This window comes from Kineococcus sp. NBC_00420 (assembly GCF_036021035.1).
In the GTDB taxonomy this organism is placed as follows: Bacteria; Actinomycetota; Actinomycetes; order Actinomycetales; family Kineococcaceae; genus Kineococcus.
This window is the reverse complement of record NZ_CP107930.1, coordinates 1,380,488-1,438,158: the sequence shown is the minus strand read 5'-3', so window position 1 is coordinate 1,438,158 and position 57,671 is coordinate 1,380,488. Positions and strand designations below refer to the sequence as shown.

General features: G+C 72.4%; 55 protein-coding genes (2 of these 55 running past the window's edge). 26 read left to right on the top strand and 29 right to left on the bottom strand.

The genetic code is table 11. The annotated features are described in order from the left end of the window. Positions 1-737, top strand: partial view of a Bax inhibitor-1/YccA family protein gene (locus OG218_RS06965; protein ID WP_328292480.1) — the 3' portion only. Its footprint begins 82 nt before the window's first position; only the last 737 of its 819 coding nucleotides appear in the window; its start codon lies off the left edge, out of view; the stop codon is at positions 735-737. Positions 738-739: 2 nt separating this feature from the next. Then, on the top strand, positions 740-1,093 hold the full coding sequence (locus OG218_RS06960; RefSeq protein WP_328292479.1) for a hypothetical protein: 354 nt from the start codon (positions 740-742) through the stop codon (positions 1,091-1,093). A 105-nt stretch (positions 1,094-1,198) separates the two neighbouring features. Here the strand turns inward: OG218_RS06960 and OG218_RS06955 are convergent, their stop codons facing one another. Beyond that, the gene (locus OG218_RS06955; protein WP_328292478.1) at positions 1,199-2,341 is read right to left on the bottom strand and encodes a hypothetical protein; all 1,143 of its coding nucleotides are present in this window, start codon (positions 2,339-2,341) and stop codon (positions 1,199-1,201) included. Here OG218_RS06955 and OG218_RS06950 point away from each other — a divergent pair. Continuing rightward, complete coding sequence (locus tag OG218_RS06950; RefSeq protein ID WP_328292477.1) at positions 2,340-3,704, top strand: cystathionine beta-synthase; 1,365 nt, start codon at positions 2,340-2,342, stop codon at positions 3,702-3,704. The genes OG218_RS06955 and OG218_RS06950 overlap by 2 nt on opposite strands. A gap of 73 nt (positions 3,705-3,777) precedes the next feature. On the opposite strand, the gene OG218_RS06945 is transcribed toward OG218_RS06950, so the two are convergent. From OG218_RS06945 to OG218_RS06930, 4 genes are all read right to left on the bottom strand, one after another. Next, positions 3,778-5,007 carry an ABC transporter permease gene (locus OG218_RS06945; RefSeq protein ID WP_328292476.1) on the bottom strand — a complete coding sequence of 410 codons (1,230 nt, stop codon included), beginning with the start codon at positions 5,005-5,007 and terminating at the stop codon, positions 3,778-3,780. Then, positions 5,007-5,762, bottom strand: coding sequence for an ABC transporter ATP-binding protein (locus OG218_RS06940; protein WP_328292475.1), 756 nt, complete (start codon positions 5,760-5,762; stop codon positions 5,007-5,009). The genes OG218_RS06945 and OG218_RS06940 overlap by 1 nt, the downstream gene beginning before the upstream one ends. After that, positions 5,762-6,778 carry a hypothetical protein gene (locus OG218_RS06935; protein WP_328292474.1) on the bottom strand — a complete coding sequence of 339 codons (1,017 nt, stop codon included), beginning with the start codon at positions 6,776-6,778 and terminating at the stop codon, positions 5,762-5,764. The genes OG218_RS06940 and OG218_RS06935 overlap by 1 nt, the downstream gene beginning before the upstream one ends. Before the next feature lie 144 nt (positions 6,779-6,922). Then, positions 6,923-7,684 (bottom strand): sugar phosphate isomerase/epimerase family protein, encoded by a 762-nt coding sequence (locus OG218_RS06930; protein WP_328292473.1) that lies wholly within the window; start codon positions 7,682-7,684, stop codon positions 6,923-6,925. A gap of 77 nt (positions 7,685-7,761) precedes the next feature. Between OG218_RS06930 and OG218_RS06925 the strand changes: the two genes are divergently transcribed. Then, positions 7,762-8,910, top strand: a complete 1,149-nt coding sequence (locus OG218_RS06925) for a Gfo/Idh/MocA family protein (RefSeq protein ID WP_328292472.1) — start codon at positions 7,762-7,764, stop codon at positions 8,908-8,910. 44 nt (positions 8,911-8,954) lie between these two features. After that, positions 8,955-10,112: a dihydrodipicolinate synthase family protein gene (locus OG218_RS06920; protein ID WP_442906469.1), complete on the top strand. Its 1,158-nt coding sequence runs from the start codon at positions 8,955-8,957 to the stop codon at positions 10,110-10,112. A 21-nt stretch (positions 10,113-10,133) separates the two neighbouring features. Here OG218_RS06920 and OG218_RS06915 read toward each other — a convergent pair whose 3' ends face one another. The 4 genes from OG218_RS06915 to msrA all read right to left on the bottom strand — a co-directional run bounded on the left by OG218_RS06915 (position 10,134) and on the right by msrA (position 13,969). Next, positions 10,134-11,228 (bottom strand): hypothetical protein, encoded by a 1,095-nt coding sequence (locus OG218_RS06915; protein WP_328292470.1) that lies wholly within the window; start codon positions 11,226-11,228, stop codon positions 10,134-10,136. Further along, positions 11,225-12,406 carry a sensor histidine kinase gene (locus tag OG218_RS06910; RefSeq protein WP_328292469.1) on the bottom strand — a complete coding sequence of 394 codons (1,182 nt, stop codon included), beginning with the start codon at positions 12,404-12,406 and terminating at the stop codon, positions 11,225-11,227. Before OG218_RS06910 ends, OG218_RS06915 begins: the two co-directional genes overlap by 4 nt. A 6-nt stretch (positions 12,407-12,412) precedes the next feature. Continuing rightward, positions 12,413-13,093 (bottom strand): response regulator transcription factor, encoded by a 681-nt coding sequence (locus OG218_RS06905; RefSeq protein WP_328292468.1) that lies wholly within the window; start codon positions 13,091-13,093, stop codon positions 12,413-12,415. A 234-nt stretch (positions 13,094-13,327) separates the two neighbouring features. Then, positions 13,328-13,969, bottom strand: coding sequence for a peptide-methionine (S)-S-oxide reductase MsrA (msrA, locus tag OG218_RS06900; protein WP_380259226.1), 642 nt, complete (start codon positions 13,967-13,969; stop codon positions 13,328-13,330). 105 nt (positions 13,970-14,074) lie between these two features. On the opposite strand from msrA, the gene OG218_RS06895 reads away from it, so the two are divergent. Then, entirely contained in the window at positions 14,075-15,256 is a 1,182-nt protein-coding gene (locus OG218_RS06895) for a cystathionine gamma-synthase (protein ID WP_328292466.1), read from the top strand. Positions 15,257-15,351: 95 nt separating this feature from the next. On the opposite strand, the gene OG218_RS06890 is transcribed toward OG218_RS06895, so the two are convergent. Continuing rightward, the gene (locus OG218_RS06890) at positions 15,352-16,581 is read right to left on the bottom strand and encodes an MFS transporter (RefSeq protein WP_328292465.1); all 1,230 of its coding nucleotides are present in this window, start codon (positions 16,579-16,581) and stop codon (positions 15,352-15,354) included. An 82-nt stretch (positions 16,582-16,663) separates the two neighbouring features. Here OG218_RS06890 and OG218_RS06885 point away from each other — a divergent pair, with 82 nt between their 5' ends. Then, positions 16,664-17,818, top strand: a complete 1,155-nt coding sequence (locus tag OG218_RS06885; protein ID WP_328292464.1) for an IS701 family transposase — start codon at positions 16,664-16,666, stop codon at positions 17,816-17,818. A 175-nt stretch (positions 17,819-17,993) separates the two neighbouring features. On the opposite strand, the gene OG218_RS06880 is transcribed toward OG218_RS06885, so the two are convergent. After that, positions 17,994-20,036, bottom strand: coding sequence for a VWA domain-containing protein (locus tag OG218_RS06880; RefSeq protein WP_328292463.1), 2,043 nt, complete (start codon positions 20,034-20,036; stop codon positions 17,994-17,996). Positions 20,037-20,193: 157 nt separating this feature from the next. Between OG218_RS06880 and OG218_RS06875 the strand changes: the two genes are divergently transcribed. Further along, positions 20,194-21,753 carry a CoA-acylating methylmalonate-semialdehyde dehydrogenase gene (locus OG218_RS06875; RefSeq protein WP_442906373.1) on the top strand — a complete coding sequence of 520 codons (1,560 nt, stop codon included), beginning with the start codon at positions 20,194-20,196 and terminating at the stop codon, positions 21,751-21,753. A gap of 31 nt (positions 21,754-21,784) precedes the next feature. Beyond that, positions 21,785-22,393 (top strand): rhomboid-like protein, encoded by a 609-nt coding sequence (locus OG218_RS06870; RefSeq protein WP_328292461.1) that lies wholly within the window; start codon positions 21,785-21,787, stop codon positions 22,391-22,393. On the opposite strand, the gene OG218_RS06865 is transcribed toward OG218_RS06870, so the two are convergent. Further along, complete coding sequence (locus OG218_RS06865; protein ID WP_328292460.1) at positions 22,381-23,808, bottom strand: sigma 54-interacting transcriptional regulator; 1,428 nt, start codon at positions 23,806-23,808, stop codon at positions 22,381-22,383. The genes OG218_RS06870 and OG218_RS06865 overlap by 13 nt on opposite strands. A 90-nt stretch (positions 23,809-23,898) precedes the next feature. Between OG218_RS06865 and OG218_RS06860 the strand changes: the two genes are divergently transcribed. Continuing rightward, a complete protein-coding gene (locus OG218_RS06860; protein ID WP_328292459.1) occupies positions 23,899-25,107 on the top strand; it encodes an AI-2E family transporter in 1,209 nt (402 codons plus the stop codon). A gap of 88 nt (positions 25,108-25,195) precedes the next feature. On the opposite strand, the gene greA is transcribed toward OG218_RS06860, so the two are convergent. Then, a complete protein-coding gene (greA, locus tag OG218_RS06855) occupies positions 25,196-25,693 on the bottom strand; it encodes a transcription elongation factor GreA (protein WP_328292458.1) in 498 nt (165 codons plus the stop codon). Positions 25,694-25,826: 133 nt separating this feature from the next. After that, on the bottom strand, positions 25,827-26,261 hold the full coding sequence (locus OG218_RS06850) for a DUF4307 domain-containing protein (RefSeq protein ID WP_328292457.1): 435 nt from the start codon (positions 26,259-26,261) through the stop codon (positions 25,827-25,829). Between the two features lie 138 nt (positions 26,262-26,399). On the opposite strand from OG218_RS06850, the gene mca reads away from it, so the two are divergent. Both mca and OG218_RS06840 read left to right on the top strand, forming a co-directional pair. Then, on the top strand, positions 26,400-27,296 hold the full coding sequence (gene mca / locus OG218_RS06845; RefSeq protein ID WP_328292456.1) for a mycothiol conjugate amidase Mca: 897 nt from the start codon (positions 26,400-26,402) through the stop codon (positions 27,294-27,296). Further along, positions 27,293-27,595, top strand: coding sequence for a hypothetical protein (locus OG218_RS06840; protein ID WP_328292455.1), 303 nt, complete (start codon positions 27,293-27,295; stop codon positions 27,593-27,595). The genes mca and OG218_RS06840 overlap by 4 nt, the downstream gene beginning before the upstream one ends. Here the strand turns inward: OG218_RS06840 and OG218_RS06835 are convergent. Together OG218_RS06835 and OG218_RS06830 are read right to left on the bottom strand one after the other, a co-directional pair. Continuing rightward, entirely contained in the window at positions 27,586-28,518 is a 933-nt protein-coding gene (locus OG218_RS06835; RefSeq protein ID WP_328292454.1) for a Gfo/Idh/MocA family protein, read from the bottom strand. The genes OG218_RS06840 and OG218_RS06835 overlap by 10 nt on opposite strands. Further along, entirely contained in the window at positions 28,515-28,934 is a 420-nt protein-coding gene (locus OG218_RS06830; protein ID WP_328292453.1) for a VOC family protein, read from the bottom strand. The genes OG218_RS06835 and OG218_RS06830 overlap by 4 nt, the downstream gene beginning before the upstream one ends. Before the next feature lie 120 nt (positions 28,935-29,054). On the opposite strand from OG218_RS06830, the gene OG218_RS06825 reads away from it, so the two are divergent. Then, positions 29,055-31,109 carry a thioredoxin domain-containing protein gene (locus OG218_RS06825; RefSeq protein WP_328292452.1) on the top strand — a complete coding sequence of 685 codons (2,055 nt, stop codon included), beginning with the start codon at positions 29,055-29,057 and terminating at the stop codon, positions 31,107-31,109. On the opposite strand, the gene trhA is transcribed toward OG218_RS06825, so the two are convergent. Together trhA and OG218_RS06815 are read right to left on the bottom strand one after the other, a co-directional pair. Beyond that, positions 31,099-31,779 (bottom strand): PAQR family membrane homeostasis protein TrhA, encoded by a 681-nt coding sequence (trhA, locus tag OG218_RS06820; protein WP_328292451.1) that lies wholly within the window; start codon positions 31,777-31,779, stop codon positions 31,099-31,101. The genes OG218_RS06825 and trhA overlap by 11 nt on opposite strands. A gap of 46 nt (positions 31,780-31,825) precedes the next feature. After that, positions 31,826-33,160, bottom strand: coding sequence for an extracellular solute-binding protein (locus OG218_RS06815; RefSeq protein WP_328292450.1), 1,335 nt, complete (start codon positions 33,158-33,160; stop codon positions 31,826-31,828). 180 nt (positions 33,161-33,340) lie between these two features. On the opposite strand from OG218_RS06815, the gene OG218_RS06810 reads away from it, so the two are divergent. The 3 genes from OG218_RS06810 to OG218_RS06800 all read left to right on the top strand — a co-directional run bounded on the left by OG218_RS06810 (position 33,341) and on the right by OG218_RS06800 (position 36,887). Beyond that, entirely contained in the window at positions 33,341-34,102 is a 762-nt protein-coding gene (locus OG218_RS06810) for an isoprenyl transferase (RefSeq protein WP_328292449.1), read from the top strand. A gap of 322 nt (positions 34,103-34,424) precedes the next feature. Next, on the top strand, positions 34,425-35,816 hold the full coding sequence (locus tag OG218_RS06805; protein ID WP_380161332.1) for a PhoH family protein: 1,392 nt from the start codon (positions 34,425-34,427) through the stop codon (positions 35,814-35,816). Positions 35,817-36,185: 369 nt separating this feature from the next. After that, complete coding sequence (locus OG218_RS06800) at positions 36,186-36,887, top strand: hypothetical protein (RefSeq protein WP_328292447.1); 702 nt, start codon at positions 36,186-36,188, stop codon at positions 36,885-36,887. Between the two features lie 69 nt (positions 36,888-36,956). Here the strand turns inward: OG218_RS06800 and OG218_RS06795 are convergent, their stop codons facing one another. After that, positions 36,957-37,892, bottom strand: coding sequence for a DUF2470 domain-containing protein (locus OG218_RS06795; RefSeq protein ID WP_328292446.1), 936 nt, complete (start codon positions 37,890-37,892; stop codon positions 36,957-36,959). Positions 37,893-38,079: 187 nt separating this feature from the next. Between OG218_RS06795 and rpsD the strand changes: the two genes are divergently transcribed. Then, positions 38,080-38,688 carry a 30S ribosomal protein S4 gene (gene rpsD, locus OG218_RS06790; protein WP_328292445.1) on the top strand — a complete coding sequence of 203 codons (609 nt, stop codon included), beginning with the start codon at positions 38,080-38,082 and terminating at the stop codon, positions 38,686-38,688. Here the strand turns inward: rpsD and OG218_RS06785 are convergent. The 3 genes from OG218_RS06785 to OG218_RS06775 form a co-directional block, all read right to left on the bottom strand. Then, complete coding sequence (locus tag OG218_RS06785; RefSeq protein ID WP_328292444.1) at positions 38,676-38,999, bottom strand: exo-rhamnogalacturonan lyase family protein; 324 nt, start codon at positions 38,997-38,999, stop codon at positions 38,676-38,678. The two genes, rpsD and OG218_RS06785, sit on opposite strands and share 13 nt — an antisense overlap. Beyond that, positions 38,999-40,591 (bottom strand): cation:proton antiporter, encoded by a 1,593-nt coding sequence (locus OG218_RS06780; RefSeq protein ID WP_328292443.1) that lies wholly within the window; start codon positions 40,589-40,591, stop codon positions 38,999-39,001. Before OG218_RS06780 ends, OG218_RS06785 begins: the two co-directional genes overlap by 1 nt. A 95-nt stretch (positions 40,592-40,686) precedes the next feature. Continuing rightward, entirely contained in the window at positions 40,687-42,117 is a 1,431-nt protein-coding gene (locus OG218_RS06775; protein WP_328292442.1) for a class II fumarate hydratase, read from the bottom strand. 162 nt (positions 42,118-42,279) lie between these two features. Here OG218_RS06775 and OG218_RS06770 point away from each other — a divergent pair, with 162 nt between their 5' ends. The 5 genes from OG218_RS06770 (at position 42,280) to OG218_RS06750 (ending at position 48,226) form a co-directional block, all read left to right on the top strand. After that, positions 42,280-43,581 carry an extracellular solute-binding protein gene (locus OG218_RS06770; protein WP_328292441.1) on the top strand — a complete coding sequence of 434 codons (1,302 nt, stop codon included), beginning with the start codon at positions 42,280-42,282 and terminating at the stop codon, positions 43,579-43,581. Then, on the top strand, positions 43,578-44,531 hold the full coding sequence (locus OG218_RS06765) for a carbohydrate ABC transporter permease (protein ID WP_328292440.1): 954 nt from the start codon (positions 43,578-43,580) through the stop codon (positions 44,529-44,531). Before OG218_RS06770 ends, OG218_RS06765 begins: the two co-directional genes overlap by 4 nt. Positions 44,532-44,539: 8 nt before the next feature. Beyond that, a complete protein-coding gene (locus OG218_RS06760) occupies positions 44,540-45,373 on the top strand; it encodes a carbohydrate ABC transporter permease (protein ID WP_442906468.1) in 834 nt (277 codons plus the stop codon). A gap of 7 nt (positions 45,374-45,380) precedes the next feature. After that, positions 45,381-46,637, top strand: a complete 1,257-nt coding sequence (locus tag OG218_RS06755; RefSeq protein WP_328292438.1) for an ABC transporter ATP-binding protein — start codon at positions 45,381-45,383, stop codon at positions 46,635-46,637. Between the two features lie 188 nt (positions 46,638-46,825). Then, positions 46,826-48,226 (top strand): GNAT family N-acetyltransferase, encoded by a 1,401-nt coding sequence (locus tag OG218_RS06750; protein WP_328292437.1) that lies wholly within the window; start codon positions 46,826-46,828, stop codon positions 48,224-48,226. Here OG218_RS06750 and OG218_RS06745 read toward each other — a convergent pair whose 3' ends face one another. Together OG218_RS06745 and glpX are read right to left on the bottom strand one after the other, a co-directional pair. After that, a complete protein-coding gene (locus OG218_RS06745) occupies positions 48,227-49,147 on the bottom strand; it encodes a carbohydrate kinase family protein (protein WP_328292436.1) in 921 nt (306 codons plus the stop codon). Further along, entirely contained in the window at positions 49,147-50,112 is a 966-nt protein-coding gene (gene glpX / locus OG218_RS06740) for a class II fructose-bisphosphatase (RefSeq protein ID WP_380162431.1), read from the bottom strand. The genes OG218_RS06745 and glpX overlap by 1 nt, the downstream gene beginning before the upstream one ends. A 174-nt stretch (positions 50,113-50,286) precedes the next feature. Here glpX and OG218_RS06735 point away from each other — a divergent pair, with 174 nt between their 5' ends. Continuing rightward, positions 50,287-50,910, top strand: a complete 624-nt coding sequence (locus tag OG218_RS06735) for a DUF4245 domain-containing protein (protein ID WP_328292434.1) — start codon at positions 50,287-50,289, stop codon at positions 50,908-50,910. A gap of 3 nt (positions 50,911-50,913) precedes the next feature. Here OG218_RS06735 and OG218_RS06730 read toward each other — a convergent pair whose 3' ends face one another. Further along, positions 50,914-51,150 carry an exodeoxyribonuclease VII small subunit gene (locus tag OG218_RS06730; RefSeq protein WP_328292433.1) on the bottom strand — a complete coding sequence of 79 codons (237 nt, stop codon included), beginning with the start codon at positions 51,148-51,150 and terminating at the stop codon, positions 50,914-50,916. Between the two features lie 9 nt (positions 51,151-51,159). Continuing rightward, positions 51,160-52,416, bottom strand: a complete 1,257-nt coding sequence (gene xseA, locus OG218_RS06725) for an exodeoxyribonuclease VII large subunit (protein ID WP_328292432.1) — start codon at positions 52,414-52,416, stop codon at positions 51,160-51,162. Between the two features lie 288 nt (positions 52,417-52,704). Here xseA and OG218_RS06720 point away from each other — a divergent pair, with 288 nt between their 5' ends. Further along, positions 52,705-53,853 (top strand): DegT/DnrJ/EryC1/StrS family aminotransferase, encoded by a 1,149-nt coding sequence (locus OG218_RS06720; RefSeq protein ID WP_328292431.1) that lies wholly within the window; start codon positions 52,705-52,707, stop codon positions 53,851-53,853. A 16-nt stretch (positions 53,854-53,869) separates the two neighbouring features. On the opposite strand, the gene OG218_RS06715 is transcribed toward OG218_RS06720, so the two are convergent. Then, positions 53,870-55,027: a glycosyltransferase gene (locus OG218_RS06715; protein WP_328292430.1), complete on the bottom strand. Its 1,158-nt coding sequence runs from the start codon at positions 55,025-55,027 to the stop codon at positions 53,870-53,872. 201 nt (positions 55,028-55,228) lie between these two features. On the opposite strand from OG218_RS06715, the gene OG218_RS06710 reads away from it, so the two are divergent. Next, positions 55,229-56,254: a 4-hydroxy-3-methylbut-2-enyl diphosphate reductase gene (locus tag OG218_RS06710; protein ID WP_442906467.1), complete on the top strand. Its 1,026-nt coding sequence runs from the start codon at positions 55,229-55,231 to the stop codon at positions 56,252-56,254. Here OG218_RS06710 and rmuC (OG218_RS06705) read toward each other — a convergent pair. Continuing rightward, complete coding sequence (gene rmuC, locus OG218_RS06705) at positions 56,211-56,825, bottom strand: DNA recombination protein RmuC (RefSeq protein WP_328292428.1); 615 nt, start codon at positions 56,823-56,825, stop codon at positions 56,211-56,213. The two genes, OG218_RS06710 and rmuC (OG218_RS06705), sit on opposite strands and share 44 nt — an antisense overlap. Before the next feature lie 38 nt (positions 56,826-56,863). After that, a complete protein-coding gene (rmuC, locus tag OG218_RS06700; protein ID WP_328292427.1) occupies positions 56,864-57,355 on the bottom strand; it encodes a DNA recombination protein RmuC in 492 nt (163 codons plus the stop codon). Positions 57,356-57,660: 305 nt separating this feature from the next. On the opposite strand from rmuC (OG218_RS06700), the gene OG218_RS06695 reads away from it, so the two are divergent. Further along, positions 57,661-57,671, top strand: partial view of a serine O-acetyltransferase gene (locus tag OG218_RS06695; protein WP_328292426.1) — the start only. Its footprint extends 631 nt past the window's final position; only the first 11 of its 642 coding nucleotides appear in the window; the start codon lies at positions 57,661-57,663; the stop codon falls past the right edge of the window.

The following is a 57,671-nucleotide window of genomic DNA, read 5'->3' as shown; positions in this document are numbered from 1 at the left end:
CGCAGCGTCAGGCACCGCCGGCCGACGCTTCCGCCCGCACGCTGGAGGACTGGTACCAGAAGCCGTCCGCCACGCCGGCGCAGTCGCGCCGGATGACCCTGGACGACGTCGTCGTCCGCACGGCCTCGCTGTTCGCGATGCTGCTCGTCGGCGCGGCGCTCGCGTGGTTCGGTGACCTGAAGCTGCTCCCGGCGATCGGCGCGGCCCTCGTCGCGATGGTCCTGGGCCTGTGGGCGCAGATGTCCAAGAAGGTCCGCCCAGGCGTGATGTTCGCGTACGCGGCCTTCGAGGGTCTCTTCGTCGGGGCGATCTCGCACGCGTACGCGTCGTTCTACGACGGCATCGTCGGGCAGGCCGTCATCGGCACGCTCGGGGCCTTCGCCGGGATGCTCATCGCCTACAAGACGGGCATCGTCCGCAACAGCCCGCGCTTCACCAAGATCCTGATGATCGCGGGGATCGGCTACCTCGTCTTCGCGCTCGCGAACCTCGCGTTCTCGCTGCTCGGCGGCACCAACGTCTACTCCATCGGCGGCCTGGGGATCCTCGTCAGCGCCTTCGGCGTCGTCCTGGCCTCGCTGTTCCTCGTCCTCGACTTCGACTACATCGAGCAGGGCATCAAGAACGGCCTGCCGGTGAAGGAGTCCTGGCGCGCGGGCTTCGGCCTGATGGTGACGCTGGTCTGGCTGTACCTGGAGATCCTCCGACTGATCTCCATCCTGCGCGGCGACAACTGACCGTGCCCGACCACGACGAGCTCGGTGCGCGGGACCTGCGGGTCCAGCGCACCGAGCTCTCGCGTTTCCTGGACCTGCAGGCCGACCGCGTCCGGGGCCTCCCCCTCGCGCGGCTCGACCGGCCGAGGTCCCCGGACGGGCCCAGCCCCGCGGACGCGGTCCGGTCCGCCGCCCAGGCGCTCGCCGACCTCGCCGCCGACGCCGAGGGTGAACCCCGCCGTCCGTTGCCGAGGCTGGCCACCCACGGGATCGGCGACCAGCTCGCCGTCGTCGGCCACGACGTCGTGCACTTCGGCGACGCCGCGGCGCTCGCCGCCGCCCACGACGTGGTCGCGGCGGTGCGCCGGGCGCTGTAGGTCACCGACTGGAGCATTGCGCGTCGCGAAGCGGCCTCTGCGCCGCGGAACGCTCCAGTCGAGGGTCTGCTCGGAGGCGTCGGCCGAACGGTCCCTGTCCGCAGATCACTCGAGCTGGATCGACCGGCCGGTGCGCCCGGAGTCGTCCCAGGCGACGAGCCGGTCGCCCGCCCACTCGACGGTCGGCACCGAGTCGGGGGCGATGGTGAGCTCGGGCAGGGCGACCCACTGCGTCCCGTCGAGGACGGCCGTGCGGCCCGACTCGCTCACCGCGATCCGGCCGGGACCCACCAGCAGGCGCGGGGAGCCGCGGAGCGCCGCGGGCAGGGCGGGGAGTTCGCTGCTGGAGCCGTCGGCCGGGTCGACGGTCACGACCCCCACGGGACCGGAGTCGTCCCAGCGGATCCCGACGCCGCGCGAACCGTCCCATCCGCTCGCGACCAGTTCCCCGTCGACCGCACGCCAACTTCCCGTGACCGCGTCCCAGGCGTTGAGCCGACCGCAGGAGCCGCCGCTGCTGCACTCGGCGTCGATGATCTTCGAGGTCCCCACGAACAACTCGTGGTCGGTGCCGAAGGTGCTCACTGACTCCCCGGCCGCGGGCGAAGGGACGGGAGAGGTGCGGGTGGCGCCCGTGACGGGGTTACAGGCCCAGAGGGTGTGGGCCACGGGCTCCATGCTCCCGTCGGTCCCCACGCAGACCACCTCCGACCCTGACCACCAGGCCGGGGCGTAGACGAGGAGGTCGCTCCACGGGGCTTGACCCCTCGCCCCGGACGCCGGGTCGAACCACGTCCAGCCGTCGGTGAGCAGGGAGCCGGTCCAGACCGGCTCGTGGTGGAACGCCGGCGCGTCGTCGAAGTGGCGCCAGGTGCCGGTCGCGGGATCGAAGGCCGCACCGTCGGTCACGGGATTCGAGGGGAAGTAGCAGTCGGCGTTCGCCGGGCAGGGAGGCGGCGTCGTCGCGGGGATGAACTCGCCCCCGGTGACCAGGACCTCGGAGCCCGTCCAGGTCAGCGTCGGTCGCCGGCGGGGGACCATCGGCGGGACAGGGAGTTCCTGCCAGGTCGCGGACGTGGCGGGGAGGTCGCCCGGCCAGCCGGTGTTCGCCGACGGTGACGTCGGGTCGTTCCCGCACCCGGCCAGCACTCCCGTGGCGGTCAGCGAGATCAGCAGGTCGCGGCGGCGCAGCACGACGGTGGGACGCGGCGCCCGGGGGCCGGGTTCCGTGCGGGATGATGGGGCCATGCGCTATGCCGAGACCGTCGTCGACCTCGTGGGCGGTACCCCGCTGGTCAAGCTCAACCGCGTCACCGAGGGCCTGGCCTGCACGGTGCTCGCGAAGGTGGAGTACCTCAACCCCGGTGGCTCCGTGAAGGACCGCATCGCGACCCGCATGATCGACGCCGCCGAGGCCGAGGGGCTGCTGAAGCCGGGCGGGACGATCGTCGAACCCACGAGCGGCAACACGGGGGTCGGGCTGGCGCTCGTCGCGCAGCAGCGCGGCTACCAGTGCGTCTTCGTCTGCCCGGACAAGGTCAGCGTCGACAAGCGCAACGTCCTCAAGGCCTACGGGGCCGAGGTCGTCGTCTGCCCGACGGCCGTCCCGCCGGAGGACCCGCAGTCCTACTACTCCGTCTCCGACCGCCTGGTCCGTGAGATCGAGGGCGCCTGGAAGCCGGACCAGTACAGCAACGTCCAGGGCCCGCGCAGCCACTACGAGACGACCGGTCCCGAGGTCTGGGCCGACACCGACGGCAGGATCACGCACTTCGTCGCCGGGGTCGGCACCGGGGGGACCATCACCGGCACCGGGCGCTACCTCAAGGAACAGGGCGACGTGAAGGTCATCGGCGCCGACCCGGAGGGTTCGGTCTACTCCGGTGGCACCGGCCGCCCCTACCTCGTCGAAGGCGTGGGCGAGGACTTCTGGCCCACGGCCTACGACCCCTCGATCCCCGACCAGATCATCGCCGTCTCCGACGGGGACTCCTTCGCGATGACCCGTCGCCTGGCCCGCGAGGAGGGGCTCCTCGTCGGGGGCTCCTGCGGGATGGCCGTCGTCGCGGCGCTGCGCGCGGCGAAGGACCTCGGCCCCGACGACGTCGTCGTGGTGCTGCTGCCCGACAGCGGCCGCGGCTACCTGGGGAAGATCTTCAACGACGACTGGATGTCGTCCTACGGGTTCCTCGACTCCGGCTCCAGCGGGACCGTCGGCGGGGTGCTGCGTGCCAAGTCGGCCGGGCTGCCCGCGCTGGTGCACACGCACCCGACGGAGACCGTCCACGACGTCATCGAGATCATGCGCGAGTACGGCGTCTCGCAGCTGCCCGTCGTCGGGGCGGAACCGCCGGTCATGGCGGGGGAGATCGCCGGCGCGGTGAACGAGCGGGAGCTGCTCGACGCCCTGTTCACCGGCAAGGCGAAGATGTCCGACGCCGTCAGCGCGCACATGGGCCCGGCCCTGCCGCTGGTCGGTGCGGGGCAGTCGGTCGAGGACGCCCGCGCGGTGTTCTCGAGCGCGGACGCGGCCGTCGTGGTGGAGGACGGGAAGCCCGTGGGCGTCATCACGCGCCACGACCTCCTGGCCTACCTCGCCATCTCGCACTGAACGACTCCTGGGGAACTTCCCACCCTTCCCGGTTCGCGGAAGGGTGGGACGTTCCCCAGAAGTGGGTCGAGGGTCAGTAGCGGATCGCGTCGATGACCTTGGCGCGCACGGCCATCGTGGCGGGGACGAGGCCGGCGAGGGCGCCGACGGCGGTCGCGGCGACCAGGCCCTCCACGGCCGCCTCCAGCGGGAACGGCGGAACGTCCTCCAGGGTCACCCCCGCCGGCAGCACGGACTGCAGCGGGAAGTTCGAGATCAGGATGATCGAGAGCATCACCGCGAGGAATCCCGCCACGAACGTGGCCGCGACGGACTCGAAGAGCACGGCGAAGAACACCCGGCTCCCCGTCGCCCCGAAGCTGCGCCGCACCCCGATCTCGCGGATGCGCTGACGCACGGTCACGAGGCCGACGTTCAGCACCCCGATCCCGCCGAGCAGCAGCGCGAAGATCCCGACGCCGCGGACCCCGTAGGCGAGGATCGTGTCGAGGATGTTCAGCTCGTCGCCGGCGTCCTGGCGCTGCACCGAGACGGAGTACCCCGGCAGGCTGGCCTGGACCTCGGTCTGCAGGGCGGAGACGAGGGCGTCCGCGTCGGCGTTCGGGACCCACAGCTCCAGACCCGGGGGGGAGGAGTTCGCCGGGTCGCCCAGCAGGTTCCAGCGCTGCGCGTCGGCGTTGAGGACGTAGGCGCCCGGGGTCGTCGCGTCGTAGCTCGCGGACGACGAGATCCCGACGACGGTGGCGGTGACGGGGGTGTCGCCGCCGAGGACGACGGTCAACGGGTTCGCGGGGTCGAAACCTCCGAGCTGGTCGGCGAAGGCCTGGTTCACGACGAGGCGGGGCGAGAACGCGTCGTCGTCGCCCGCGGAGAACCAGCGGCCCTCGGAGGTGATGACCCGGTGCATCGTGCCGTAGCTCGGGTCGACCGTCGTGGCCGTGACGAGCTGCGTCCCGGCGGGGAAGCGGACGGTGAGCTGCCCGCCGCTGCCGTACTGGTAGGACGCCAGGCCCCACCAGCCGACCTCGTGCCGCACGGCCGTCTCGCGCAGGGCGGTCTCCACCGTCTGCACACCGTCGGCGGAGTTCGTGCCGTTGCTGTAGGCGTCGACCCGGAGGGTGGCCGGGCGACCGCTGGAGCGTTCGGTGGTCTCACCCACCATCTGGCGGGCCATGTTGCCGACGGCCGTGATCGTGGTCATCGCGAACACCGCGAGGAACACCCCGACCAGGGACAGCACGACGCGGGTCCGGTTGACGCGGATCTCGCTCCAGGCCTCGGAGATCGCCGCGAAGAAGCCCATCACATCGTCTCCCGGTGGGCCGTCGCACTCGCCAGGGTGTCCGCCGTGATCTCGGTGAGGACGCCGTGGTCGAGACGGAACTGCCGGTCGGCGCGCGAGGCGACGGACAGGTCGTGGGTGATGGTGACCAGCGTCGTGCCGTCGTCGCGCACGAGTTCCTCGAGCACGTCCATCACCGCCGAGCCCGTGTCGACGTCGAGCGCGCCGGTGGGTTCGTCGGCCAGCAGCACGCGGGGACGGCGGACCAGGCTGCGGGCCAGCGCGACCCGCTGCTGCTCACCGCCGGACAGCTTCTCCGGCATGGTGTCGAGGCGGTGGCCGAGGCCGACGCGTTCCAGCATGGCGCGCGCGGTCTTCTTGCGCCGCAGGAAGTCCCGACCGGTGCCGTACATCAGCGGGTTGGCGACGTTCTCGGTCGCGGTGCGGCCGGGCAGCAGGTTGAACTGCTGGAAGACGAACCCGAACGTCGCTCCCCGCAGCTTCGCGGTGCGCCGGCCGGACAACCCCGAGACGGGTTTCCCGTCGAGCAGGTACTGACCGCCGGTGGGCGCGTCGAGCAGGCCGACGATGTTGAGCAGCGTGGACTTCCCCGACCCGGAGCGCCCCACGACGGCGATGTGCTCGCCGCGCGCGATGTGCAGGTTCACCCCGGTGAGGATGTGCAGGTCCTTCCCGTCGGGCAGGCGGACGGTGCGACTGACGTCGGTGAGGCTCACCACGTCGTCCGATCCCGCCGCGGAGGGGCCGGTCTCCATCAGTAGCCCATCCCGTACGTGCCGGAACCGTCGCTCGGGGTGTCGGTGTTCGGGACGAACTGCAGGATCTGCTGGTTCTCGGTGAGCCCCTGGGTGATCTCGACGTTCTGGCCGTCGGTCAGGCCGAGGCTGACCTCGGTCTCGACCTGGGAACCGTCGTCGGCGACGACCCAGACCTTGCCCTTCCCGACGCTGCCCTGGACCGCGGTGACGGGGGCCAGCAGGACGCCGGTCGCGTTGCCGGCCGTGACGTCGACGGTCGCGCTCAGCCCGGCGAAGACCTGGACCCCCTGCGGCACGGCGCAGGAGACGGTGGCGCCGGTCATCGACGCGGACGGGTCGGCGTAGGGGTCGACGTAGCCGCCGGTGCCCGGGTCCGAGGGCGTGGGGGTGGTGGTGGGGGTCCCGGTGCGCAGGCCCGTGCACTCGAACGTGCCGGGGCCACCGGGCACGGTGACCTGCGCGGTCGTCGGTGGGGCGAGCAGGCGGAACTGCTGGGCCTGCGTCATGGGAGCGGAGATCGAGAGGGTTCCCGGGCTGACGGTCGCGACGGCGTCCCCGACGGTGACGGCCTGGTCGGCGAGCACGTCGAGGGTGGCGAGCTTCCCGGCGACGGTGGAGGTCACCGTGACCGTCTTCTTGGTCGGCTGGGCGGGCGGGGCCAGCGGGTCGGTGGAGACCGGCGGGTCGGTCGTGACCACGACCGTGAACAGCGGGGTGCCCTTGTCGACGGTGTCGCCGACGTCGGCGCGGACCTTGCCGACGACCCCGGTCGTGGTGTTCTTCACGGTGGTCGCGGGGTCGGCCTGGATGCTGCCCTGCAGGGACACGGTGTTGGTCACGTCCCCCCGGGTGACGGCCGCGGCGGGCGGGTCGACGACGGCGGAGGGGCTGGCGGCCGCGTCGGCGTCGTTGCCGGACGGGCGGACGAAGGCGATGTAGAGCAGGGCGATCGCGATCACGGCCCAGACGACCAGTCTGAGGGCGGGGAACACGACAGTGCGGACAACGCCCACGACGGCACCTCCGGGTCTTCTCGGGGGTGGGTCGCTGGTGCACGCTGCAGGCTGCCGGTCCCCCGAACGGCTGGGCCGGAACCTAGCAGCGTCTGTGTGATCTTCGTGGGACGTACGAGAAACCTCCACGAACCGCGTCGACGGTCACGGGTTCAACCACCCCCGCAACGTCGCCGCCTCGCCCGCGAGCAGGTCGGGGTCGTCGCCCGGGACGAACTCCAGGAGCACGTCGTGGTCGCCGCCCGCCGCCCGCACCAGCTCGAACGCCCGGTGCCACAGCGAGTGCCGGGACCGCAGGGGGAGCCGGGTCGTGCCCGGCCACCAGGAGAACGCGTGCACGGTGCTGACCCGGTCCACCAGCGCCGCGAGCTCGGCGATGGCCGCGTCCTCGCCCGCGTCGACGCTCGGCTGCCAGTACGTCGTGAGGGTGCGGGCGCCGACGAGTTCGTCGACCTCGGCGAGCAGGCGCCGGGTCGAGTCGGTGGTGTCGGTGAGGGTGCCGCCGTGGGACTCCGTGCCGATCTCGACGCCCGCGTCGTGGGCGCGCCGGACGGTCTCGGCCAGCGAGGCGACGACCCGCAGCCGGTCCACCGGGCTGGCCTCGGCCGACCCCTGGTCGCCGGCCCAGACCCGGATCCGGGGCGCGCCGAGGGCGGTCGCCGTCGCGATGACGGCGTCGGCGTCGTCGTGGACGCCCGCCCGGTGGTAGGAGCCGTAGGAGGCGACGGTCAGGCCGGCGTCGGCCGTGCGCCGCGCCACGTCGGCCGCGGTGGCGACGTCGCCGACGGGCACGTGGACGTCACCGCCCCACTCCACGCAGGACAGCCCGGCCGCCGCGGCGAGCTCCAGGACGCCGTCGACGTCGAGCTGTCGGTACGTGATCGAGCACAACCCGGGAACCAGCACGTCCGGATCCTTGCACGGGGCGACCGCCCTGGCCTAGCCTCTGGAAAGCGCATTCCCGAACTCTCTTGGAGGCAGCGATGGTGCACCGCCTCGGTGTGGTCATGAACGGCGTCACGGGCCGGATGGGGTACCGCCAGCACCTGCTGCGGTCCGTCCTGGCCATCCGCGAACAGGGTGGGGTCGAACTCCCCGACGGTTCCCGGGTCCAGCTGGAACCCCTCCTGGTGGGACGTTCCGAGGACAAGCTCCGCGAGATCGCCGAACGCCACGACCTGCAGCACTGGACGACCGACCTCGACGCGGCGCTCGCCGACGACGACTACCCGCTCTACTTCGACGCGCAGGTGACCTCCGCGCGCGAACGCTCGATCCTGCAGGCGATCGCCGCGGGCCGCCACGTCTACACCGAGAAGCCCACCGCGGAGAGCGTCGAGGGAGCCCTCGAACTCGCCCGCGCCGCCGCCCGCGCGGGGGTCAAGAACGGCGTCGTCCACGACAAGATCTTCCTCCCCGGGCTGCGGAAGCTGAAGCGCCTCGTCGACTCCGGGTTCTTCGGCGAGATCCTCTCCGTCCGCGGGGAGTTCGGCTACTGGGTGTTCGAGGGCGACTGGCAGCCCGCGCAGCGCCCCAGCTGGAACTACCGCGCGGAAGACGGCGGCGGGATCGTGGCCGACATGTTCTGCCACTGGAACTACGTGCTGGAGCAGACCATCGCCCCCGTCGAGGCCGTGACGGCGAAGGCCGTCACCCACGTGCCGGTCCGCTACGACGAGAAGGGCGAGGCGTACAAGGCCACGGCCGACGACGCCGCGTACGCCATCTTCGAGCTCGAGGGCGGGATCATCGCCCAGCTCAACTCCTCGTGGGCGGTCCGCGTGGACCGCGACGAACTCGTCGAGTTCCAGGTCGACGGGACCCTCGGCAGCGCGGTGGCCGGGTTGTTCTCCTGCCGGGTCCAGCCGCGTTCGGTGACCCCGAAGGCCGTCTGGAACCCCGACCTGCCCGAGCAGCACCGCTACCGCGACGACTGGGCCGTCGTGCCCGACAACGAACCCGTGGACAACGGGTTCAAGGTCCAGTGGGAGCAGTTCGTCCGCCACGTCGTCGCCGACACCCCCCACCCCTACGACTTCCTCTCCGGCGCACGGGGTGTGCGCCTCGCGCAGGCCGGACTGGAGTCCTCGGCGCAGGGACGGCGCATGGAGATCACGGAGCTGTCGCTGTGACCACGCTGACGCAGGACCGTGCCCGGACGGGGCAGGTGCTGCGACTGCCCCGTCGGGGTAGCGACGGCTCCGTGGAACTCGTCGAGCACGCCGTGCACGAACCCGTCGCGTGGGAGGTCCCGTCCGGGCCGGCCCGGTCCCGGACGGTCTTCGCCGCGGCCCACGTCGTCCCCCGCGCCGGGGCCGAGAACGTCCCCGGCGCGGTCGCCGACCTCGACTGGGACGCGACGCTGGCGTTCCGGCGCCGGCTGTTCTCCCTCGGTCTCGGGGTGGCCGAGGCGATGGACACCGCGCAACGCGGGATGGGCCTCGACTTCGCCGCGACGACGGAACTCGTGCGCCGCAGCGCCGCCGAGGCCGCGGCCGTCGGCGGCTCCATCGCCGCGGGGGTGGGTACCGACCAGCTCGCCCCCGGCCCGCACGGCCTCGACGTCGTCCGCGCCGCCTACGAGGAACAGCTCGCGATCGTCGAGGACACCGGCGCCCAGCCCATCCTCATGGCGAGCCGGCACCTCGCCGCGAGCGCCCAGGGCCCGGAGGAGTACCTCACGCTGTACTCCGGCCTGCTGTCCCAGGTCCGCCGGCCCGCCGTGCTGCACTGGCTGGGGGAGGTGTTCGACCCCGCGCTCGCCGGGTACTGGGGTTCGCGCGACGTCGCCGCGGCGACCGACACCTTCGTCGAGCTGGTGCGGGCCAACGCCGCCCACGTCGACGGGGTCAAGGTGTCGCTGCTCGACGCGGACCACGAGAAGGCGTTGCGCGCCCGGCTGCCCGAGGGGGTCCGGCTCTACACCGGCGACGACTTCAACTACCCCGACCTCATCCAGGGCGACGGGCGGTTCCACTCCGACGCCCTGCTCGGCATCTTCGCGGGCATCGCGAACGTCGCCGCCGCGGCGCTGGTCCGCCTCGACGCCGGTGACGTCACCGGGTTCCGGGCGGCCCTCGACCCGACGGTCCCGTTGGCGCGGCACGTGTTCGGGGCGCCCACGCCCTACTACAAGGCCGGGATCGCCTTCCTGAACTGGCTGGACGGTCGCCAGCCCGGCTACGCGATGGTCGGGGGTCTGCACTCCGCCCGCAGCGCCGTGCACCAGGCCGAGACGTTCCGCCTCGCCGACGAGGCCGGCGTCCTCGGCGACCCCGACCTCGCCGCGCGTCGACTGCGCGACTACCTCGCCGTCCACGGCTTCCCCGTCTGAGCCCCACCCCCGCGCGGGGCCTCAGCGGGGCGGGCGCAGGTCCGCCCAGAGCGAACCGGCCCCGTCGAGCAGGTCCACCTCCGTCTCCACCGTGAGCGGGGTCCCGCGCAGCTCCGCCGCCCGCAACGACGTCGCGACCGCGTCGGCGTCGGCGGCGGAGCCGTCGACGGACAACGTCGCGTGCCGCCCGCCCGGGGTGAGCCGCAGGGTGACCCGGGCGTCGGTGCAGACGCGCAGCGCGGGAGCCAGGACGGCCCGCACGGCGGCGACGAACTCGGGTCGGTCCTCGACCCCGGTGCCGCGGTCGTCGACGACGTCCACGGTGCAGCCGCGCGCCCGGGCCTCGCGCAGGCCGGCCCGGACGGTGTCGTCGAGGAGTTCGCGGGCGCGCAGGTCGTCGCGCAGCTGCCGCTCCAGCACCAGGGCGCCCCGGGACAGCAGCGACCACGTCGGGGCCCCGGGCCGGGTCATCGCGACCCGCCGCAGGAGCGGCACGACACCGTGCTCCAGGTCCTCGCGGCGTGCCCGGGCGCTCGCGTCCCGGGCCTGCGTGCTCGCCTGCGCGGCGATCGCCCGTCCGGTGTCGGCGTCGTAGCGGGCGACGTCGCGGGCGGTGCGGTCGAAGACGAACCGGACCCCGACCGAGGCGGTGAACCAGACGATGGCCGGCTGGTTGAGCGCTGCGAACACCACCGCCCGGTCCGGCAGGTCGGAGCCGGCGACGAGGACACCGAGCACCGCGGCGGAGGCGAGTTCGGCGATCAGCCCCGGCAGCCACTGCCGGCGCATCACCAGGGCGGCGACGACGATCTGGGTCAGTCCCGGCCAGTAGTCGCCGTAGGTGCGCCACAGCGACTCGTCGAGGAACGGGGTGACGGCCAGTCCGCTCAGCGGCACGACGAGCGCCATCCCCAGGGCGGCGCGGGTGGAGAGGTCCAGCGGCCGCCCGAGCAGGGGGCGGACCGCGACGGCGCTCACGATCAGGACGACGGTCAGGGCCAGCAGCGACAGCGCGGGCGCGCGGTGCTGGTGCAGGGACAGCAACGCCACCAGCGGCCCGTGCGAGAACAGCCAGATGACCGTGCCGATGAGACAGGCCCGTTGGACCCCGGTCACCCCACGACCTCGGCGGTGACGTCCAGCAACGGGACGCCGAGCAGGACGACGGTGCCGACCCCCGGGACCGAGCGCACCAGCGCCCGGCCGCCGACGACGTCGGCACGCCGACGCACCGAGACCGCGAGCCCGAGGCGGGGGGTGGCGCGACGGGTGTCGAACCCGACCCCGTCGTCGCGCACCTCGACGCTGAAGCGGCCCCGCGCCACGTCCGCGCGGAGCCGGACCCGGACGGTGGGCGCAGCCCCCGCCGACGACCCGTGCCGCACCGCGTTGCGCACGGCCTCCGCCGTCGCCGCGACGAGGGCCTCGAGGGCCTCCGGGGCGAGGCGGCCGACGGGGACCGGCGGCGTGCTCAGCACCGCCTGCGGGTGCAGCGCGAGGACGGTGTCCTGCAGGCGCGACACCGTCTCTCCCAGCCCGACCGGTGCCGGGTCGCGCAGACCGGTGGACCCCGCGTCGATGCTCGCGAGCGCCCGCTCCGCGGCGGCCGCGGTGCGCACCCGGTCGGCGACGTCGTCACGGGCGTGCGCGGTCAGCGACAGCGAGGCGAGCACGTCGTCGTGCACGATGCCGTCCCAGTGGGAGTTCTCCAGCTCCACCGCGCGGGCCGCGGCCGCGGCGGCCGCGGCGCGATCGGCGGTGGTGCGGGCCGACTCGACCTGGTGGGCGGCGTCGTGCACGGCCTGGACGGCGACGGACACGGCGATCGCGACGACGAGCAGTCCGACGGCCTCGAGGACGCCTACGTCGGGGGCGACGAACCAGACGCCGCTGACCTGCAGCAGCCCCCGCAGGGCGAGGTGCAGGGACGTCAGCCCCAGCGTCCCCCTCAGCGACGGCGCGGCCACCGCCCCGGCGCCCACGGTCAGCGCGGAGAGCGCCAGCACCCACGGGACGTCGTCGTCGGCGCGGGTCGCCAGCAGCGGGTAGCCCGCCAGGGCCAGGTCACCGAGGACGACCAGACCCCACGCGGGGACCTGGCAGGAGCCCCGTCGGACGGCCTGGGTCAGCAGCGCCGCCAGGATCACCAGGTAACCGGCGCAGATCGAGGCGGACCAGGCGACGGGGAACTGCGACCGCCCGGCGAGCAGGTTCGTCACGACGGTCGGTGCGACCGAGACCAGACCCAGGGCCAGGACGAGCGCCAGGAGCCGGTGGACGCCGCGGCGCGTCACCTCAGGTCAGTCCCGCAGGTCACGAAGACCCGGGGCGGGGGAGGCCAGCGGGGCGAGGACGCCGTCCTCGACGGCACGGCGGTAGAGCTCCATGCGGGTGTAGGCGGGCCGGTCCAGTGCGGCGTACTTCGCGCGGATCCGCTTCAGGTAGCTCTTGGCCGTCTCGAGCGTGACGCCGAGGCGCAGGGCCACCGACCGGGCGGGCATGCCCCCCGCGTACAGCTCCAGGACGCGTCGCTCCTGCGGGGACAGGTGCGACGTGAGCGTCTCGTCGACCTGCAGCGCGGCCGCGGTCTCGGCGGACTGCAGGGTGTCGCCGTCCGCGATGGACCGCAGCGCCTCGGCGACCGTCGCGACCGGGCGGTCCTTGAGCAGAACACCCTGGGCGCCGGCCTGCAACGCCTCCAGCGCCTCGGCGTGCGCGCGCCCCTCGGTGTAGACGAGGACGCGGCTGCCGGCCTCGAGGAGGGAGCGGACGTTGTCCGCCGGGCGCGAGGCGTCGCCCAACCTGAGGTCGAGCAGGACGACGTCCGGCCCGGGGGCCCCCTGCAGCTGGAACAGCAGGTCGGGGACGGTCGGTGCGGTGGCGACGAACTGCAGGGCCGCGTCCAACCGGGCCAGCTCGAGCTGGAGACCGGTGAGGAGCGCGGGGTGGTCGTCGACCGCCGCGATGCGCAAGATGGTCACGTCGGTCCTCCTTCCGCGCCGAGGCTACCGGGATCTCGGACCGCCTGCTGCCGGGCGGGGACGACGGTGCACCCCGAAAGGGGGGTGTCCGGATGGTGCCGACCAGGTACCCCCCTCTGCGAGGATCGTTGCAGGCACCCCGCCGGGGGGACGGGTGGCCGAGCATGCGCTGGGGGGCGTACGCACACGAGGGGACGGTGCCCACGGGCACCGTCCCCTCGTGGCGTCAACGGGTCAGTCGCCCGTCGAGACCAGACCGATCTGGCAGGTCAGACCGTTCGGGCCGTGGTTGCAGTAGCCGTTGGGGACCTTGTCCAGGTACTGCTGGTGGTAGTCCTCGGCGTACCAGAACGGGCCCGCGTCGGAGGCCTTGCGGATCTCCGTCGTGATCTGGCCGTGCTTGTGCTCGCTGAGCTCGCGCTGGAACGTCTCGCGCGTCTTCTGCGCGGCGTCCCACTGCTCGTCGGTGGTCGTGTAGATCGCGGACCGGTACTCCGTGCCGCGGTCGTTGCCCTGGCGGAAGCCCTGGGTCGGGTCGTGGTTCTCCCAGAACGTCTTCAGCAGGACCTCGGGGCTGACCCGGGTGGGGTCGTAGGCGACCAGGACCGTCTCGGCGTGGCCGGTGCGCCCGGTCGTCGACTCGTCGTAGGTCGGGTTCTTCGTGAAGCCACCCTGGAAGCCCACCGCCGTCGTCACGACGCCCGGGACCTGCCAGAAGATGCGCTCCGCACCCCAGTAGCAGCCCATGGCGAACGAGATCACCTCGGTGCCCTCGGGCCACGGGCCTTCGAGCGGGGTACCGAGGACCGTGTGGGTCGTCGGGACCTCGAAGCGTCGCGTCTCCGAGCCCTTGAGGGCCTCGTCCGCGGTCACCATCGTCGTCTTGAACGGGTTGCCGAACAGCACGTCACCAGCTCCTTCTCCGCCGTCGTGTCTTCCTCAACCACGGTCGCGGCCCGGACGTTCCCTACTCTGGACCTCGTGACTGATGCGCAGCTGCCAGGCTTCTCCACCCGAGCCATCCACGCCGGCCAGGAGGCCGATCCCTCGACCGGGGCCGTGGTGACGCCGATCTACCAGGTCTCCACCTACAAGCAGGACGGCGTCGGCGCGCTGCGGACCGGGCTCGGCGCCGGCTACGAGTACTCGCGCTCCGGCAACCCGACCCGCGCCTCGCTGGAGACCCAGCTCGCCGCCCTCGAGCAGGGTGCCGCCGGGTTCGCCTTCGCCTCCGGTCTCGCCGCCGAGGACGGGATCCTGCGGGCCCTGCTCAAGCCCGGCGACCACGTCGTCATCCCCAACGACGCCTACGGCGGCACCTACCGGCTGGTGAAGCGGGTCGTCGAACCGTGGGGCGTGGAGCACACCCCGGTCGACCTGGCCGACCTGGACGCCGTGCGCGCCGCCGTCCAGCCCGGCCGGACCCGCCTGGTGTGGCTGGAGACGCCGACCAACCCGCTGCTCACGGTCGGCGACATCGCGGCCATCGCCGAGATCACCCACGCCGCGGGGGCCCTGCTCGTCGTGGACAACACCTTCGCGACGCCCTACCTGCAGACGCCGCTGACCCTCGGCGCCGACCTCGTCATCAGCTCCACCACCAAGTACGCCGGCGGGCACTCCGACGTCGTCGGCGGGGCCGTCGTCGTGCGCGACGGCGAGGACGGGCGGGGGAACTCCCTCGCCGAGCGCATCGGCTTCCACCAGAACTCCCTGGGCGCGGTGCCCGGTCCCTTCGACTCCTGGCTCGTCCAGCGCGGGCTGAAGACCCTCGCCGTCCGGATGGAACGCCACTGCGACAACGCCGAACGCGTCGTCGAGTTCCTGCAGTCCCACCCGCGGGTCACGAAGATCCTGTACCCGGGCCTGCCCGAGCACCGCAACCACGACGTCGCCGCCCGGCAGATGAAGCGATTCGGCGGGATGATCAGCTTCCGCCTGGCCTCGGTCGAGGACGCCCTGAAGGTCTGCGGGGCGACCGAGCTGTTCACCCTGGGGGAGTCCCTCGGCGGGGTCGAGTCCCTCGTCGAGCACCCCGGCCGGATGACCCACGCCTCGGTGGCGGGTTCGCTGCTCGAGGTGCCCGACGACCTCGTGCGGCTGTCCGTCGGGATCGAGGACGCCGACGACCTCGTCGCCGACCTCGCGCAGGCGCTGGGCTGAGTCGCCCGGGGGTGGGATCGTTGCCTCCCCGAGGACGTTGAGCGACCCCGGGGAGGCAACGATCCCACCCCACTCACCCGCCCAGCCGCCGTCGGTCAGTCGCCGTGGGCCACGTGGCGCAGCGGCCGCCAGATCAGGACGACGAAGACCGCCGACCCGGCGAAGGCGAACCAGAACGGCGCGGTCACGCCGACGTGCTGCGAGAGAACGGCTCCGAACCCGCTCCCGATGGCGAGGCCGCCGAACGTGCCGACGGTGTTGACGGCGCCGACGCGGCCCTGCAACCCGTGCGGGACGGCGCGCTGGCGCACGGTGATCGACGTCGAGCCCCAGACGAACGCGTGCGCGCCGAAGACGAAGAACACGGGGAGCGCCACCCACGGGGTCCGGGCCAGCGCGAGGCCGAGGTGGGTGAAGGTCTCGACCACCAACCCGATCCGCATCAGGTTGCCCAGGGAGACGTGGCGGGTGATCCAGCCGTAGGCCAGGACGCCGACGATGCCGCCGGCCGCTCCGACGGTGGTCACGAGGCCGAAACCGATCTCGCCCAGCCCGATCCGCTCCCGCGCGTAGAGGACGAGGACCGACCAGGCGGCACCGAAGGTGACGTTGAAGATGAAGATCGTCGCGACGAGGACCCGCACGGCCGGGTGGTGGGCGGTCCAGCGGATCCCCTCCGCGACGTCGTGCCAGGGCGTGGTGCTCGCGCGTTCCGCCTCCCGCGCGGGGAGGCGCATCCGGGCGACGAACACCGCGGCGAGGGCGCAGAGCCCGGCCTGGGCCGCGAACGGGGTCGCGTGGGCCATCGTGAAGAGCAGGGCGCCCAGCGGTGGACCGGCGAGCTGGTTCACCGTGACGAAACCCGTCTGGATGCGGGCGTTCGCGACCGCCAGGTCGTCGCGGGCGACGAGCATCGGCAGCAGCGTGCTCGCCGTGTTGTCCGCGAAGACTTCGGCGGTCGCGAGCAGGAACAATGCGCCGAGGACGAGCGGGATGCTCGCGTGCCCGGTCGCGACGACCGCGGCCAGCGCGACGAGGACGAGGGCCCGCACACCGTCGACGGTGAGGACGATGAGCCGCCGATCGACCCGGTCGGAGAGCACCCCGGCGCTCAACCCGAACAGCAGCGGCGGCAGCCACGCCGCGAGCGCGGCCAACGCCACCGGGAACGCGTCGTCGGTGAGGGAGGCGACCAGCAACGGCCCGGCGGCCAGCGCCAGTCCGTCGCCCAGGTTGCTGGCCCAGCTGGAGGCGATGAGCCAGCGGAAACCCGTCCCGAGCCGGCGGGGGAGGACGACCTCGACCACGCGGGCGGCGTTGCTCACCCGAGCACCGTGGCACACCCCTCCCGGCGGGGACCAGCGACTTCTAGTACTGCAACGGCACTTCAGGTAGATGATGGTGTTCATGGTGGTGGACCTCGCGATGGCAGAGCTGGACCGGCTGCATGAGCGGATCGCGGGGCGGTTCGCGCGGACCGAACCGCGGGCTCGGGTGCGCGCCTACGTGACCGGGCTAGCGGCGGGGCTGGAACGCAAGAACGGCTGGACCTTGGCCGAGCAGGCCGGGGAGGTCTCCCCGGATGGGATGCAGCGACTGCTGCGGCGCGCGGAGTGGAACGTCGACGGGGTGCGTGACGACGTTCGTGACTATGTCGTCGAGCACCTCGGTTCCCCTGAAGGGGTGCTCATCGTGGACGAGACCGGCTTCCTCAAGAAGGGAACCCGCTCGGCCGGGGTGCAGCGGCAGTACTCCGGCACGGCCGGGCGGATCGAGAACTCCCAGGTGGGCACCTTCCTCGCCTACGCCTCCCCGCGAGGACATGCGTTGATCGACCGCGAGCTCTACCTGCCGCAGTCGTGGACCGATGATCGTCAACGGTGCCGAGCCGCCGGCATACCCGATGAGGCGGAGTTCGCCACCAAACCGCAGCAGGCGATGATGATGCTGCAGCGTGCCTTCGATGCCGGTGTTTCCTTCGCCTGGGTCACCGGCGATGAAGCCTACGGTCAGGTCGCTCATCTGCGGGCGTGGCTGGAAGAACGCGACGCCGCACACGTTTTGTCCTGCAAGAGCAACGACACTCTCATCACCACTGATGCTCACCAGGGCCGGGCCGCGCAGATGATCGCGGAGTTGCCGGCGCGGGCGTGGCGGGATTACTCCGCTGGTCCGGGGGCCCACGGGGAACGGATCTACGACTGGGCGCGGGTCCCGCTCCGCATCGCCTGGCGGTCTGGTCGCGGGCACTGGCTGCTGGCCCGGCGCTCCATCGCGACCGGGGAACTGGCCTACTACGTCTGCTACGGACCGCGGGAAACCACTCTGGCGGATCTGGCCCGTGTCGCCGGTTCCCGCTGGCACATCGAGGAATGCTTCCAGCAGGCGAAAGGTGAAGCGGGATTGGACCACTACCAGGTCCGTGACTACCGGGCTTGGTATGCCCACATCACTCTCTCGATGCTCACCCTGGCCTGGTTGGCCGCTACCCGTTCCAGTGTTCATGATGCTGGTGCTCACCGGGAGGCAAAGGGGGCGCCGGTTCCAGCGAACACGGCATGATCGGATACACGCTACCGGAGATCCGACGTCTCCTGACCAAGCTGGTTCTGGCAGCCCATCACGCTGTCGAACACGTCTGGAACTGGTCCACCTGGCGGCGCAGACGCCAACATCAGGCCCGCGCTTGTCACTACCGACAACGTGGGCACCATCTACCTGAAGTGCCGTTGCAGTACTAGGAGGCCCGGCGGTTCCCCCGGCGCCCGGCCCGCGAGCGCAGGTAGTCGTCGACGACGTAGCGCCCCAGTCGTTCGGGGCTGGGCGAGAGGACTCGCCCGCCGTTGCGCCGGGCCACGGCCTCGACGAAGCGACGCAGCCCCGGGTCCTCGCCGAGCATGAACAGGTTGATCGTCGCGCCGAACCGGGTGAGCTGGTCGACCTCCTGCACGGTGGCCCGGATGGTGGCCTGCGTCGGCGGCCACTGGAACACCGCCTCGGGGGTGCCGTAGGTGTCGTCGAGGTGGGCGGTGGGTTCCCCGTCGGTGATGACGAGGACGACGGGTTCGGCGTCGGGGTGGCGGCGGACGTGACGGCGGGCCAGGCTCAGCGCGTGCTGCAGGTTGGTGCCCTGCACGAAGTCGGGTTCGACCTCGGCGAGTTCGCCGACCGTCATGGGCTGCGCGTGCAGCCCGAACCCGATGATCTGCAGCGCGTCGTTGGGGAACTTCGTCGAGATCAGGTGTGACAGCGCGAGTGCCGTCTCCTTCATCGGACCCCAGCGGCCTTCGGCGGCCATCGAGTACGACAGGTCGACGCACAGCGCGACGGCGGCCCCCGCGCGACGTTCGGTCTCGACGACCTCGAAGTCCTCCCAGGACAGCTTCACCGCCCCCGTGCGTCCCTGCGCCGCGCCGCGCTTCAGCGCGTTCGAGACGGTCCGGACGACGTCGAGGGGTTGTTCGTCGCCGAACTCCCAGCCCCGCGTGGACCCGGTCGGTTCACCGCCCGCACCGGCGTCGCGGTTGTCGTGGTCGCCGCGACCACCCGCGTCGAGGCGACCGAGCACGTCGCGCAACGCGGTCTGACCGAGCCGGCGCAACGCCTTGGGGGACAGCGTGAGTCCCTCGGAGGAGCGGGACAGCCAGCCCTGCCGCTGGAGCTCCCGCTCGAGGTCGCGCAGCCGGCGCAGGTCGTCGGCGGCACCGCGGCCGAGCTGGCGTTCCAGGGTGTCGACGTCGACGTCGTCCAGCGTCGCGCCGGGGTGCTCCTGGCCGAGCTGGTCGAGCAGGTCGTCGAGCTCGGAGATGTCCTGCAGCGCGTCGGCCGCCTCGCCGTAGCCGAGGGGTTCGCTGCCGCGCTGACCGCGGACCCGTTCCCCGCGGGAGAAGTCCAGGTCGGGGCGCAGGGCGCGCAGGTTGTCGTTGAGCTGGGACATCTGCGCCTGGAGGTCGACGTCGTCGCCCATGGCCTGCTGCATCAGCGAGGACAGCTCGTCGCGCTGCTGCGGCGAGAGCGAGCGCATCAACCGCGACGCCGCCGCGGCGCGGCGGGCGAGGGAGTCGACCAGGTCGTCGAGGTTCTCGATGCCCTCCTCGCCGAGGGTGTCGCCGTGCTTGGCCATGAACTCGTCGAAGTCGGCCTGGGTGTCCTCCCCCCGGGCCTTCTTGGCGAGGAGGTCGTTGAGGTCGCTCATCATGTCCTTGAGCGCCTGCATGGTCGAGGGGTCGCCGCTCTCCAGCGCCTGCTTCATGCCGCGGAACTGCTGGTCGAGCACGTCGTTGCGCAGGCTCTCGAGGATCTGCTGGTACTGCTGACGGGCCGATTCGCTGGCCCACTGGTAGTCCTCGAGGTCGCGGACGGCCTGGGCGGTGGAGCGGGGGAGCGCGTCGAGGCGGGCCTCGTTGAAGCGGGCGTCGTCGCCGTCGCGGCCGGAGAGTTCGTCGCGTTCGGCGGCGAGGGCCTGGTCGAGCTGGGCGCGGGCCTTGGTCAGGGCGCCGTCGAGGTCCCCGCGGCGGGCCGCGTCGCGGCGCATCCGGGCGGCCCGGGCTCGCAGGTCGTCCATGCCGGAGCGGCCGTCGGGCCCGTTGCGCAGCAGGTCGCGCAGGGCGTCGCGCAGCGAGCCGCCGCGCAGGACCTGCTGGCCGACCTCGTCCAGCGCCGCCCGGACGTCGTAGGGCGGGGCCAGCGGGTCGGGACCACCCGCCCACTCGCCGTAGCGGTACCGTCCGCCGCGTCGCCTGCTCCAGCTGTCCCGACCGCCCGCATCACGTCCTGCCACGCCTCAGAAGCTACGTCCGACCTCGGACATCCGCCACGGGCTTCTCGACGGAGCGTCGCCCGACCCCTGGATTCCATGACAGTTTGTCTGGACAAAGGGGGTCGTCCGGGTGGCATGATGGGCCGCGTTCGACACCTTGGCGGGAGTCGTCCCGCCGATGACGTCCGAGGAGGGCTTCGTGACCACCACCACCGCCAGCACCACCGCCGACGCTGGTGCGCTCGACCTGCCGCTCGTGCAGCACTGGATCTCCGGTGCCGCCTCTGCGGGGTCCGGCGACCGAGCGGCGGACGTCTACGACCCGGCCACCGGCAAGCGCACCAAGACCGTCGCTCTCGCCTCGCCCGGGGACGTGAACGCCGCCGTCGCCGCCGCCAAGGCCGCGTTCCCCGCGTGGCGCGACACCTCGCTCGCCCGCCGCACGACGATCCTGTTCAAGTTCCGCCAGCTCCTCGACGAGCGCAAGGGCGAGCTCGCCGAGATCATCACCGCCGAGCACGGCAAGGTCGTCTCCGACGCCCTCGGCGAGGTCTCGCGCGGCCAGGAGGTCGTGGAACTCGCCTGCGGCATCAACCACCTGGTGAAGGGCGCGTTCACCGAGAACGCCTCCACCAAGATCGACGTCTACTCCATCCGCCAGCCGCTCGGCGTCGTGTCGATCATCTCGCCGTTCAACTTCCCGGCGATGGTCCCGATGTGGTTCTTCCCCGTCGCCATCGCGGCTGGCAACACCGTCGTCCTCAAGCCGAGCGAGAAGGACCCCTCCGCGGCGAACTTCATCGCCCGGCTCTGGAAGGACGCCGGGCTGCCCGACGGCGTCTTCAACGTCCTGCACGGCGACAAGGTCGCCGTCGACGGCCTGCTGACCCACCCCGACGTCGCCTCCGTCTCCTTCGTGGGTTCCACCCCGATCGCGAAGTACGTCTACGAGACGGGCACCGCGCACGGCAAGCGCGTCCAGGCCCTCGGCGGCGCGAAGAACCACATGCTCGTCCTGCCCGACGCCGACCTCGACCTGGCCGCCGACGCGGCCGTCAACGCCGGGTTCGGTTCCGCCGGGGAACGCTGCATGGCCGTGTCCGCCCTCGTCGCGGTGGACTCAGTCGCCGACGAGCTCATCGCCAAGATCAAGGACCGCGTCGCGACCCTGCGCACCGGTGACGGCCGGCGCGGGTGCGACATGGGCCCGCTGGTCACCGGCGCCCACCGCGACAAGGTCACCGCCTACGTCGACGCCGGCGTCACCGAGGGCGCGGAGCTCGTCATCGACGGCCGCGAGGTCGTCCCCGACGGCGATGCGGACGGTTTCTGGCTCGGGCCCACCCTCTTCGACAAGGTCGGCACCGACATGTCGATCTACACCGACGAGATCTTCGGCCCGGTCCTCTCCGTCGTCCGCGTCGAGAGCTACGCCGAGGGTCTGGACCTCATCAACGCCAACAAGTACGGCAACGGCGTCGCCATCTTCACCAACGACGGCGGGGCCGCGCGGAAGTTCCGCAACGAGGTCCAGGTCGGGATGATCGGCATCAACGTGCCGGTCCCCGTCCCGGTCGCGTACTTCTCCTTCGGCGGCTGGAAGCAGTCGCTCTTCGGCGACACCCACGCCCACGGCGTCGAGGGCGTGCACTTCTTCACCCGCGGCAAGGTCGTCACCGAACGCTGGCTCGACCCCAGCCACGGCGGCCTGAACCTGGGGTTCCCGCAGAACGACTGAGTCTCACAGGGGGCGCGTCCACACTGGGTGGGTGCGCCCCCTCCGTCGTCACCTGCGGGGTGCCGAGATCGCCCTGGTCTACGCCGTCGTCGTCCTCGCGGTGTTCGCGGCCCTCAAGGTGCAGCCCGACCGCGACCAGGTCGCGTTCGTCCAGGACTCCAGCACCAACCTCGCGAACCTGCGCCGCTTCCCGTTCCGGGTGCTGCTGCTGTCCTCGATCGTCGTCCCGGACGGCGAGGGCCTGCTCATCCTCGTCCCGCTCGTGCTCGCCCTGACCGCCTGCACCCGGTGGATCGGCCGGGTCCCCACCCTGCTGGCGTTCGGGTTCGGCCACGTCGGCGCCACCCTCACCGTCGCCGTGGTGCTCGCCGCCCAGCTGACCCACGGCCGACTCGACCCGGGCGTCGCGCACGCCCCCGACGTCGGGGTCAGCTACGGGCTGGCGTGCGTCATCGGTCTGCTCGCGGCCAGGGTGCCGCGACGGGTGCGGCTGCCCTACGTCGTGCTGCCCGCCGTCGCACTCGTCGCGATCCTGGCCCTCGCGCCGGACTTCACCGCGGTGGGCCACCTCATCGCCCTCGGGATCGGCCTGACGTTCGCGCTCGTGGCCCACCGGGCCAGACAGGCTCAGCTGCCGTAGACCGTCCGGCCGTCGTCGAGGACGAGCTTGTCGAGACGACGGGTCAGGTGCAGGGACTCGAGGACGAACTCGACCCCCGACGCCGCACGACCCGCGGTGGCGTCCGCCAACCCCAGCCGGTCCAGGACCTGCGCGAGCCCCGCGATCGTCCCGACCTGTTCCAGCAGCTTCTCCGCCGGCACCAGGTCACCGGTCTCGACGGTGCGGCCCTCGGTCACCAGTTCGGAGAACCCGGACAGTTCGGCCCCGCCCAGCAGCGAGCGGTAGGTCTCGGCGATCGCGGTGCGCAGCAGGTGCTCGAGGACCTCGACCTCCCGGCCCTCCTCGCCCTGCTCGAACTCCACCTTCCCGCCGAGCACGCTGACGACGGTGTGCAGGTCCCCGACGCGCGCGACCGGGTCCCCGGTCTCACCGGACAACGCGTGCCGACGCAGGGCGGCCGCGGAGACCGTCTCGGCCGCCGCGATCGAGAACCGGGCCGAGACGCCGGAAGCCGGGTCGACGGCGGGCGACTCGCGCACCGCGCGGGTGAACCGGGCGATCACCTCGAGGAGGTGCTCCGGGACCTCCGCGACGACGTCGGCCTCCTGACGGACGAGGTCGATCTCGGTGGACACCTCCAGCGGGTAGTGCGTGCGCACCTCGGCCCCGAAGCGGTCCTTCAACGGCGAGATGATCCGGCCGCGGTTGGTGTAGTCCTCGGGGTTCGCGCTCGCCACCAGCAGCAGGTCCAGCGGCAACCGCAGCTGGTAGCCGCGGACCTGGATGTCACGCTCCTCCAGCACGTTCAGCAGTGACACCTGGATGCGTTCGGCGAGGTCGGGGAGTTCGTTGACGGCGAAGATCCCGCGGTTGGTGCGGGGCACCAGACCGAAGTGGATCGTCTCCGGGTCGCCCAGGGCCCGACCCTCGGCGACCTTCACCGGGTCGACGTCGCCGATGAGGTCACCGACGGAGGTGTCCGGCGTGGCGAGCTTCTCGCCGTAGCGCAGCGAGCGGTGCAACCAGGCGACCGGCAGGTCGTCGCCCTCGGCCGCCACCCGGCGCCGCGAGGCCGGCGTGAGGGGTGCGTAGGGGTGCTCGTTGAGCTCGCTGCCCTCGATGACGGGGGTCCACTCGTCGAGCAGACCGACGAGGGAACGCAGCAGCCGGGTCTTGCCCTGACCGCGTTCGCCGAGCAGGACGACGTCGTGACCGGCGAGCAGGGCCCGTTCCAGTTCGGGTGCGACGGTGTCCTCGTAGCCGACGACACCGGGGAAGCGGTCCTCACCCGCCCGCATGCGGGCGACGAGGTTGGCGCGCAGTTCCTGCTTGACCCCGACGTGGCGGTGCCCGGAGGCCCGGAGCGCGCCGAGGGTGCGGGGGAGCTCCGCGGGGGGTTCGAGGGGGAGCGTGGGAATCTCACTGGTGCTCACGAGGTGAAACCTACGTCCGGTCGCGACGACGCGCACCGGCGTTCGTGCCCAGCACGGGCTGACCGGCCCGCCGGAGGGCAGGATGATCCTGTGCAACGCGCTGCCGACCGCGCCGGGAGACACCCGGCCCACGATCCCTCCCGCCCCTACGTCTCGCCGGCGCTCCGCCTCGCGGCCGACTGGTCCTGGCGGTTCATCGCCGTCGTCGGCGCGGTGGTCGTCCTGGCCTACGGACTGAGCTTCGTCAGCGAGATCCTCATCCCCGTCCTGGTGGCGCTGCTCATCACCGCGCTGCTCGGGCCGCTCGTCGGCCGCGCGAACCGCCTGGGGGTGCCGCGCCCCGTCGCCGCCCTCGTCATCCTGCTGCTGGCGCTCGCCATCGTCGCCGGCCTCGTCACGCTCATCTCCACCCAGGCCGCCAGCGGGTTCGGCGACCTGTCCGACTCCGCCACCGAGGGCGTCGGCGAGGTCGAGCGCTGGCTCTCCAGCGGCCCGCTGCACCTGTCGTCGTCGGCGATCTCGGGCTACGTCGACCAGGTGGAGACGGCGATCTCCGACAACCGCGAGGCCATCGTCTCGGGGGCGACCTCGGTCGCCACCACGGCCGGGCACCTCGTGGCCGGCTTCTTCATCACCCTGTTCGCGACCTTCTTCTACCTGCTCGAGGGCCGTCGGATCTGGTCCTGGTTGCTGCACCTCATGCCGCAGCCGGCCCGCGACCCCCTCGACGACGCCGCCCGCTCGTCGTGGCTGACCCTCGTGCACTACATGCGCGCCACCGTCATCGTCGCCTTCGTCGACGGCGCGGGCGTGGCGATCGGGGCGGCCATCCTGCAGGTGCCGCTGGCGGTGCCGCTCGGTCTCGTCGTGTTCCTCGGCGCGTTCATCCCGATCGTCGGGGCCCTGCTGTCCGGCATCGTCGCCGTGCTCGTCGCGCTCGTGGCCCAGGGGCCCGTCGTCGCGCTCATCATGCTCGGCGTGATCATCCTGGTCCAGCAGGTCGAGAGCCACCTGCTGCAGCCCTTCCTCATGGGCCGGGCCGTGGCCGTGCACCCGCTGGCCGTGATCCTCGCCGTCGCCGGCGGGGCGACGGTCTTCGGGATCGTCGGTGCCCTCTTCGCCGTGCCGCTCGTCGCGGTGCTGAACACCGGCGTCTCGGCGCTGGCCCGCTCGGGGAGACCCACCGAGGAGGTCGCGGAGATCGACGCCTCGGACGCGCCGCTGGCCCCCGACACCCCCGCACCCAACGACGCCTCCGAGCACCTCGACGACGAGAGCGCGCCGGACGTCAAGCGCTGAGGCTGGTCCCGGGGCGGTGGGATCGTTGCCTCCCCGAGGTCACCAGACGACCTCGGGGAGGCAACGATCCCACCGGGAGCCGCAAGCCTCAGGCGTGGAACGGCTCGCTGCTGAGGATCTTCACGGGCACCTTCTTGCCGCTCGGCGCGGTGTAGGCGACCTCGGTCCCGGGCTGCTTGCCGATGATCGCCGCGCCCAGCGGCGACTTCTCGCTGTACACGTCGAGACCGGCGCCGTCGCCCATCTCCCGGCTGCCGAGCAGGAAGACCATCTCCTCGCCGGCCAGCTCGACCGTCACGACCGAGCCGAGGGTGACCTCGCCGGCCACCGACGGCGGGGCCTCGCCGACCTGCGCGGTCTCGAGCAGGTGACGCAGCTGACGGATGCGCAGCTCCTGCTTGCCCTGCTCCTCCTTGGCGGCGTGGTAGCCGGCGTTCTCCTTGAGGTCGCCCTCCTCGCGCGCCTGCTCGATGCGCTTGGCGAGCTCGGTGCGGCCTTCCCCGGCGAGGTGGTCGTACTCCGCCTTCAGCCGGTCGAAGGCGTCCTGGGTCAGCCACGTCACGCTGCCGGTGGTCGTCTCGCTCACGGTCTGCTCCCTGTCACGTGCCCCGGGCGGGCCTGGTGCCCTCCCGCAAACAATCGAGTCGCCGGCCCCGCGACCGCGGGAGCGAGCGACTCGAATGGGCCAGCTTAGTCCTCGAACCGGGACGGCTCCACTGCTACTCCACCGTGCTGCAGGACTCCACGCCCACCGTCACGGCCCGCGACGTCGTCCTGACCTGCACCGACTCCTGGACGTCGCGCTCGTTCGAGGCGGGGACGTCGACCTGCAGCAGCCCCACCTCGGAGGACCCGTCGTCGAGGGCGTGCACCTGGCAGCGCACGGCCGTCCCCGGCTCGCGGGTCACGCTGAAGCGGATCTCGGCGGTCCGGTCGTCGACGATGGTGTGGCTGATCTCCTGGTACGCCGCGCCCGAGGACTGCGCCACCGAGATCCAGACGCCGTAGGCGATGACCAGCACCGCACCGACGATCGCGGCGCCGAGGCGCACCGGGCTGCGGTACCAGGGCCTGCCGGTGCGCCGGGGACGACGTCCGTAGCGTTGCGCGAGCACGTCGGGGGGAAGGTCCCGGGGCGCCTGGCGGCTGGACACGGTGAGCTCCTGGGGTGACGGGCGAGGGTGGTGCTCGCGGGGCGGGACGGATCGGCGAGGATGGACCCCGATCGTCCCACCCGCCCGGCGCGGGAGGGGACGCAGAGGGCGACAGGTACACGGGGAAGAGGGATCAAGGTGGCGGAGACGTTGCGGCTGATGGCTGTGCACGCCCACCCGGACGACGAGTCGAGCAAGGGTGCGGCCTCGATGGCGCGCTACGTCTCCGAGGGGGTCGAGGTGCTGGTCGTCTCGTGCACCGGCGGGGAGCGCGGCGACGTGCTGAACCCGCGGCTGAAGGAGAACGCGTCCCTGCTGCGGGACATGGGCGAGTACCGCCGCCACGAGATGGCCGAGGCCGCGCGCATCCTCGGGGTGCAGCACCGCTGGCTCGGCTACGTCGACTCCGGGTTGCCCGAGGGCGACCCGCTGCCCCCGCTGCCGAGCGGGTGCTTCGCGCTGACCCCAGAGGAGTTCACCGTCGACGCGCTGGTCCACGTCGTGCGCGAGTTCCGTCCGCACGTGATGACGACCTACGACGAGTCGGGCGGCTACCCGCACCCGGACCACATCATGACCCACGTCGTCTCCCGCGCCGCCTTCGACGCCGCCGCGGACCCGGCGAGGTTCCCGCAGGCCGGGGAACCGTGGCAGATCTCCAAGCTCTACTACCACGCGAACTTCTCCCGGGCCCGGATGCGCACCTTCCACGAGGCGCTGCTCGCCCAGGGCAAGGAATCGCCCTTCGCGGAGTGGATCCAGCGCATGGACGACGAGGCGGCGAACCCCGACGCCCCGAAGCGCACCGAACTCGAGATCACCACCCGGATCGAGTGCGCGGACTTCTTCGAGACCCGGGACCGGGCGCTGCTCGCGCACGCCACCCAGATCGATCCCGACGGCTGGTTCTTCGGGGTCCCGATGGAACTCCAGCGCGACCTGTGGCCGACCGAGGACTACCACCTCGCGTTGAGCCACGTCCCCACGACGACCCCCGAGGACGACCTGTTCGCCGGGCTGCGGGACGGCGCGTGATCACCGCCCTGCTGATGGCGGCGACCCCGTCGCCCACGTCGACGACGACCAAGACGGTCGACGCGAACCTGGTCACCCCTGGGTTGTGGGGTTTCCTGGCGCTGTTCTTCCTGGCGCTCGCCGTGTACCTGCTGGGCCGCAGCATGGCCCGGCGGGTGCGCTCGGTGAACCAGCGCGCGCGCCTCGAGGAGGAGGCGGAGGCCGAACGCGCCGCCGCCGAGTCCGAGGAGGTCGCGGTGCGACGCGCCCACGCCGCCGACGCCTCCGCCGGCGACGAGGAACCCCCGGCTCAGGGCTGAGCCCGCACCGCGGTCGCGTGGTCGGGACGGGCCAGGTGCTCCTCGACCGCGGCCAGCACCGCGACCACCGCACGGGCGGCGGTGACGTCCAGCGGGTCGGCGACCCCGGTCTCCGCCGCGGCGCGCAGCCGGTCCACGGCGCGGCGGAGACCTTCCTGCGGGGTCCCGTGGAAACGGGGTAGCTCGTGCCTGCCGCCCGGGCCCCAGACGGTCGCGGAGGACCCGCCCGTTCCCGGGGGCGCGGTGAGGGTCAACGACAGTTGCGTGCCGGCCCCGTTCGCGTGTTCCAGCGAGACGGTCACGGCGTCGCGCACGCCCCGTCCGGCGGCGACGCGGCTCACCGGGCCGAAGAGTTCGTGGACGATCGACAGCGCGTGCGGTCCGGTGTCCCAGGACCCCAGGCTCGCCCGGCGCCACGGGGAGTCGCCGTACGGGTTCCCCGGAGTGTCGATGCTCCCCGCCCACCGGAACACCCCGCCCTCCCACGGGCCGTGCTCGTCCGCGAGTTCCCGCATCCGCGCCAGCCAGTCGGTGATGTCCGGCTGGAACAGGTAGGTCAGGTAGGTGATCGAGGCGACGCCCGTCTCCCGGGTCGCCGCGACGACGTCGTCGGCCGCGGCCAGGTCGAAGGACAGCGGTTTCTCGAGGAGCAGGTGCCTGCCGCGCCGTGCCGCGGCGGCGGCCAACGGGGCCTGGACGTCGGGGGGCAGGGCGATGGTCACCGCGTCGACGGCGTCGAGGAACGCGTCGAGGTCGTCGAACCCGGAGCCGCCGTACTCGTCCGCCGCCGCGCGGGCCTTCGCGAGGTCGCGCCCGTGGAACCCCACCAGTTCCACGTCCGGGTGCTCCTGCAGCGCCGTGCCGTGACACGTGCGGGCCCAGTACCCGGTGCCCAGGACACCGAAGCGCACCGGCGCGCTCACGGTGCCTCGACCAGTTCGACCAGCGTCATCGTCCGCAGCATGACGAAGCAGATCCGTCGGCCCCCGAACGCGACGGCCGGGACCGGCGGCGAGACCACCCGCGCCCCCACGGCCTGGAACTGCGCGACGCTGTCGTCGAAGGTGGGCGTCTCGTAGGCCTGCTGGTAGATCCGGGCCGGCCCCTTCAGCCACGGGTCCAGCGTCGTGCTGCCCACGAGGTTCACGAGGAGCTCGACGCGCGGCTGTCCCGGTGCGACGAGGAAGCGGCCCCGGACGCCCTGCGTCGGGTCCTCGAAGTCGGGACCCTCCGGGGTGTAGCCGAGGAGTGCGTACCCGGCCTGCTCCCGGTCCAGGTCGCGGCAGGCGACGCCGACGTGGTGGAACGTGAGCCCGGCGACGGGGAGCGGATCGGTCACGGGGAGACGCTACCGGCTGCCCCGGGAGGCGGGTCGGGCCCTGCGCGCCCGCCCTTGCCGCCGCCCGTCCCCGCCGCCGTCGGCGAGCCCGCGGGGGAGGGGCGTGACACCGTGAACCTCGTGCCGAACCGCCTCCACCGCTCCACCAGCCCGTACCTGCTCCAGCACGCCCACAACCCCGTCCACTGGCAGGAGTGGGGGCCCGAGGCCTTCGCCGAGGCCGCCGCGCGGGACGTCCCGGTCCTCGTCTCCACCGGCTACGCGGCCTGCCACTGGTGCCACGTCATGGCCCACGAGTCCTTCGAGGACCCCGAGACCGCGGCGCAGATGAACGCCGGGTTCGTGTGCGTGAAGGTCGACCGCGAGGAACGTCCCGACGTCGACGCCGTCCACATGGCCGCGACGACGGCGATGACGGGTCAGGGGGGCTGGCCGATGACGACGTTCTGCACCCCCTCGGGTGAGGTGTTCTACGCGGGCACCTACTTCCCGCCCCGGCCGCACCCCCAGCTCCCCTCGTTCCGGCAGGTCCTCGGTGCGGTCGGCGAGGCCTGGCACGAACGCCGCGAGGAGGTCCTGGCCTCCAGCGGACGGATCGCGGCGGCCCTCGGGTCGATGACCCCGTCCGCCGGGGAGGTTCCCGACGCCGCCGCGCTGGACCGCGCCGTCGACGCCCTCGCCGCCGAGGAGGACGTCGTCCACGGCGGTTTCGGCGGGGCGCCGAAGTTCCCGCCGGCGATGGTGGTGGAGTTCCTGCTGCGCCACGCCGCCCGGACGGGGTCCGAGGTCGCGGCCGGGCTGGCCGGGCGGACCCTCACCGCCATGGCCCGCAGCGGCATGGCCGACCAGGTCGGTGGCGGGTTCGCCCGCTACGCCGTCGACGCCGGCTGGGTCGTCCCGCACTTCGAGAAGATGTTGTACGACAACGCGTTGCTGGCCCGTGCCTACCTGCACTCCTACCGGGCCACGGGTTCCACGGAGCACCGCCGGGTCGCCGCGCAGGCGTGCGAGTTCCTGCTCACCGACCTGCGCACCCCGCAGGGCGCGTTCGCCGCGTCCCTCGACGCCGACACCCCCGTGCTCGACGCCGACGGCACGGAGCACGCGGTCGAGGGTGCCACCTACGTGTGGACCCCGGGCGACCTCGTCGAGGTCCTCGGCCTCGACGACGGGCCCTGGGCCGTCACCCTCCTCGGCGTCACCGAACAGGGGACCTTCGAGCACGGCACGTCGACGGCCCGGCTCACCCGGGAGCTCACCGGCGACGAGGCCGGCCGCTGGCACCGGGTGCGGGAGCGGCTCGCCGCGGCCCGCACCGACCGTCCGCAACCCGCCCGTGACGACAAGGTCGTGCTGGCCTGGAACGGGTTGGCCGTCGCCGCCCTCGCCGAGGCCGGCGCGCTCCTCGCTCGCCCGGACCTGCTGCTGGCCGCCGACGAGGCGGCCCGCTTCCTCCTCGAGGTCCACCGCACCGACGACGGCTGGCGCCGGGTCTCGCGCGACGGTGTCGTCGGCCGACCCGCCGCCGTCCTCGAGGACCTCGCCGACCTGGCCGAGGGGCTCCTCGCCCTGCACGCGGCGACGGGGGAGCGCCGCTGGTTCGAGGTCGCGCGCGACCTGGGCGAGGAGGTCCTCGCCCGCTTCACCGGGGCGGACGGGTCGTTCCTCGACGTCGCCGACGTCGACCCGGCGCTGTCCGCCGCCCGCGGTGGCGCGGGTGCCCCCTCCGACCCCTCCGACGGGGCCACCCCGTCGGGGACGTCCGCGGCGGCGGGCGCCCTGCTCAGCCTCGGCGCCCTCACCGGCGAGGCCCGGTTCCGCGACGGTGCCCTGCGCGCCCTCGCCACCGTCGGGGCGCTCGCGTCGGCGTCCCCGAGGTTCGCCGGCTGGGGCCTCGCCGTCGCCGAGGCGTTGGCCGACGGTCCCCGCGAGGTCGCCGTCGTCGGCGAACCCGGCGATGCGGGGACCGCTGCGCTGCACCGCACGGCGCTCGCCGGAACCGCCCCGGGGCTGGTGATCACCCGCGGGGTTCCCGGCGACTCCGTACCGGAACTGCTGAAGGACCGGGCCCTCGTCGGCGGTCTCGCAGCGGCCTACGTCTGCCGCGGCCAGGTCTGCGACCTGCCCCGCACGGAGGTGGCGGAACTCGCCGCGGTGCTGGGGGTCAGGCGCTGACCCGGTAGGTCGCCAGCGAGATGGCGACGTAGTGCGCCGCGAAGGCGACGACGGTGAAGGCGTGGAACACCTCGTGGAACCCGAACCAGCGGGGACTCGGGTTCGGGCGCTTCGTGCCGTAGGCGAGGGCACCGAGGCAGTAGAGCAGCCCGCCGACGCCCACCAGCACCGCGACGGCCATCCCGCCGCCCCTCCCGAACGCGGGCAGGTACCCGACGGCCACCCAGCCGAGCGCCACGTACGTGGGGGTGTAGAGCCACCGGGGCGCACCGATCCAGAACACCCGGAACGCCACCCCGGCCAGCGCCCCGGCCCAGACCAGGACGAGCAGGAACCGCGCCCTGCCCTCCGGCAGGGTGGCCACCGCCAGCGGGGTGTACGTGCCGGCGATGAGCAGGAAGATGTTGCTGTGGTCCATGCGCCGCAGCACGGCCTCCGCGCGGGGCGACCACGTCCCGCGGTGGTAGACCGCGCTGGTGCCGAACATCAGGGCCGCGGTGAGCGCGAAGACCAGGGTGGCGACCCGGGTCCTCGGGGTCGGGGCCAGGCAGACGAGGGCGGTCCCCGCGACGAGCACCGCGGGGAACGTCCCGGCGTGCAGCCACCCCCGCAGTCGGGGTTTCAGCCTGGCGCGCGCCGCCGCGGTCTCGTGGGGGAGGTCCACCGTCATGTCGCGACGGTACGTGCCGGACCTGTGCCCACGAGACCGCCCGTGCTCAGGAACCGAGAGCGGCGTTCATGTTCGCCGCGAACTCCTCGGGGGTGATCGCCAGGCCGAAGAGCTTCTCGATGTTGTCGAGCAGCGTCTCGGCCTCGGTGGGGGAGAGCGCCTGGTCCCAGGACTGCTGGAAGGTCTTCGCCCCGGACGCCGTGTCGTAGACGAACTGCAGCCACTTCTCGTCGTCCGACCCGGCGAACATGCTGTCCGAGCCGTTGACGATGGGTACCGAGCCGCTGTCGACCCAGGCCTTGGCCGTCGCGTCGGTGACCAGGCCCTCCGCGAAGAACTTCTTCGCCGCGGTCTTGGCCGCGTCGCTCGCCTTCGAGGAGAGCGCGTAGTACGAGGACGGGTTGCCGACGGTGTTCGTCGGGTCGCCCGCACCGCCCTCGACCGTCGGGAAGGTCGACCAGGCCAGGTTCCCCTTGGACACGAAGTCGCCGCCGTCGGTCTTCATCGACGCGTAGGTCCACGCTCCGTGCAGCATCATCGCGGCCTTGCCCGTGTAGAGCAGGGCCTGGTCGGCGTTGGAGTCGGCGGTGATGGAGGCGAAACCCTTGATGAACCCGTCGGCCTTCACCAGGTCCTGGACCTTGGTCAGCGCCTCGATCGCGGCGGGCTGCGACCAGGCGTCCGGCTTCCCCTCGTAGATCGACTGGAAGAGTTCCGCACCACCGATGCGGTCGAAGAGGAACTCCAGCCACATCATGTTCGTCCAGCGCGACTGCCCGCCCAGGGAGAACGGTGCGATGCCCGCGGCGTTGAACACGGGGAGGAGGGCCATGACCTCCTCCCAGGTGGTGGGGATGTCCTTGCCGACCTTCGCGAACAGGGTCTTGTTGTAGAACATGACGATCGGCGAGACGTTCTCGCAGGGGACGGCGTAGATCTTGTCGTCCACCGTCGCGGCCCCGAAGGCGCTCTCGAACAGCTTGCTCTTCAGGTCCGCGTTCTCGCTGAAGAACGACGTCAGGTCCTCGACCTGGGAGGCCTCCACGTAGTTGCGCAGACCGCCACCGCCCCAGGTCCAGATGATCGTCGGGCCCTGGTTCGCCCCGATGGCGGTCCGGATCTTCGACTTGAACGCGTCGTTCTGGAACGACGACATCGTCAGTTCGCTGTCGGGGTTCGCCTTGTTGAACGCCTTGATCGAGTCGGTGCGGATCCCCTCGGCGGGCTGGCCGGTCAGGATCCAGATGGTGGTGCCGTCCCCCCCGCCGCTGCTGCCGGCGGCCTGCCCGGGGCCGCTGTCCCCGCAGGCGGTCAGCACGCCGACGCCGAACGGGGCCGCGAGGGCGAGGGTGAGGAGGGAGCGACGGGACGTCGTGGCCATGGGGTCTCCGGTGTGCCGAGCCGCGACGTCGCGGCTGTTGCGCCTCCGCGGGCCGCAGCCCCTGGAGGACCGACGTCCTCGTCGGTCCTGCGAGCGTAGTCGACGCTGTCGGCACGCGGTCAAGGATCGCCACACGACCGGGCGTGGGAGCGTTCACGCCGAGGTATACGGTGAGCGCCGATGGGCCTCCGTGATCTCCTCTACAGCGCGTACGGGCGGCGGCTGGAACGGTCGCTCGACTCCGACGCGCTGCCCCGTCACGTGGGGATCATCCTCGACGGGAACCGTCGCTGGGCCAAGGCCTTCGGCGCGCCCAGCTCGCACGGCCACCGCGCCGGCGCCGACAAGGTCGTCGAGGTCATGGACTGGTGCGCCGAGGAGGGCATCGAGGTCGTGACCCTCTACCTCCTCTCCACCGACAACCTCAACCGCGCGGCCGAGGAACTCGAACCCCTCATCGAGATCGTCGAGGACGCCGTGGCCCGGGTGGCCGCGACCACGCGCTGGAAGGTCCACCCGGTCGGCTCCCTGGACCTGCTGCCCGATCCGAGCGCGGCCCGGTTGCGCGAGCTCGCCGAGGCCACCGCCGGCATCACCTCCGGGGTCGTGAACGTCGCCATCGGCTACGGCGGCCGGCAGGAGATCGCCGCCGCCGTCCGCGCACTGCTGCTGGAGCACGCCGCGAAGGGGACTTCGCTGGAGGAGCTGGCCGAGGTCCTGGACGTCGAGCACATCGCCGCGCACCTCTACACCAAGGGCCAGCCCGACCCCGACCTCGTCATCCGGACGTCCGGCGAGCAGCGGCTGTCCGGGTTCCTGCTGTGGCAGAGCGCGCACTCGGAGTTCTTCTTCACCGAGGTGCTCTGGCCCGACTTCCGCAAGGTCGACTTCCTGCGGGCGCTGCGCGCCTACGCCGCGCGCGAACGGCGCTACGGCGCCTGAGGGCCGGCGGCCGCCGCGTCACCACGTCATCGCGTCATCGCGTCGCCACGCCATCACGTCACCGGCCGGTCACCGACTCGTCACCTCCGTTCGTGTGTCGGGCAGCGTGTTCGCCCCCGTTCGCCGGCCTGCGGGGGATAGCGTCGGCTTCAGCCGGGTGGCGTCCGCCACCCGCTCGGGAGGTCGCCGTGCGTGCTGTCCAGCGCAGCGGGGAGGCCCGGTCCCGGGTCGCCCGCAGGGTGACCTGAGGTCCCGGTCCGCCGCTGCTGAAGGGGGGTCCGGGCGTGGACGCGCTCCGGGCTCCCGAGAACGGGAGACGTTCGTGGTCACCAGCTCCAGCCCCGCCGCGCCGCACACCGCAGTCCCGACCAGCGGGAGCCCCGCACGTGCCGGGGCGGTGAAGCCCGATCCGACCCGCCGGACCTTCGTCCTGGACACCTCCGTCCTCCTCTCCGACCCCGCCGCCCTGACCCGCTTCGCCGAGCACGACGTCGTCCTGCCGCTCGTCGTCGTCAGCGAGCTCGAGGGCAAGCGCCACCACCCCGAACTGGGCTACTTCGCCCGCGAGTCCCTGCGCCGCCTGGACGACCTGCGGGTGGAGTTCGGCCGCCTCGACGCCCCGATCCCCGTCGGTGACCTCGGCGGGACGCTGCGGGTGGAGCTGAACCACTCCGACGTCTCGAGCCTGCCGTCCTCGCTGCGCAACGGTCCGCTCGCGACGGCGGGGGACACCCGCATCCTCGCCGTGGCGCGCAACCTCGCCGACGAGGGGCACGACGTCACCGTCGTCTCCAAGGACGTCCCGCTGCGCATCAAGGCGTCCGCGGTCGGGCTGACCGCCGACGAGTACCGCGCCGAACTGGCCCCCGACTCCGGCTGGACCGGCGTGGTGGAGATGACCGCCACCGCCGAGGAGGTCGCGACCCTCTACGAGAACGGCGTCCTGGAGAACGCCGAGGTCCGCCAGCTGCCGGCCAACACCGGTGTCGTGCTGTCCTCCCCGCGTGGGCACGCGCTGGGCCGCGTCACCGCGGACAAGCAGCTGCGGCTGCTCAAGGGCGACCGCGAGGCCTTCGGGGTCCGCGGTCGCTCGGCGGAACAGCGCATCGCCCTCGACGCCCTGCTCGACTCCACCGTCAGCATCGTCTCCCTCGGCGGCCGGGCCGGGACGGGGAAGTCGGCGCTCGCGCTCGCCGCGGGGCTGGAGGCCGTCATGGAACGCCGTGAGCACCGCAAGGTCGTCGTGTTCCGTCCGCTCTACGCCGTCGGTGGCCAGGAACTGGGCTACCTGCCCGGCAGCGAGGCCGAGAAGATGGGGCCCTGGGGCCAGGCCGTCTTCGACACCCTCGAGGCGCTGGTCTCCCCGCACGTCCTCGAGGAGGTCGTGGAGCGGGGGATGCTCGAGGTCCTGCCCCTGACCCACATCCGGGGCCGGTCGCTGCACGACTCGTACGTCGTGGTCGACGAGGCGCAGTCGCTGGAACGCAACGTGCTGCTGACCGTCCTGTCCCGCATCGGGCAGAACTCCAAGGTCGTCCTGACCCACGACGTCGCCCAGCGCGACAACCTGCGGGTCGGTCGCCACGACGGTGTCGCCGCCGTCGTCGAAGCGCTGAAGGGGCACCCGCTGTTCGCCCACGTGACCCTCACCCGCTCCGAGCGCTCGCCCGTCGCGGCTCTGGTGACGGAGCTCCTCTCGGACTTCGGGGCCTGAGAGGACGGGAGTGACGGGTGGTTCCTGCCACAGGCTCGCCCAGGTGACGGGAACCATCCGGGCGCTCATAGCGTCAAACCCCCCGATAGGGGTACGAACCGTGTGAGATGTTCCACAAAAGTCTACGGATCGTTGCGGTCACGTGACCTCACCGTGACGAAACGGGTGATCGCGGTTTGCTTCGACCCCCGTCCGCGGGGCACCGTCCTGGTCGACAGCACCTCCTGAGCGCTCGACCGACCGGACGCACGCAGCGTCCGACGGGTCGACCGGGTCCCACGGTGGCGTTCCCAGCGGAACGACGCGACCCGACGCTGGAGGTGGACGTGTTCGACCGGGCGTGGCCGGGCGATCGTCGGAAGGCCTGGCTTGCCGCCCCACCGCACCAGCGAGCTCACGGACGAGCAGACCCCCACCACCGCACCGAGCACCCGCAGGGAACGCCGCACCCGTCCGTCGCGTCGGCGCTTCGCCCGGATCGCCGCCCCCGGCGTCGTCGCGGTCTCCGCGTGCGTCCTGGCCGGTGCCGCCCTCACGTCGGGTCCGGCACCGAAGGCCGAAGCGGCCGTCCCGGACCGCATCCTGCAGGCCGCCGAGGCGCAGCGTCAGACGGCGACGTCGACCGCGTGGTTCGAGCAGGCCGGTGTCCGCGCGGGCAGCGACCAGCGCGTCGCCCAGGAGCAGGCGGCCGCGGAGGCCGCTGCCGAGGCCGAGCGCCTCGCGGAGCAGGCCCGCCAGCAGGCGGCCGCCGAGGCCACCCGCAACGCCCAGCGCGACCCGCAGTCCATCGCCAGGATCATGGTCGCCGACCGCGGCTGGGGCGAGGAGCAGTTCTCCTGCCTGGACTCGCTGTGGAACAAGGAGAGCGGCTGGGACTACACGGCCGACAACCCCGGCTCGAGCGCCTACGGGATCCCGCAGGCCCTCCCCGGCTCCAAGATGGCCTCGGTCGCCGCGGACTGGCAGACCAACCCGGTCACCCAGATCACCTGGGGCCTGAACTACATCGAGAGCCGCTACGGCTCCCCGTGCAGCGCCTGGTCGCACTCGCGGTCCAGCAACTGGTACTGAGTCCGACCCGCTGAGCCCGACCCGCTGAACCACCCGTGACGCCCGACCCGCCCGGAGACTCCGGGCGGGTCAGCCGTCGTGGTGGACGGAGGGTCGGCCGCCGCCGCAGGGGCACCGGAACAGCCCGCAGAGCGCGCGGACGACGTCGTGCTCGTGGCGCACGGGCTCGGGGAACCCCGCGCGCAGCGTCGTCGTCCCGGAACCGATCGTCGCCAGGACGTCCAGGCCGTAGCGGTCGACGCCGACCACGGCGACCTCGCGGGTCTCACGCGCCTGCTCGGCCGGCAGGGTGTCGAGCACCCAGCCGACGAGGGCGTCGCGGTGCTCGTCCTCCAGGTGGGCGACGATCCCGTCCTCGTCGTCGTAGAGCGGGTCCGGCGCGGCCGCGGTGAACTCCTCGTCCTCCAGCAGGTGCACGCCCGTGGCCGTCGTGACCCGCACGTCGGCGACCTCGAGGCGCCAGACGAGCCGGGTGCTGCCGACGTCCAGCAGGGCGCCGAGGGGCCGCACGGCGGCCGCGGTCTGGGCCACGCGCCGTTGGTCGGCGGGCAGGATCGACTCGACCCAGCCCGTCACGCAGAGCCGCGCACGGGGCAGGGCGGCCTGCCCCGGCGGCACGTCGAGCACGTCGAGGACGGCGGGGACGCCGCTCCAGCGGGCGTCGGTCTCCAGGTCGAGCAGGCGCCGGTGCAGGGCGGAGCCGTCCTCCAGGAGGAGCAGCAGGCCGCCCCAGGCGTCGGTGAGGTGCTGCACGGGGTAGGCCTCGGTGCGCGACGGCGCGGCCCGGCCGCGCCGCTGCGGGACGGCCTCGGCGAAGACCTCGGCCTCGTCCGTGCCGTGGCGGTGGTCGTGGCCCTCGTCCGGGTGGTGGGGGCAGCCCTGGTGGGTGCGCGGCAGGTGCAGCGTCCCGGTCACCGTCCCGACGGCGAGGGTGCGCGCCCACTGCGCGGGGGAGGGCCGGGTGAGCGCGCCGGGGGTCGGCGGGGCCTCCGTCGTCGGAGGCACCCCCTCGGAGGCCGTAAGGTTGGAGGCGGTGCGTTCCGAACCCCCCGATCCTCGGGGGGCTGGTGCCGTGGTCGGCTGGGTCCCCTGGATCCGGTGGTTCACAGTGCCTCCTCGTTGCGCGATCGTCCTGACCCTCTCGAGTGCTTCTCGACTGAGGACAGGCTCACCTTACGATCAGGAGAGTGGAATGAACAACGCCCGACCCAAGGTGCGCATCAGCCGCGCACTCGGGGTGGCCCTCACGCCGAAGGCCGCCCGCTTCATGGACCGCCGTCCGTACCCCCCGGGCATGCACGGCCGCAAGCAGAAGAAGGCGTCGGACTACGCGACGCAGCTGCGCGAGAAGCAGCGTCTGCGCTTCCAGTACGACGTCAGCGAGACCCAGCTGCGTCGTGCCTACGACCTCGCCAAGCGCAAGCCCGGCAAGACCGGTCAGAACCTGGTGCAGTTGCTCGAGACGCGTCTGGACGCCGTCGTGTGGCGTGCCGGCTTCGCCCGCACCATCTACCAGGCTCGCCAGATGGTCACGCACCGCCACATCGTCGTCGACGGTCGCCGCGTCGACCGTCCGTCGTTCCGCGTCGTCGTCGGCCAGACGATCGAGGTCGCCCCTCGCTCGAAGACCAAGACGCCGTTCATCGTCGCCCGTGAGGGCGGCTGGAGCGACAACGAGATCCCGGGCTGGCTGGCCGTGGAGCGCGAGGACCTCACCGCCACGGTGAACGCCCTCCCGGTCCGCGAGCAGATCCCCGTGACCTGCGACGAGCAGCTCGTCGTCGAGTACTACTCGCGCTGACCTGCCGCACCCTTCTCAGGGCGTCGATCCCCCCGGGGGTCGGCGCCCTGCGTCGTTCCCACCTGCTGCCCGAGGTCGTCGCCGACGAGGGCGAGCTTCGCGATCGCGGCCAGGGAGAACTGGGCGGCGTCGTTCGTCGACAGGGTGGGCGCCTCGTCCGCGGCCCGGAACACCTCCGGGGGTTCGAGGTGGACCCGGGCGAAACCCTCGTCGCGGAGGAACTCCCGCTGCGGTGGAACCCCGAGCGTCGCCCCGGTGGGCAGTTCCGCCGGGGGCTCGTCGTCGATCCAGCGCAGCGGGATCCGGTGCATCACAACCTCGGGGAACCGCGGTGCGCGAGGGAGGCCTCGTCGAGGTCGAGCTGTTCCAGCGCCTCGCGCACGGCGTCCTCGGTGAGTTCGCCGTTGTCCTCCGCGCTGAGCAGCGCGCCGCGCTGGGCCGCGATCATCCGCCGGCGCACCTCGACGCTGCGCTTCGCGATCCGACCCGTCCCCTCGTTCTCCTCCTGTTCCGAGGCGCGGACCTGCGCCATCCGGTCGGCGCGCTCCAGGAGGGCGTCCACGACCGCGCGTTCGCTCGGGTCGGTCGCCTCCTCGCGGGCGCTGCGGAGCACCTCGAACATGGTCTGCCGGGCGACGTCACGGGCCTTGTGGCGCTGTTCCGCGCGCCAGTGCTGCTCCTGGGAGGTGTCGAGGTCGAGACGGCGGATGAGCGGCGGCAGGGTCGACCCCTGCAGCAGCAGGGTGCCGACCGCGACGACGAACGCGAGCACCTGCAGGTCGGCCCGGTGCGGGAACGACTCGGGGATCCCGGCCGCGGCCGCCAGCGTCACGACCCCGCGCATCCCCGTCCAGGCGATGACGACGTCCTCGGCCACGGTGAAGTGCTGACCACCCGCGGAGAACCTGCCGTGCAGCACGTTCCGCATGAGGAAGCCACCGGCCACGACCCAGACGACGCGGACGAGGACGACCGCGGCCAGCACCACCAGCCCCGCGACGAGCAACGACCAGGCCCGGGCGCCGTCGGTCACGGCGTCCTGCAGCAGGAAGTGGAACTGCAGGCCGAGGTAGGCGAAGACGAAGGCCTCGAGCAGGACGTCGACGATGTTCCAGACCTCGCGCTCGGAGAGCCTCGTCGCGTAGGCGGCGGCCAGCGAGTGCCGGGACAGCACGAAACCCGCGGTCACGACGGCGAGCACCCCGGAACCCTCGACGGCCTCGGCCACGGCGTAGGCGGTGAACGGGAGCAGGACGGCGAAGGCCGTCATGAGCGAGGGCTCGCGCAGGCGGGCTCGCACCCCCGCCGCGAGGTGGCCCAGCGTCCACCCCACCGCGAGCCCGATCGCGGAGGTGACGAGGAAGAACAGGAACGGGTTCTGCACGATGTCGTCGTTGTCCGCCGAGGCCGACGCGATCGTCACCGAGAACAACGTGAGGGCGGCCGCGTCGTTGACGAGGCTCTCGCCCTTCAGCGTGTCGAGCACCCGCGACGGCAACCCCAGCCGCCCGCCGATCGCGACCGCGGTGACGGCGTCGGGTGGGGCGACGACGGCGGCCAGCACCAGGGCCATCGACAGCGACACCCACGGGATCATCAGGCTGGCGACGAACCCGACGACCGCGGTCGTGACGACGACGAGCAGCACCCCGAGGTTGGTGATCGAGCGCCACCGGCGCACGAAACCCCGCCAGGAGAAGTCCTGGGTGGTCGAGAACAGCAGCGGGGGCAGGACCACCGAGAGGATGACCTCGGGGGAGAGTTCGAGGCGCGGCAGACCGGGGACGAAGGAGATCCCCGCCCCCGCGAGGGCCAGGGCCAGGGGCGCCTGCCACCCCCGCCGCGCGGCGACGATGGTCAGCGCGAGCGCGGCCAGCATGACGACGAGGACCTGGGCGAACACCCCGCGATCCTCCCGCGAGGACCGAGCCGACGACCAGCGGGCCCGGTGCTCGGGCAGGCGAACCCGCCCGAGCGCCGGCGCGCGTCAGGGGTGGGTCAGGGGTGGGTCATGGACATGACGTCGAGGGCCCGGTCGAGCTGCTCCTCGGTGACCTCGCCGCGTTCGACGAACCCGAGGTCGATCACGGCCTCGCGCACCGTCGCCCCCGTGGCGACGGCGTGCTTGGCGACCTTGGCGGCCGCCTCGTAGCCGATCACCCGGTTCAGCGGGGTGACGATCGAGGGCGAGGACTCCGCGAACCGGCGGCAGGCCTCGACGTCGGCCTCGAGTCCGTCGATGGTGCGGTCGGCCAGCAGCCTGGAGGCGTTGCCCAGCAGCCGCGCGGACTCGAGCACGTTGCGCGCCATCACCGGGATCTGGACGTTGAGCTCGAACGCACCGCTGGCACCGGCCCAGGTCACGGTGGCGTCGTTGCCCACGACCTGCGCGCAGATCATGAGCGTCGCCTCGGGCACGACGGGGTTCACCTTGCCGGGCATGATCGAGGACCCGGGCTGCAGGTCGGGCAGGCGGAGTTCGCCGAGACCCGTGCGGGGACCGGACCCCATCCAGCGCAGGTCGTTGCAGACCTTGGTCAGGCTGACGGCGACCACCTTGAGCGCACCGGAGAGCTCGACGAGCGCGTCCCGGGCGCCCTGGGACTCGAAGTGGTCCTCGGCCTCGGTGAGCGGCAGTCCGGTGTCCGCGGCCAGCAGCTCGATGACCCGCTGCGGGAACCCGGGTGGGGTGTTGATGCCGGTGCCGACGGCCGTGCCCCCGAGCGGGACCTCGGCGACGCGGACGACGGTGGCCTCGACGCGCTCGATCCCGCGCTTGACCTGCGCGGCGTAGCCGGCGAACTCCTGGCCCAGCGTCACGGGGGTCGCGTCCATGAGGTGGGTGCGCCCCGACTTCACGACGTCGGCCCACTCGTCCGCCTTGCGGCGCAGCGACGCCTCGAGGTGGCGCAGGGCCGGGACCAGCTCGTTGACGACGGCGGCGGTGGCCGCGACGTGCACGGACGTCGGGAACACGTCGTTGGAGGACTGGGAGGCGTTGACGTGGTCGTTGGGGTGCACGGGGGAGCCGAGGCGCTCCGTGGCCAGCGTCGCGATGACCTCGTTGGCGTTCATGTTCGAGCTGGTGCCCGACCCCGTCTGGAAGATGTCGACGGGGAACTCCGCGTCCCAGCGCCCGGACGCGACCTCCTCGGCCGCGTCGGCGACGGCGCGGGCGAGATCCTGCTCGAGGACGCCGAGTTCGGCGTTGGCCAGCGCGGCGGCCTTCTTGATGCGGGCGAGCGCCTCGATGTGGGCGCGTTCGAGGCCCGTCCCCGACAGCGGGAAGTTCTCGACCGCCCGCTGCGTCTGGGCGCGGTACTTCGCGGCGATCGGGACCTTGACCTCCCCCATCGTGTCGTGCTCGATGCGGAACTCGGTATCGGACGCTTCGACGTCGGATGCTTCAACAGGGGCTTCACTGGCCATGCCCCCATCCTGCCGGGTCGCACACCGGCGCCTGCAGCCGGTGGCGTGGATCACGGGCAGCTCACGATCCGCCGACACCGTGATCTCCCACGTGCAACCTGTGGACAGCAGGTGTAGAGATGCTGCACAGCAACAACGGACGATGGGGTCGAAGGAGGGGCTGTGACATCCCGAAGGCGCATCCGGTGGACGGCGTTGGGCGCAGGCGCCCTGCTGGCCGGGAGCCTCGCCGCGTGCGGGGGATCGAGCACGGCGTCGGGTGCTCCGACGCTCAACTGGTACATCAACCCCGACAACGGGGGGCAGCAGAAGATCGCCCAGGACTGCAGCGCGCAGTCGAACGGTCAGTACTCCATCGAGGTGTCCATCCTGCCGAGCGACGCCGCCCAGCAGCGTGAGCAGCTCATGCGCCGCCTGGCCGGGAACGACACGTCCATCGACATGATGAGCCTCGACCCGGTCTTCGTCCCCGAGACGTCCGAGGCGGGTTTCCTCGCCCCGGTTCCCGAGGACCTGCAGCAGAAGTGGTCCGACGGGGTCGTCGAGGGCGCGGTCACGGGCGCGACCTGGAAGGACCAGCTGGTCGCCGCCCCGTTCTGGGCGAACACCCAGTTGCTCTGGTACCGCAAGTCCGTCGCCCAGGCCGCGGGCCTCGACATGACGAAACCCGTGACCTGGGACCAGCTCATCCAGGCGGCGAAGGCGCAGAAGACCGCCATCGGCGTCCAGGGCCAGCGCGCGGAGTCCATGACGGTCTGGGTCAACGCGATGATCGCCTCCGCCGGGGGCAAGGTCATCGAGAACCCCGACGCGAAGGGCCCCGACATCGAGCTCGGGCTGGAGTCCGACGCGGGCGAGGCGGCCGCCAAGGTGATGCAGGACATCACCGCGGCCGGAGTCGGCGGACCCGGGATCGACAACCGCGACGAGGCCGCGACGGCGAACCTGTTCCAGCAGGGCGGCGCGGACTTCATGGTGAACTGGCCGTTCGTCTACGCGCAGGGCAAGTCCGCGGCCGACGAGGGCACGATGGACCAGGCGATCTTCGACGACTACGGCTGGACGACCTACCCCGCCATGGCGGAGGGGAAGGCCGCCGCACCGCCGCTGGGCGGGATCGACGTCGGTGTCAGCGCGTTCAGCGAGCACAAGGACGCCGCGTTCGCGGCGGTGTCCTGCATCGTCTCGGAGCAGAACCAGGCCGCGTACATGGTCTCCGACGGGAACCCGGCTGCCTTGGAGTCGGTCTACGACGACCCGACGGTCCAGGAGGCGTACCCGATGTACGACACCATCCGCACCTCCCTGCAGGCCGCGCAACCGCGACCGCAGACCGCGTACTACAACGAGGTCAGCCAGGGCATCGCCGACCAGTGGCAGCCGGTCTCCGGCGTCTCGGACAGCACCCCCACCTCGTCGCAGAAGTACATCGGCGAGGTCCTGAAGGGGGAGAAACTGCTGTGAGCACGACGGAGACCCGTTCCACGGGAGGGGTGTCGGTCACCAAGCAGGTGTCCGGCAAGCCCCGCATGACCGACAAGACCCGCGCCGAGGCGCGACTCGGCTGGTACCTCGCCGGTCCCGCGTTCGTCATCCTCGTCGCCGTCACCGGCTACCCGATCCTGCAGGCGCTCTACGAGTCCCTGTTCAGCTTCCGCCTGACCGCCCCGGCCGACCGGGAGTTCATCGGCCTGAAGAACTACGGCGTCATCCTCAGCGACAGCCTGTGGTGGAAGGCGCTCGGCAACACGGCGATGATCACGGTCGTCACCGTGGCCGTCGAACTCGTCATCGGGTTCGCGCTCGCCATGGTCATGCACAAGGTGCTCGGCTGGCTGCGCCCGATCGTGCGCACGGCCATCCTCATCCCCTACGCCGTCATCACGGTCGTCTCGGCCTACGCCTGGCAGTACGCGTTCGGGTTGACGACGGGGTTCATGAACACCGTCCTCGGCCTCGGCGACTACGACGTCTTCGCGCACAAGTGGAGCGCGCTGGCGGTGATCTGCCTCTCCGAGATCTGGAAGACCACCCCGTTCATCTCGTTGCTGCTGCTGGCCGGCCTCGCCCAGGTCCCCTCGGACATGACCGAGGCCGCGAAGGTCGACGGCGCGACGGCGTGGGAGCGGCTGTGGAAGGTGACGCTGCCGAACATGAAGGCCTCGATCATGGTGGCCCTGCTGTTCCGCGCGCTCGACGCGTTCCGCATCTTCGACAACGTCTACATCATGACCAACGGCGCGGCAGGGACCGAGACGGTCTCCTCGCTGGCCTACAACCAGACGATCAGCCGGCTCGAGATCGGTCTCGGGTCGGCGGTCTCCGTGTTGTTGTTCGTGTGCGTCCTGGCGATCTGCTTCGTCGCCATCAAGGTGTTCAAGGTCGACCTGGCCCGGGCGAGAGGGGAAGGCTGATGGGTGCGATGTCCACGAAGGAGAAGACCGGCTGGTACGTCGGTGCCCTCCTGATCGTGCTGTACGCGATCGTGCCGGTGCTGTACATCGTCTCGATGAGCTTCAAGTCCGAGACGGCGCTCAGCGACAAGCAGTTCTTCCCCTCGGACTGGACCTGGACGAACTACTCCGGGATCTTCGCCGGGAACGGGTCCGACCTGTTCCTCCCGGCCCTGCGGAACTCGATCATCACCTGCCTGGTGGCGACGCTGATCGCCGTGGTGCTGGCGATGTTCGCGGCCTACGCCATCGCCCGGCTGAACTTCCCGGGCAAGCGAATCGTCCTGACCAGTGCGCTGGCCGTCGCGGTGTTCCCGGTCATCACGATGGTGACGCCGCTGTTCAACCTGTGGCGCCAGATCGGCCTCTACGACACCATCCCCGGCCTGGTGATCCCGTACCTGGCCCTGACGCTGCCGATCTCCATCTGGACCATGTCGGCGTTCTTCCGCGGGATCCCGTGGGACATGGAACAGGCGGCCCAGGTCGACGGGGCGACGAACTGGCAGGCGTTCCGCAAGGTGATCGTCCCGCTGGCGGCCCCGGGGGTGTTCACGACGGCGATCATCGCGTTCTTCATCGCCTGGAACGACTTCGTCTTCGGGATCTCGCTGACCTCCACGAAGGCGGCGCAGCCGGTGCCGGCAGCGCTGTCCAGCTTCACCGGGTCCAGCTACTTCGTCCAGCCGACGGGCGCCATCTCGGCGGCCGCCGTCATCGTCACCATCCCCGTCGTCATCCTCGCGCTGGTCTTCCAGCGCCGCATCGTGGCGGGTCTCACCAACGGCGCCGTGAAGGGTTGATCAGCAGATGGCTCGCATCGAACTGAAGAACATCGTCAAGCAGTACGGCGACGGGTTCCCGGCCGTCAACGACATCAGCCTGGACATCGCCGACGGGGAGTTCGTCATCCTCGTGGGACCGTCCGGCTGCGGGAAGTCGACGCTGCTGCGGATGATCGTCGGGCTGGAGGACATCACCTCCGGGGACCTGCTCATCGACGGCAAGCGCGTCAACGACCTGGCCCCGCGCGACCGTGACCTGGCGATGGTGTTCCAGAACTACGCGCTCTACCCGCACCTCACGGTGGGGGAGAACATCGCCTTCCCGCTGCGGCTGAACCACTCCAAGGTCCCGGAGAGCGAGATCAAGGAACGTGTCCAGCGGGCCTCGGACATGCTGGAGCTGAACGAGCACCTCGACCGCAAACCGGCGAACCTCTCCGGTGGCCAGCGCCAGCGCGTCGCGATGGGGCGCGCGATCGTGCGCGACGCGAAGGCCTTCCTCTTCGACGAACCCCTCTCGAACCTGGACGCGAAGCTGCGCGGTCAGATGCGCACCGAGATCGCCCGCATGCAGCGTTCGCTGGCCACGACCACGGTCTACGTCACCCACGACCAGACCGAGGCCATGACCCTCGGTGACCGCGTGGCCGTCCTGCGCAAGGGGATCCTGCAACAGGTCGCGAGCCCGCGGGAGCTCTACGAACAGCCCGTCAACCTCTTCGTCGCCGGGTTCATCGGCTCGCCGCCGATGAACTTCCTGCCGGCGCGGGTGGAGGGGGACGTGCTGAAGCTCCCCTTCTGCGACGTCCCGAAGCCGGCCGCGGTGGGGGCGGAGCACGACGGCAAGCTGCTCATCGTCGGAGTGCGCCCGGAGCACTTCGACGACGCCGACGTGACCGACGCCCCGGCGGGGGCGATGACCTTCCAGGCGCAGGTCGACGTCACCGAGTGGCTGGGCAACGAGCTCTACGCCTACGTGCCCTTCGAGGCGGCCGACGAGACGAAGCAGCAGCTCGCCGAGCTCGACCGCGAGCTCGACGGGGAGAGCATGCGCAGCCAGCTCGTCGTCACCCTCGACGCCATGAGCAGCGTGCGCGACGGCGACACCGCGGAGCTGTGGTTCGACCCGCAGCGGATGCACGTCTTCGACCCCTCCAGCGGCGCCAACCTGACGCGCGACGAGGCGAAGGCCAAGAAGATCGGCGAGCAGTCCGAGGCCCTGCGCAGGCGTTCCCTGGAACGCGCCCAGAAGAACGCGCAGAAGACCCCCGCCCACGCCTGAGCCCCGCCCGTGATCTTGCTGGGGGCCCAGCAAGATCACGGGTGGGTGGCGTTGAGTGATTGCGAATCACGCTGCGTCGATAGTGGCGTGGCGCAGCCCGGGGCTGCCGGACGCGCCCGCCTCGCCCGGATATCGTGCGCACGAGTCCTCCACAGGGGAGGGCGGTCGCACGACGGAGGCCGGTGAGGGTGACGGACGCACTCGCCCTGCCCACGGAGGAGCGCCGGCGCACCGACGGCCTCGCCCTCGTGCAGGACCCCGCCGAGGGCCTCTCGGTCACCGTCCGCCGCGGGCTCGAAGGGGCCCCCGTCCCGGAGTGGCGCGTGCTGGCCACCCGCGCGGGACAACCCCCCTTCACCGGCCCGGACTGGTTGCGCGCCGTCCACACCCACCTCGGCGTGGGCGAACCGCTGCTCGTCAGCGTGCGCCGCGACGGGCGGCTGCTGGCCTTCGGCGCCTTCGCCCTCCTCGGGGGACCCCGGCCGCTGCTCACCTTCCTGGGCTCCGGCGCCAGCGACTACGCCGCCGTCCTGGCCGACCCGGACGCCGGCATCCCCACCGGGCGCCTGCTGGCGGCCGTCGTCGACGGGGCGGTGCGCGAGGCCCCCGGCGCCGTGCTCGACCTCGAACAGGTTCCCGCCGAGGGGGAGCTGCCCGAACTCCTCACCGAGTGGGCCTACCGCCGCGGCTACGCCGTCCGCACCCTGCCCCAGGCGACGGTGCACGCGCTGGAACTGCCGGAGACCGTGGCCGAGCACGATGCCGCGCTGGGGCGTCACGCCCGGCACGAGGAACGGCGGCAGTGGCGTCGCCTCGCCGAACTCGGGGACCTCGTCGTCGTCGACGACCTCCTCGACGGCCTCTCCGAGCTGCGCGACCGCGACCCGGACGCCGCCGCCGACCGCCTCGACGAGCTCGTCGCGGAACTGGCCGAGGTCGACGACGCCCACCCCCGGGCCGCGTACCGGCGGCGGCCCTGGCGCGGGGCGTCGGGGCGCACGCTGACCGAGGTCCTGCGCACCACCCCCGCCGGGGTCGTGCAGCTCTCCGGGTTGCGCCTGGACGGCGAGCTCGTCGCCTACGCGTTCTGCCTGGCCGGCCCGAAGGCCCTGCACGGCTACGTCCAGTCCTACCGGGCCCGCTACGCCGCCACCGGCCCCGGCTCGCTGCTGCTGCTGCGCATCCGGCGTCGGGCCCTGCTCAGCGGGTACCGGGAACTGGACCTGCTGCGCGGGGACGAGGCCTACAAGCGTCGCCTGGAACCGACGACCCGGCACACCGTCCGGTTGCTGCTCGCCCCCGCCACGCGAGAACTCCTCCCCGGGCTGGTGGACCGGATCAGCCTGCTGCGCCGCACCTACCGCGACGAGCTGCGCCGCAACGAACGGCTCGGCCGGGGCTTCGACGCCGTCAGTGGGGCCGCCGAACGCCTGCGCGGCGACCTCGCCCGGCGGCGGGCGGAGCTGCCCTCGCCGAAGTTCCCCAGCCCGAAGCTCCCCAGCCTGACCCTTCGCCGCCCGAGCCTTCCCCGCCCGAGCCTCCCCAACCCGAGGGAGACGCTGCGCACGGTCTGGCGCCGTCGCGGCTGATCAGCCCGCGAGCTCCGCCCGGGTCGGCGGGTTCGCCCCGGCGCGCGAGCAGGTGATCGACGCCGAGCGGATCGCCGTGGCCACCAGGGCCTCCAGCGTCCCCAGCCCGAGGTGGCGCAGCCGCGGCAACCCCTGGGCGCCGAGCAGGTCGTGCTCGGCCAGGGCGTGCAGCAGCCCGGACATGAACGCGTCCCCCGCCCCGACCGTGTCGACGACGTCGACCTTCGGGGCCGGGACGTGCAGCGTGCCCGCACCGGAGACGGCGATCGCCCCGGCACCCCCACGGGTCACCACGACCAGGGCGGGGCCGCGGGTCTGCCAGCGGTGGGCGACCACCTCCGGGTCCTCACCGGGCAGCAGCCACGCGAGGTCCTCGTCGGAGGCCTTCACGACGTCGGCGGCGTCGACGAACCGTTCCACGAGGGCCAGGGCCTGCTCGCGGGAGTCGAAGAACGACGACCGCACGTTCGGGTCGTAGCTCGTCGTCGCCCGGCCCCGGACCCTGCGCAGCAGCTCCAGGACCGTCTCCGCGCCGGGGGAGACCGCGGCGCCGATGGACCCGGTGTGCACCAGGGCGACGTCGTCGGGGACGGTCACTTCGGGGACGTGCCAGACCAGGTCGAACTCGTAGCTCGCCTTGCCCTCGGCGTCGATCTCGGCGCGCGCCACAGAGGTCGGGTCGTCGTCCACCGTGCCCGGGAACAGCTGCACCGCAGCCTGTTCCAGGTGGTCGCGGAGGAGCTCGCCGTGGGCGTCGTCGCCGAACCGGGTGAGCAGCGTCACGTCGTGCCCGAGCCGGCCCAGACCGTAGGCGACGTTCAGCGGCGAACCGCCCGGGTGCTCGGCGGTGGCCGAGGACCCGGCGGCGTGCACGACGTCGACCAGGGCCTCTCCGACGACGATGGTGGAGGGGCCCCCCATCAGCGCGGTCCGGTGAAGTCGACCGCGGAGTACGCGCGCAGCTTGGAGAGCTTGTGCTCGCTGTCGACCTTGCGGATCGTGCCGGACTTGGAGCGCATCACGATGCTGGAGGTCGTGATGGTGTCGCCGAGGTAGCGGACACCGTCGACGAGCTCGCCGTCGGTGATGCCGGTGACGACGAAGTAGACGTTGTCGCTGTTCACCAGGGCCTGGGTGTCGAGCACGGCGTCGAGGTCGTGCCCGGCGTCGAGGGCCTTCTGCTTCTCGTCGTCGTCGCGCGGCCACAGCTTGCCCTGGATGGTGCCGCCGGTGCAGTGGATGGCGCAGGCGGTGATGATCCCCTCGGGGGTGCCGCCGATGCCCAGCAGCAGGTCGACCCCGGTGCCCTCGCGGGCCGCCATCACGGCGCCGGCGACGTCGCCATCGGAGATGAACTTGATGCGGGCCCCCGCGTCGCGGACCTCCTCGGCCAGCTTCGCGTGGCGGGGGCGGTCGAGGATGCAGACGGTGATGTCCTCCGCGGAACGCTTCTTGGCCTTGGCCAGGCGGCGGATGTTCTCCTTCACCGGCAGCCGGATGTCGACGACGTCGGCGGCCTCGGGCCCGGCGACGAGCTTGTCCATGTAGAAGACGGCGCTCGGGTCGTACATCGTGCCGCGTTCGGCGACGGCGAGGACGGCCACCGCGTTCGGCATGCCGCGGGCGGTCAGGGTCGTGCCGTCGATGGGGTCGACGGCGACGTCGCACTCGGCGCCCGTGCCGTCGCCGACGCGTTCGCCGTTGAAGAGCATGGGGGCGTTGTCCTTCTCGCCCTCGCCGATCACGACGGTGCCGTTCATGCTCACGGTTCCGATGAGGGTGCGCATGGCGTTGACGGCGGCGCCGTCGGCCTTGTTCTTGTCCCCGCGCCCGACCCAGCGGCCGCCGGCCATCGCCGCGGCCTCGGTGACGCGGACGAGTTCCATGGCGAGGTTGCGGTCGGGAGCCTCGGTGCCGACGGCCAGCGCCGGGGGGAGCAGGGGTGAGGTGTTCTGCGACAAGGGAGACCTCCTGGAACACCGGCGCCCGCAGCCCCCTCTGGGCCGCCGGCCTGCCGGTGCGCGTCGTCGGGTGCCGATGCTATCCGTCACCATGGAGGGGTGAGCACGACCGGTTCGCCCGACGCAGGTACCTCCGCCGACTCCGGGGAGGACCCGCGCGGTGTGCCGCGTCCGCCGCGCTCGGGCGGGAACGTGCAGTCGATGGTCCTCTCGATGGCCGTGATCCTCGCGCTGGTGGCCGTCGTCGTCTGGCTCCTGCCCCGTCCCAACCAGATCGAGCAGCCCGCCGTCGACGTCGCCAACGCCGCCGAGGGCAACGCCGCGGCACTGCCGTTCGCCCCGGCCGTCCCGGACGGTCCTGCGGGGTGGACGGCCACCTCGGCCAACGTCAACCGCTCCACCGACGGCGTCGTGACCTGGCACGTCGGCTACCGCAGCGACGAGGGGCAGTACCTGGCCCTCGAGGTCGCCGAGGACACCACGAAGACCTGGCTGAAGGCCCAGACCCAGGGCGGCACCGCCGACGGGACCCGGACCGTGCAGGGTCAGCCCTGGGACGGTTACCTGCAGCCGGACCGCAAGCGGTACAGCCTGGTCCGCACGCAGGACGGCGTGACCGTGCTCGTCACCGGCGAGGGCGGCTACGCCCCGATCACCGAGCTCGTCACGGCCACCCTGGACGGCTGGACGAAGGCCGGGACGCCCTGGGGCGCCAAGGCCTGAGGCTCAGTCCTGCGCGCCCGCCGGGTCGCTCCCGGAGGGTTCGGCGCGGGCGGCGTCCAGGCGCGCGCGGGCCCCGTCCAGCCACTGCTGGCACCGGTCGGCCAGCGCCTCGCCGCGCTCCCAGAGCGCCAGCGCCTCCTCGAGCCCGGTGCCTCCCGTCTCCAGCCGGCGCACGACGTCGACGAGCTCGTCGCGGGCCTGCTCGTAGGTGAGTTCGCTGGGTTCGCTCGCTGCTGGCACCGGGCGAGGCTACCCAGCGGTGGCGCCGACCTCCCCGTCCGGCAGCCGGATCCGCAGTCGCGTCCCCTCGGGGGCGTCCTCGGGGGTGCGCACGAGTTCGCCGTCGGGGCGTTGCACGACGGCGTAGCCGCGCAGCAGCGTCGAGCGGGGCGAGAGGGCCGAGACGCTGGTCCGCAGGTGCTCCACGTCGACGTGGGCGCGCTCCAGCCGGTTCTCCAGAGCGCGTCGGGCCCGGTCCCGCTGGGCGGCGACCTCCGCGGCGCGCTGGTCCACCAGGACGTGCGGCGAGGCCAGCACGGGACGGCTGCGCAGCGCGGTGAGGGTGTGCTGCTCGCGCTCGACCCGGGCGGCGATGGCCCGTCGGGTCCGGTGGCGCAGGCCGTCCAGCTGGGCGAGTTCCTCGGTCACGTCCGGCACGACCCGGCGGGCGGCGTCGGTGGGCGTCGAGGCGCGGACGTCGGCGACCAGGTCCAGCAGCGGCGCGTCGACCTCGTGCCCGATGGCGGAGACGACCGGGGTGCGGGCCTTGGCCACCGCCCGGACCAGGGTCTCGTTGCTGAAGGGCAGCAGGTCCTCGACGGAACCGCCGCCGCGGGCGATGACGATGACCTCGACCTCGACCATCGCGTCGAGCTCGGCCAGCGCGTCGACGACCTCGGGCACCGCGTTCGGGCCCTGCACGGCCACCTCCCGGACCTCGAACCGGACCGAGGGCCAGCGCTGCCGGGCGTTCTCCACGACGTCGCGCTCGGCGGCGCTCGCGCGGCCGCAGACGAGTCCCACGGTGTGCGGGAGGAAGGGGAGGTCGCGCTTGCGGGCGGCGTCGAAGAGCCCCTCGCTGCGCAGGACCCGTTTGAGGTGCTCGAGGCGGGCGAGCAGTTCGCCGACCCCGACGGGGCGGACGTCGTCGGCCGCGAGGCTGAGGCTGCCGCGCTTGGCGAAGAACTCCGGCCGGGCGTGCACGACGACCCGGGTGCCGTGGCTCAGTCCGTCGGGGAGGGCGTCGCGCAGGCGGCCCATGACGCGCCGGGCGATGGTGACCGGCAGCGACATGTCGGTGTCGGCGTCGCGCAGGGTCACGAAGACGACGGAGGAACCGGGGCGGTCGCTGACCTGGACGACCTGCCCCTCGACCCAGGTCCAGGGCATCTTGGCGATGTAGGCGTCCATCTTCGCGGCGAGGAGGCGGACGGGCCACGGGTTCTCCGCCGTCGTCTCGCCGGCGGTGGTGGGTCGGCGGCGCGGGGCGGGGTCGGCGGCGGGCACCTCCCCATCCTCTCCCACCCCCCTCGGGCGGATCGTGAGCACTCGGCGTGCTGCGTTGGACACGGACCGTCCGGTGGCTGCTCCGTCCCGGCGAAGACCCTGCCGTGCGGGGAGAGATCCGTCGCCGGGAAAGTTTCCCGAGCGAACTCCTCGCGCGGCGACGCGTGTCACCATGAGTGTCGCTGTGCCGGCGGATTCCGTTCCGGTGCAGCGACTTTGCGTCACTCTGGGTAGTTGGCGGGGGACGCTCCGGGGGAGTTCGGGGAAGCAGAGGGTGGGGGCACCGCAGTGGAACGCACGGTGGGGATCGACGAGAAGGTTCCGGTCTACAAGCCGTACCTGGGTCAGGAGGTCCAGGACGCGGCGCGCGACGCGCTCGAGGTCGGCTGGCTGGGGATGGGCAAGCTGAGCAAGCAGTTCGAGGAGGCCATCGAGGCCAGGCTCGGGCTGACCGACCGTCGGGTGGTGTCGACCAACTCCTGCACCGAGGCCCTGCACATCGCGGCACGCCTCATCGGGCTCGGCCCGGGCGACGAGGTCATCGCACCCGCGTTCACCTACGTGGCCGGTCACCAGGCGATCAGCCGCAGGGGCGCGGAGATCGTCTTCTGCGACGTCGAGCCGGACTTCCTCACCCTCGACCCCGCCCGGGTCCGCGAACTCATCACCGAGCGGACCAAGGCGATCGTGGTCGTCGACTACACCGGGCTGCCCGCGCGGGTCGACGAACTCCTCGAGATCGCCCGCGAGCACGGCCTGCGCATCATCGAGGACGCCGCGCACGCCTTCGGGTCCTCCAGCGACGGTCGTCCCGTGGGGTCCTTCGGCGACCTCGTCTGCTTCAGCTTCGGGCCGGTGAAGACCATCACCACCCTCGAGGGCGGCGCCGTCGTCACCCCGAACCCCGAGGACGTGCAGACCCTGCACGAGCTGCGTCACCTCGGCATCAACTCCGACACCGACGCGCGCTACAAGAACCAGCGCAACTGGGACTTCGACGTCGTCCGGCAGGGCTACCGCTGCCACCTCGGTTCGGTGCCCTCGGCGATCGGGCTGGCGCAGCTCGCCATGGTCGACGAGTTCGTGAAGAACCGGCAGGACTACTGCCGCTACTACGACGCCGCGCTGCGCGACGTCGAGGGCGTGCAGCTCTTCGACACCGACTGGGAGGGCGTGGCGCCCTACATCTACGTCGTCCGGGTCCGGGACCCCTCCCGGCGGGCGGCCCTCGTCGAGCACCTCGCCGAGCGCGGGATCGCCAGCGGCATCCACTACTACGGCGCGCACCAGTACTCGTTCTACGAGGACTGCCGGCGGGGAGACCTGAGCGTCACGGAGCTCGCCGCGCAGCAGGTGCTCACCCTCCCGCTGCACCCCTACATGGAGGACGGCGTCCTCGACCGCGTCGTCGAGGGGGTCAGGAGCTTCTTCGCCTGAGGGTCAGCGGCACGGGTCAGCAGCGCGGGTCGAGGAACTCGCCCAGCGCGCGGGCCCAGCCGTCGGCCATCACGGAACGGTCGAAACCGTCGGCGTGGGCCGGCCCGAGCGCGGCGCGGGTGCGCAGCGCGCCCTGGTCGGCGAGGTGGTCGGCCAGCGCCTGCGCGAGGGCGTCGACGTCCTCGACCGGCACCAGCCGCCCCACCCGACCGTCGTCGAGGGCGACCCGGACCCCTTCGGCGCAGTCGGCCGCGATCACCGGCACGCCCAGCGCGACCGCCTCGAGCAGGGCCAACGGCAGTCCCTCGTGCCGCGAGGGCAGGCAGAACAGGTCGGCGTCGGCGACGCTGGGCAGCGGGGGGACCTCCGAACCCGCGAAGCGCACGGTGGCGGAGACCCCCAGCTCGTCGGCGAGCTGCTGCAGCGCAGCGAGTTCCGGCCCGTCGTTGAGTACCAGCACCTCGTGCGGGTGCCGGTCCACGACGCGCGCGTGCGCGCTGATCAACAGGTCGTAGCCCTTCTGCGGGGCCAGTCGCCCGGTCGCCACGACCACCGGCACGGACCGCCCGCTCACCAGGCTCCCCGGCCCGTTCGCGGCTGCGCGCACGGCGGCGACGTCGATGCCGTTGCGGATGACCCGCACCTTCGACGCGGGCAGCCCGTTGCGCACCAACGGGTCCACCAGGGCGGGGGCGACGGCGAGCGCCCCGTCGGCGTGGCGGTGCACCCAGTAGGAGAGCCGGTGCAACCGCGGGGAGACCCACTCCTGCAGCGCGTCGTCGAGGTCGGCGTGCACGGCGACGACGAAGGGCCGGCGCGTGAGCCGGGCCGCGAGGAACCCCAGCAGCAGACCGGGACCGATCTCGGAGGCGCCGACGACGACGTCGGAGGCGGCGGCCCGGCGCAGCAGGCGCGGCAGTCCGGTGGCCACGGCGGCGCGCAGGCGGGCACCGGGCGCGAGTTGCTCCACCGGGGCGCCGGCCGGGATCCTCGCCGTCTGCTCGGCGCTGCTCAGGACCAGCAACCGGGCGCCCGCGCCCGCCCAGCGGCGGGCCAGGTCGATGGTGATGCTGACGGCGCCGTTGTTGCTCAGGGCGTCGACCACGAACAGGACCCGAGGGACGGGAGCGGTCAGCTGCGGGGTCGGCGGGTCCAGGGTGCGGGGCTGCGACACCGCCACAGGGTAGGCGGACGGCGCCGTGCGGACGGGCCGCCGGTACCCGATCGACCCAGCACCTGCACGCGCGGTGGGGGCCGAGCGGTGGGGCCGGGGCCGATCGGTGGGGCCGGGGCCGGAGTGCCGACCTACCATGGCCCGGTGACGCACGCACCGCTCGAGACCCCGGCTCCCGCCGACGACTGCAACGACACGCCGGTGCTGGCCTCGGCCCGCGAACGCGCGGCCTGGGACGGGGGCAAGCGGGTCCTGCTCGCGGCCCCCCGCGGGTACTGCGCAGGGGTCGACCGCGCCGTCATCGCCGTGGAGAAGGCCCTCGACCTGTACGGGGCGCCGGTCTACGTCCGCAAGGAGATCGTGCACAACAAGCACGTCGTGCGGACGCTGCAGGAGCGCGGCGCGATCTTCGTCGACGAGACCGACGCCGTGCCCGAGGGCGAGCACCTCGTCTTCTCCGCGCACGGCGTGAGCCCGGCCGTGCGCGCGGCCGCCGAGGCCCGCTCGCTGCAGACCATCGACGCGACGTGCCCGCTGGTCACGAAGGTCCACAAGGAGGCCGTCCGCTTCGCCCGGCAGGACGCCGAGATCCTGCTCATCGGTCACACCGGTCACGAGGAGGTCGAGGGGACCGCGGGCGAGGCCCCCGACCACATCACCGTCGTGGACAACCCCGACGTCGCCGACACCATCGTCGTGAAGGACCCCGACAACCTCGTCTGGCTGTCCCAGACGACGTTGAGCGTCGACGAGACGATGGAGACCGTCCGCCGGCTGCGCCAGCGCTTCCCGAACCTGCAGGACCCGCCCAGCGACGACATCTGCTACGCCACCTCCAACCGCCAGGTGGCCATCAAGAAGATCGCCCCCGAGGCCGACCTCGTCGTCGTCGTGGGCTCGGCGAACTCCTCCAACTCCGTGCGGCTCGTCGAGGTCGCCCTCGACGCGGGAGCCCGCTCGGCCCACCGCGTCGACACCGCCCACGAGATCCGGGACGAGTGGTTCGAGGGCGTCACGACCGTCGGCGTCACCTCGGGCGCCTCCGTCCCCGAGATCCTCGTCGACGAGGTGCTCGCCCAGCTCGCCGCCCGCGGCTACGGGCAGGTCGAGGAGGTCACCACCGCGCAGGAGGACCTGACGTTCTCGCTGCCCTCGGACCTGCGCCGTGACCTCAAGAGCGGCCTCACCCCAGGGGCCCGCCGTTCGCTGCCCGTGACTCCCGTCTGATCCGCACGACACCCTCCTCGGGGACGTCCTCGAGGAGCTCGGGCGCGGTGAGGGGGCGGACGCTCTCCTCCAGCGGCTGCGGCGTCGCCAGGTCCTCGTCGGCCAGGTCGAGGTCGCGGATCCGTCGGGCCGAGACCAGGACCCGCCGCTCCAGCGTCCCCACGAAGCGGTTGTAGTCCTCCACCGCTCGGTGCAGCGTCCGGCCCAGCGACGCGGTGTGCCCACCGAGGGTCCCCAGCCGTTCGTAGAGCTCGCGGCCGACCTCGAACAGCTCGCGTGCGTTGCCCGCCACGGCGTCCTGCTGCCAGGTGAGCGCCACCGTGCGCAGCAGGGCCAGCAGGGCCAGCAGGGCCAGCAGGGCCAGCAGGGCCAGCAGGGCCAGCAGGGCCAGCAGGGCCAGCAGGGCCAGCAGGGCCAGCAGGGCCAGCAGGGTCGTGGGGGTCGCCAGGACGACCCGGCGCGACATCGCGTGCTCGAGCAGCGTCGGGTCGGCCTCGCACGCCGCGGCGAGAAAGGCCTCGCCCGGTACGAAGCAGACGACGACGACGTGCTTGCCGCCCGGGAGGTTCACGACGAGGTCGGGCCGGACGGTGCGACCGTTGCGGGTCGTCAGCGTGGCCTGCTGCGGGTCGTCAGCGTGGCCTGCTCGGTGAAGTCGACGCGGTCCAGCATCCCGGCGTGCTCGACGACCCGGCGCAGCTGCACCTCGCCCCAGGAACCGCGTGAGCTCGAGGCCCGCAGCGCGCCGGCCAGCGTCGCCGTCTGGTCGCGCAGGGCGTCGGTGCCGGCCGCGACGGCGGTCAGCTGCTCGCTGAGCCGGGCGTACTGCGCGACGCGGTCGCGTTCGAGAGCCGCGACCTGGGCCTCGACGCGCTGCAGGCTCGCGGTGACGGGCGTGACGGTGCTGGTCAGGGCGTGCCCGGTGCTGACGCGTTCCTCGAGGTCGGCGACCCGGGCCCGCAGCAGGTCCCGCTCGGTGCTCAGCGCGGTGGTCTCGGGTGCGGTGCGGGTGCGGTGCACCCAGCGGGTGAGGAGCACACCCACCACGATCCCGGCCAGCAGGCCGAGGACGAGGGTGAGCAGCAGAGCGGAGACGTCCATGGTCCGGACTGTGCCAGCCGGCTCCGACGCGGGCGGTCACCCAGGAGCGCAGGCCCTCTCCGCGTGTCGTGGTCGGCGCAACCGGGTGATCTCGGGAGGCCCGGACGGCCGGTCTGCGAGAGGGTGCGCGCAGGGGAGGGAGGCGCGTCGGGCGGTGGGCGGGGTCGGGGTGCTTCCCGTGCGGCGCAAGCCGTCGGCGAGTGCCTGTGGAGGAGTCGTGCGAGCCGTCGCCACCGCAGGTCGCCACCTCGCGCGGCGTCCGGCCCGTGTCGGGGAGGGCGCTCCTCCCGCTACAGTGACGTGACGTGAGGGTTGC

Coding starts and splice junctions, on each gene's coding strand:
- OG218_RS06950 (WP_328292477.1), top strand. CDS start 2,340: ATGCGCTATGCCGAGACCGTCGTCGACCTCGTGGGCGGTACCCCGCTG.
- OG218_RS06955 (WP_328292478.1), bottom strand. CDS start 2,341: ATGGCCCCATCATCCCGCACGGAACCCGGCCCCCGGGCGCCGCGTCCC.
- OG218_RS06945 (WP_328292476.1), bottom strand. CDS start 5,007: ATGGGCTTCTTCGCGGCGATCTCCGAGGCCTGGAGCGAGATCCGCGTC.
- OG218_RS06940 (WP_328292475.1), bottom strand. CDS start 5,762: ATGGAGACCGGCCCCTCCGCGGCGGGATCGGACGACGTGGTGAGCCTC.
- OG218_RS06925 (WP_328292472.1), top strand. CDS start 7,762: ATGGTGCACCGCCTCGGTGTGGTCATGAACGGCGTCACGGGCCGGATG.
- msrA (WP_380259226.1), bottom strand. CDS start 13,969: ATGGTGACCGCGGACGAGGCCCTCAAGGGCTCGGAGACGCGACGCTTC.
- OG218_RS06885 (WP_328292464.1), top strand. CDS start 16,664: ATGGTGGTGGACCTCGCGATGGCAGAGCTGGACCGGCTGCATGAGCGG.
- OG218_RS06875 (WP_442906373.1), top strand. CDS start 20,194: ATGACGTCCGAGGAGGGCTTCGTGACCACCACCACCGCCAGCACCACC.
- trhA (WP_328292451.1), bottom strand. CDS start 31,779: ATGACGGTGGACCTCCCCCACGAGACCGCGGCGGCGCGCGCCAGGCTG.
- OG218_RS06815 (WP_328292450.1), bottom strand. CDS start 33,160: ATGGCCACGACGTCCCGTCGCTCCCTCCTCACCCTCGCCCTCGCGGCC.
- OG218_RS06810 (WP_328292449.1), top strand. CDS start 33,341: ATGGGCCTCCGTGATCTCCTCTACAGCGCGTACGGGCGGCGGCTGGAA.
- rpsD (WP_328292445.1), top strand. CDS start 38,080: ATGAACAACGCCCGACCCAAGGTGCGCATCAGCCGCGCACTCGGGGTG.
- OG218_RS06785 (WP_328292444.1), bottom strand. CDS start 38,999: ATGCACCGGATCCCGCTGCGCTGGATCGACGACGAGCCCCCGGCGGAA.
- OG218_RS06775 (WP_328292442.1), bottom strand. CDS start 42,117: ATGGCCAGTGAAGCCCCTGTTGAAGCATCCGACGTCGAAGCGTCCGAT.
- OG218_RS06760 (WP_442906468.1), top strand. CDS start 44,540: ATGTCCACGAAGGAGAAGACCGGCTGGTACGTCGGTGCCCTCCTGATC.
- OG218_RS06755 (WP_328292438.1), top strand. CDS start 45,381: ATGGCTCGCATCGAACTGAAGAACATCGTCAAGCAGTACGGCGACGGG.
- OG218_RS06745 (WP_328292436.1), bottom strand. CDS start 49,147: ATGGGGGGCCCCTCCACCATCGTCGTCGGAGAGGCCCTGGTCGACGTC.
- glpX (WP_380162431.1), bottom strand. CDS start 50,112: ATGGAACTCGTCCGCGTCACCGAGGCCGCGGCGATGGCCGGCGGCCGC.
- rmuC (WP_328292427.1), bottom strand. CDS start 57,355: ATGGACGTCTCCGCTCTGCTGCTCACCCTCGTCCTCGGCCTGCTGGCC.